Annotated in this window: 44 protein-coding genes (1 of these 44 only partly in view); 24 read left to right on the forward strand and 20 right to left on the reverse strand. The window is 41.6% G+C overall.

What is annotated here, in order from left to right:
* The 3 genes from BLR84_RS15195 to BLR84_RS15205 form a co-directional block, all read left to right on the forward strand.
* Window positions 1-3499: the 3' portion of a DUF6443 domain-containing protein gene (locus tag BLR84_RS15195; protein ID WP_176852078.1), read on the forward strand. It extends 410 nt beyond the left edge of the window; the window shows 3499 of its 3909 coding nt (coding positions 411-3909); its start codon lies beyond the left edge, outside the window; its stop codon occupies window positions 3497-3499.
* Window positions 3496-3915, forward strand: a complete 420-nt coding sequence (locus BLR84_RS15200) for a hypothetical protein (RefSeq protein WP_090469668.1) — start codon at window positions 3496-3498, stop codon at window positions 3913-3915. The genes BLR84_RS15195 and BLR84_RS15200 overlap by 4 nt, the downstream gene beginning before the upstream one ends.
* Before the next feature lie 128 nt (window positions 3916-4043).
* Window positions 4044-4448 carry a hypothetical protein gene (locus BLR84_RS15205; RefSeq protein WP_143013919.1) on the forward strand — a complete coding sequence of 135 codons (405 nt, stop codon included), beginning with the start codon at window positions 4044-4046 and terminating at the stop codon, window positions 4446-4448.
* 963 nt (window positions 4449-5411) lie between these two features.
* Here BLR84_RS15205 and BLR84_RS15210 read toward each other — a convergent pair.
* From BLR84_RS15210 to BLR84_RS15225, 4 genes are read right to left on the reverse strand one after another with little or no spacing between them, the layout of a single operon-like run.
* Window positions 5412-6371 (reverse strand): adenylate/guanylate cyclase domain-containing protein, encoded by a 960-nt coding sequence (locus BLR84_RS15210; protein WP_090469674.1) that lies wholly within the window; start codon window positions 6369-6371, stop codon window positions 5412-5414.
* 6 nt (window positions 6372-6377) lie between these two features.
* Window positions 6378-7151: a nucleotidyl cyclase domain-containing protein gene (locus BLR84_RS15215; RefSeq protein WP_090469677.1), complete on the reverse strand. Its 774-nt coding sequence runs from the start codon at window positions 7149-7151 to the stop codon at window positions 6378-6380.
* 4 nt (window positions 7152-7155) lie between these two features.
* Window positions 7156-7677 (reverse strand): Pycsar system effector family protein, encoded by a 522-nt coding sequence (locus BLR84_RS15220; protein WP_090469680.1) that lies wholly within the window; start codon window positions 7675-7677, stop codon window positions 7156-7158.
* Window positions 7674-8441, reverse strand: coding sequence for an adenylate/guanylate cyclase domain-containing protein (locus BLR84_RS15225; protein ID WP_090469683.1), 768 nt, complete (start codon window positions 8439-8441; stop codon window positions 7674-7676). Before BLR84_RS15225 ends, BLR84_RS15220 begins: the two co-directional genes overlap by 4 nt.
* A gap of 786 nt (window positions 8442-9227) precedes the next feature.
* Here BLR84_RS15225 and BLR84_RS15235 point away from each other — a divergent pair.
* The 5 genes from BLR84_RS15235 to BLR84_RS15255 all read left to right on the forward strand — a co-directional run bounded on the left by BLR84_RS15235 (window position 9228) and on the right by BLR84_RS15255 (window position 13942).
* Window positions 9228-10448, forward strand: coding sequence for an alpha/beta hydrolase (locus BLR84_RS15235; RefSeq protein WP_090469687.1), 1221 nt, complete (start codon window positions 9228-9230; stop codon window positions 10446-10448).
* Window positions 10449-10705: 257 nt separating this feature from the next.
* Complete coding sequence (locus tag BLR84_RS15240) at window positions 10706-11047, forward strand: zinc ribbon domain-containing protein YjdM (protein WP_090469690.1); 342 nt, start codon at window positions 10706-10708, stop codon at window positions 11045-11047.
* Window positions 11048-11174: 127 nt separating this feature from the next.
* Entirely contained in the window at window positions 11175-12323 is a 1149-nt protein-coding gene (locus BLR84_RS15245; RefSeq protein ID WP_090469693.1) for an acyltransferase family protein, read from the forward strand.
* 75 nt (window positions 12324-12398) lie between these two features.
* Window positions 12399-12860 carry a hypothetical protein gene (locus BLR84_RS15250; protein WP_090469696.1) on the forward strand — a complete coding sequence of 154 codons (462 nt, stop codon included), beginning with the start codon at window positions 12399-12401 and terminating at the stop codon, window positions 12858-12860.
* 497 nt (window positions 12861-13357) lie between these two features.
* A complete protein-coding gene (locus tag BLR84_RS15255) occupies window positions 13358-13942 on the forward strand; it encodes a hypothetical protein (protein ID WP_090469699.1) in 585 nt (194 codons plus the stop codon).
* Between the two features lie 45 nt (window positions 13943-13987).
* Here BLR84_RS15255 and BLR84_RS15260 read toward each other — a convergent pair whose 3' ends face one another.
* Window positions 13988-14437 (reverse strand): cold-shock protein, encoded by a 450-nt coding sequence (locus BLR84_RS15260; protein ID WP_090469702.1) that lies wholly within the window; start codon window positions 14435-14437, stop codon window positions 13988-13990.
* Window positions 14438-14442: 5 nt separating this feature from the next.
* Complete coding sequence (locus BLR84_RS15265; protein WP_090469705.1) at window positions 14443-14634, reverse strand: cold-shock protein; 192 nt, start codon at window positions 14632-14634, stop codon at window positions 14443-14445.
* A 281-nt stretch (window positions 14635-14915) separates the two neighbouring features.
* Between BLR84_RS15265 and BLR84_RS15270 the strand changes: the two genes are divergently transcribed.
* From BLR84_RS15270 to BLR84_RS15290, 5 genes are all read left to right on the forward strand, one after another.
* Complete coding sequence (locus tag BLR84_RS15270) at window positions 14916-15365, forward strand: hypothetical protein (RefSeq protein WP_090469708.1); 450 nt, start codon at window positions 14916-14918, stop codon at window positions 15363-15365.
* A 143-nt stretch (window positions 15366-15508) separates the two neighbouring features.
* Window positions 15509-16996: an SNIPE associated domain-containing protein gene (locus BLR84_RS15275; RefSeq protein ID WP_090469711.1), complete on the forward strand. Its 1488-nt coding sequence runs from the start codon at window positions 15509-15511 to the stop codon at window positions 16994-16996.
* 10 nt (window positions 16997-17006) lie between these two features.
* The gene (locus BLR84_RS15280; RefSeq protein ID WP_090469712.1) at window positions 17007-18011 is read left to right on the forward strand and encodes a hypothetical protein; all 1005 of its coding nucleotides are present in this window, start codon (window positions 17007-17009) and stop codon (window positions 18009-18011) included.
* 172 nt (window positions 18012-18183) lie between these two features.
* Window positions 18184-18729: an REP-associated tyrosine transposase gene (locus BLR84_RS15285; protein WP_090469715.1), complete on the forward strand. Its 546-nt coding sequence runs from the start codon at window positions 18184-18186 to the stop codon at window positions 18727-18729.
* A 90-nt stretch (window positions 18730-18819) separates the two neighbouring features.
* Window positions 18820-19272 carry a hypothetical protein gene (locus BLR84_RS15290; RefSeq protein ID WP_090469718.1) on the forward strand — a complete coding sequence of 151 codons (453 nt, stop codon included), beginning with the start codon at window positions 18820-18822 and terminating at the stop codon, window positions 19270-19272.
* A 172-nt stretch (window positions 19273-19444) separates the two neighbouring features.
* Here the strand turns inward: BLR84_RS15290 and BLR84_RS15295 are convergent, their stop codons facing one another.
* A complete protein-coding gene (locus tag BLR84_RS15295) occupies window positions 19445-20110 on the reverse strand; it encodes a hypothetical protein (RefSeq protein WP_090469721.1) in 666 nt (221 codons plus the stop codon).
* A gap of 403 nt (window positions 20111-20513) precedes the next feature.
* On the opposite strand from BLR84_RS15295, the gene BLR84_RS15300 reads away from it, so the two are divergent.
* Window positions 20514-21410 (forward strand): glycerophosphodiester phosphodiesterase family protein, encoded by an 897-nt coding sequence (locus BLR84_RS15300; RefSeq protein ID WP_090469724.1) that lies wholly within the window; start codon window positions 20514-20516, stop codon window positions 21408-21410.
* 82 nt (window positions 21411-21492) lie between these two features.
* Here the strand turns inward: BLR84_RS15300 and BLR84_RS15305 are convergent, their stop codons facing one another.
* From BLR84_RS15305 to BLR84_RS15340, 7 genes are all read right to left on the reverse strand, one after another.
* A complete protein-coding gene (locus tag BLR84_RS15305; RefSeq protein ID WP_090469726.1) occupies window positions 21493-23361 on the reverse strand; it encodes a RagB/SusD family nutrient uptake outer membrane protein in 1869 nt (622 codons plus the stop codon).
* A gap of 18 nt (window positions 23362-23379) precedes the next feature.
* Entirely contained in the window at window positions 23380-26541 is a 3162-nt protein-coding gene (locus BLR84_RS15310; RefSeq protein ID WP_090469729.1) for a SusC/RagA family TonB-linked outer membrane protein, read from the reverse strand.
* A gap of 958 nt (window positions 26542-27499) precedes the next feature.
* On the reverse strand, window positions 27500-28027 hold the full coding sequence (locus BLR84_RS15320) for a DUF2062 domain-containing protein (RefSeq protein WP_090469735.1): 528 nt from the start codon (window positions 28025-28027) through the stop codon (window positions 27500-27502).
* A gap of 478 nt (window positions 28028-28505) precedes the next feature.
* Complete coding sequence (gene recO / locus BLR84_RS15325) at window positions 28506-29231, reverse strand: DNA repair protein RecO (protein WP_090469738.1); 726 nt, start codon at window positions 29229-29231, stop codon at window positions 28506-28508.
* A gap of 1 nt (window position 29232) precedes the next feature.
* Entirely contained in the window at window positions 29233-29589 is a 357-nt protein-coding gene (locus BLR84_RS15330) for a diacylglycerol kinase (RefSeq protein WP_090470362.1), read from the reverse strand.
* Between the two features lie 411 nt (window positions 29590-30000).
* A complete protein-coding gene (locus BLR84_RS15335) occupies window positions 30001-30687 on the reverse strand; it encodes a LytR/AlgR family response regulator transcription factor (RefSeq protein WP_090469741.1) in 687 nt (228 codons plus the stop codon).
* Window positions 30688-30901: 214 nt separating this feature from the next.
* Window positions 30902-32344: a sensor histidine kinase gene (locus BLR84_RS15340; protein WP_090469744.1), complete on the reverse strand. Its 1443-nt coding sequence runs from the start codon at window positions 32342-32344 to the stop codon at window positions 30902-30904.
* A gap of 455 nt (window positions 32345-32799) precedes the next feature.
* Between BLR84_RS15340 and BLR84_RS15345 the strand changes: the two genes are divergently transcribed.
* Window positions 32800-33684: an AbiTii domain-containing protein gene (locus BLR84_RS15345; RefSeq protein WP_090469747.1), complete on the forward strand. Its 885-nt coding sequence runs from the start codon at window positions 32800-32802 to the stop codon at window positions 33682-33684.
* 137 nt (window positions 33685-33821) lie between these two features.
* Here the strand turns inward: BLR84_RS15345 and BLR84_RS15350 are convergent, their stop codons facing one another.
* The gene (locus BLR84_RS15350; protein ID WP_090469750.1) at window positions 33822-37355 is read right to left on the reverse strand and encodes a chemotaxis protein CheB; all 3534 of its coding nucleotides are present in this window, start codon (window positions 37353-37355) and stop codon (window positions 33822-33824) included.
* A gap of 280 nt (window positions 37356-37635) precedes the next feature.
* Here BLR84_RS15350 and BLR84_RS15355 point away from each other — a divergent pair, with 280 nt between their 5' ends.
* Both BLR84_RS15355 and BLR84_RS15360 read left to right on the forward strand, forming a co-directional pair.
* A complete protein-coding gene (locus BLR84_RS15355) occupies window positions 37636-39972 on the forward strand; it encodes an efflux RND transporter permease subunit (protein ID WP_090469753.1) in 2337 nt (778 codons plus the stop codon).
* Between the two features lie 98 nt (window positions 39973-40070).
* Window positions 40071-40847: an SDR family oxidoreductase gene (locus BLR84_RS15360; RefSeq protein ID WP_090469755.1), complete on the forward strand. Its 777-nt coding sequence runs from the start codon at window positions 40071-40073 to the stop codon at window positions 40845-40847.
* Here BLR84_RS15360 and BLR84_RS15365 read toward each other — a convergent pair.
* Window positions 40844-41044 (reverse strand): hypothetical protein, encoded by a 201-nt coding sequence (locus tag BLR84_RS15365; protein ID WP_090469758.1) that lies wholly within the window; start codon window positions 41042-41044, stop codon window positions 40844-40846. The two genes, BLR84_RS15360 and BLR84_RS15365, sit on opposite strands and share 4 nt — an antisense overlap.
* A 61-nt stretch (window positions 41045-41105) precedes the next feature.
* The gene (locus BLR84_RS15370) at window positions 41106-41309 is read right to left on the reverse strand and encodes a hypothetical protein (RefSeq protein ID WP_090469761.1); all 204 of its coding nucleotides are present in this window, start codon (window positions 41307-41309) and stop codon (window positions 41106-41108) included.
* 73 nt (window positions 41310-41382) lie between these two features.
* On the opposite strand from BLR84_RS15370, the gene ileS reads away from it, so the two are divergent.
* Genes ileS through BLR84_RS15385 form a run of 3 tightly spaced genes read left to right on the forward strand, consistent with a single transcriptional unit; the run spans window position 41383 to window position 45765 of the window.
* The gene (gene ileS / locus BLR84_RS15375) at window positions 41383-44775 is read left to right on the forward strand and encodes an isoleucine--tRNA ligase (protein ID WP_090469763.1); all 3393 of its coding nucleotides are present in this window, start codon (window positions 41383-41385) and stop codon (window positions 44773-44775) included.
* Window positions 44776-45159, forward strand: coding sequence for a TraR/DksA family transcriptional regulator (locus BLR84_RS15380; protein ID WP_090469766.1), 384 nt, complete (start codon window positions 44776-44778; stop codon window positions 45157-45159).
* Window positions 45160-45765: a lipoprotein signal peptidase gene (locus BLR84_RS15385; protein ID WP_090469769.1), complete on the forward strand. Its 606-nt coding sequence runs from the start codon at window positions 45160-45162 to the stop codon at window positions 45763-45765. It abuts the gene before it with no gap.
* 345 nt (window positions 45766-46110) lie between these two features.
* Here the strand turns inward: BLR84_RS15385 and BLR84_RS15390 are convergent, their stop codons facing one another.
* On the reverse strand, window positions 46111-47502 hold the full coding sequence (locus tag BLR84_RS15390; protein WP_090469773.1) for a Gfo/Idh/MocA family protein: 1392 nt from the start codon (window positions 47500-47502) through the stop codon (window positions 46111-46113).
* Between the two features lie 184 nt (window positions 47503-47686).
* Here BLR84_RS15390 and BLR84_RS15395 point away from each other — a divergent pair, with 184 nt between their 5' ends.
* Window positions 47687-49591: a beta-N-acetylhexosaminidase gene (locus BLR84_RS15395; protein WP_090469776.1), complete on the forward strand. Its 1905-nt coding sequence runs from the start codon at window positions 47687-47689 to the stop codon at window positions 49589-49591.
* A 202-nt stretch (window positions 49592-49793) separates the two neighbouring features.
* On the opposite strand, the gene BLR84_RS15400 is transcribed toward BLR84_RS15395, so the two are convergent.
* Both BLR84_RS15400 and BLR84_RS15405 read right to left on the reverse strand, forming a co-directional pair.
* Window positions 49794-51440, reverse strand: a complete 1647-nt coding sequence (locus tag BLR84_RS15400; protein WP_090469779.1) for a S8 family serine peptidase — start codon at window positions 51438-51440, stop codon at window positions 49794-49796.
* A gap of 24 nt (window positions 51441-51464) precedes the next feature.
* On the reverse strand, window positions 51465-53006 hold the full coding sequence (locus BLR84_RS15405; RefSeq protein WP_090469782.1) for an L-piperidine-6-carboxylate dehydrogenase: 1542 nt from the start codon (window positions 53004-53006) through the stop codon (window positions 51465-51467).
* 239 nt (window positions 53007-53245) lie between these two features.
* On the opposite strand from BLR84_RS15405, the gene BLR84_RS15410 reads away from it, so the two are divergent.
* From BLR84_RS15410 to BLR84_RS15425, 3 genes are all read left to right on the forward strand, one after another.
* Window positions 53246-54649, forward strand: a complete 1404-nt coding sequence (locus BLR84_RS15410) for a tetratricopeptide repeat protein (protein ID WP_090469785.1) — start codon at window positions 53246-53248, stop codon at window positions 54647-54649.
* Window positions 54650-54966: 317 nt separating this feature from the next.
* Window positions 54967-55728 (forward strand): phosphosulfolactate synthase, encoded by a 762-nt coding sequence (locus BLR84_RS15420; protein WP_090469790.1) that lies wholly within the window; start codon window positions 54967-54969, stop codon window positions 55726-55728.
* 467 nt (window positions 55729-56195) lie between these two features.
* Window positions 56196-57587, forward strand: coding sequence for a discoidin domain-containing protein (locus tag BLR84_RS15425; RefSeq protein ID WP_090469793.1), 1392 nt, complete (start codon window positions 56196-56198; stop codon window positions 57585-57587).
* Window positions 57588-57671: the final 84 nt, after the last annotated feature.

The following is a 57671-nucleotide window of genomic DNA, read 5'->3' on the forward strand; positions in this document are numbered from 1 at the left end:
TATCGTCCAGTTTATGGTCTACGACCAATATGGCCACCAGCCCAAACAATACTTACCTTATGCATCCACAACCACCAACGGTTCACTACAGACAAATCCGGCAGCCGCCCAGCAATCCTTTTATCAAACCAGTGGACAACAAATTGCTACAGACAATGCGCCCTATGCTGGAGTGGTTTATGACAATTCACCATTACAAAGGGTACTGGAAAACGGTGCTCCCGGTAGCGACTGGCAACTTGGTAGTCATACCGTTAAAAGTCAGTTTAGACTGAATACCGCCGCCGATAACATTATGATATGGACGGCTACAGGACCATCCAATTCGTACTATGCAGAAACCCAATTATCTGTAAATGATATAACAGACGAAAATGGAAATCATGTTTTAAGTTTTACTAATAGACTTGGCCAGTTAGTTTCAAAAAAGGTACAGGCCGGTACCACTACCTGGCTGGAAACCATTTATATTTATGATGATGCTGGAAATCTTTTATACCAGGTATCGCCGGAAGGAGTAAAAAGAATTTATGGTGCATCTCCTCCAGCCTTTAATGCCACATTTATTAGTGCCTGGGCAACTGCTTATACTTATGATATAAAGGGGCGTTTAGTTACCAAACAAGCACCTGGGGCAGCGGCTGTTTACATGGTTTACGACAGCAATAACCGGCTGGTATTGATGCAGGATGGTCGCGTACGCGGGGCCTATGCCACTGATAGCTGGTATTATACTAAATATGATGAGGCAAACCGTGTAATCATGACGGGTTTATACAGGTACAGTGCCCCGCCCGGAGCTACCGGCAGCACAAAGCAGCAAATATTACAAAACTACCTCGACGGGCTAACCTATGATAATGCTACGACCTTTGCCTTTGAGAAAAGACAGTCCGGAACTACCTATGGATACAGTAACCAGTGTTTTCCGACCAATGTAGTAGATGCCGATGTTCTTAAAATTAATTACTATGATGATTATGATTTTAATAATACCGGTACTCCGGTAAACCAGTATGTAAACCCGAGTCAAACAAGTTTTGCGACCACCGCCGCAGCAGATAATAGCGGTCTGTTAACGGGCACCCTGAGTCGGGTAATTAGCCCTGCCGGAAATGCCGGAGGCTGGATAAAACAGGCTCTGTTTTACGATCAATTTGGTAACGTGATACAAACCCAAGCCAATAACCTGGTTAATCAAAACGCATTGGATGTAACCAGTAATGCCGTTGATATTTATGGTGGGCATATCACTCAAACTAAACAGGTAAAATCGCTAAGCAATACAACGGTAATCAACAAGATATCTTACGACCTGATGGACAGACTCACTCAGGTTGCGCTAAATGTTAATGGCGCTGCAACGGATCAGGTAATAGGAAAATATGAGTATAACGAAATAGGACAATTAAAGGATAAAAAACTGGGGCTAGTTAGCGGCAGTACTTACCTACAAACAGTTGATTACCGATATAATATAAGGGGATGGTTAAGCAGTATCAACAACAGTACCTTAACTGCTGACGGAGGGTCAACGAATAACGATACAAACGATTTATTTGGTATGACTATTTTGTATAACGAGGCCGATGGTACAGGCTTAACTAATTCGCCAAAGTATAATGGTAAAATATCGGAAATAAAATGGAAAGCGAATGATCAGTTTTCAGCTTCAACAAACCCGGTGAGGCAGCGTGCCTATACTTATACTTATGACGCTGCCGACAGATTAACCAATGCGCAATACGCGGCAAACAGCGGATCTGCCTGGAATGTTGAAGTAAATGGTTATAACGAATCTGTTGGCTCCTATGACAATAATGGCAATATTCAATCGCTAACACGAAATATCTTTGCGTCAGGTGCAACGGCATTTGTAGCGATGGATAACCTTACCTATAACTATCAGAACAGCAATAGTAGCAATCAAATAGCCAGCGTCTCGGATGCGTCAGCCAATACACTGGGATTTAATGATGGTGCCAGTACAGCTAATGAATATAGCTATGATACAAACGGCAACTTGACAGCTGATGCCAATAAAAAGGAAATCATTAGTTATAATGACATAAATAAGGTGAGTAAAGTCGCCATTACCGGTGGAGGTTCAATTGAATATACATATGATGCATCGGGTATCAGGATACGTAAGGTGGTGTACAACGCCGCTCATTCCCCTATTAATACATATGATTACCTGGATGGCTTTATGTATTCCACCACTGGAACAGGAAGTGCGTTATTAACCTGTTTTAATACAGCAGAAGGCCGGGCATTGTCCAACACAACAGCCACCGTTTTTACCTATGAATATTTTATTAAAGATAATTTAGGCAATACGCGCGTAAGTTTCCATGATAATGGCACTGGAGTTGCGGCGATAACCCAGGAAAATGAATATTACCCCTTTGGCATGACCATGCAGGGGATAGTTGTACGTACGGCGCAAGGCACAACGGCTAATAAACAGTTATACAACGGTGGATCTGAATTACAGGATGATTTGGGATTTGAAAACAGCTACAGCACTTTTTACCGGGAGTACGATCCACAATTAGGACGGTTTAACGCTATTGACCCTATGGTTGATAAATATGCGGGATGGACACCCTATAATTTTGCATTTAATGATCCTGTAGGCTTGAATGACCCGACGGGCGACGATATTGAGAATCATTACGGCCCGCCTCCTGCTGAATATTATGGCTATAATGATCTGGTGTCCCTACAAGCTAAGGCATATTTTAAGGCTTTATCACAGTATGACCCCAGAAATACCTCCGAGGCAGAAACCATGTGGCTGAATTTCTTAAGCGCACCAAATGCCTTTCTGAACCCGACAGCCCAGGCGCAAATAGAAAGCATAAGTGCGCAAAAACAGGCGGAGACACAGAATAATGCTCCGTCCCATTACACATTTTCTTATCTTTTGAACGAAACTACCGGGGGAATTACTAATTTTCATCTTGAATTTATAGATGCAGATATTGGAAACACCAAAGTTGTCACTAATCTGGATGAGGGGCCCCACGCACAGGAACTGGCGAAATATGGATATATTATACAAGGATTTTCCGTGATAGTAGCCGGTGGTATTGCTAATAAAGCGGGGGCAATTGAATATGGGGTAATTACAACAAATAAAGGCTGGACAATGGCTTATAAGACTGTGTACAAATCATACACGATTTTTCAGGGGTCAGGCTCAATAAACTATTTCAATGTTTCAGGAAAAAATGGATACCACCCTACCTTTTCGGATTGGGCCGGGCCTGTTACTGAAACAGGAGGTAATATTGGTTTTCTTTCCGGATCATATGGGACTTCAACTACTTATACAAGCTGGTCTATAGGGGCCGGCCCTGGGGTCCCTAACGTTATGGGATCAGTTAATCCCGGTTTTACTACTTTATTAGGTTCGCCAATGTATGACGGGCCTATTCAAAAAAATACTGGACCAATATCAAATTGGTGGATTAATGGAGGATATAATCAATGATGAAAATTAAATATCATATTTCACAAAAAACGGAAATTAATCGGGAAATTGTCTTCAAAAGAATAGGTTTCGAATTGGATAAACGTGGATATATAATATTTGATGTATCCGAAAATTGTACAGAATTTAAAAATAAATTTTGGTTGCTTACTACACGGGGTGAGTATTTTGGAAAAGTGGACGGAGGGAAGTTTCTAATTAGTCCTGAAAAGGACACCAAGGTAAACTTCTACTTTTATGCATCTTCGTGGCGTGAAATCTCCTTAATTTTCTTTTTGATCATTTCTAGTTTTATTCAAGATTATCATATATTATTCTTTATTCCATTCGTTCTAATAATGTTCTTTTTAAGAATCATAAATGTAAAAAGCACTGCTAACGAAATAATGAGAAATATTTTAAAAGAGACCAACTAAGTTCGTTTGCTTTTTGTGCGTATATATACGGATTCGCTATGCTTGTAGTTTAGTGTAAGTCAAAGAAGAGAAGTTCGTGCTTTGCATAAATGTTTGGTGTTACTCATTGTTTAAATAAAATTCAAATTATGAAAAAAAGAATCAAGATCAGTGCCCTAGGAATTCTACTATTTATTATTTCCTGTGATAGCAACAATAAGATTGCTACTATAAAAAACAATACTTCAGGCATTATAGCTTGCGCGTTACTTAAAAATGAAATTATGACGGATAGTACGTTGTATAATGACACATCATATATGGGATACTTGATTCCACCCCAACATTATGATACTTATATGGTGTTGGACAGTAATCTACTTAAGGCTCCGGATTCAGCGATAAGGTATATCTATATACTTAAATTAGATTCTCTAAACAAGTTTCGAAAATTAAAACTTACCAATGGAATTCTAAAGCACTCCTTGCTGAAAAAAATTGTAGTTCAATTAAATAAGGTTAGGGAACCTGTTGATACAATTTATGCACGGTAATGTCTCTCTTGGTAACATTGAGCCAGCTTATAATCAGGAGAGCTACTTCGATTATTTAGCTCCAAGTTATAGTCGATTACATATTGGACTAGGGAGCCTGATCGGATCCCCACTTTTAGACTCATACTCCCCCAAATGAAAGTGAGAGCGTCTCCCCTTTTCGGAAATTAACTAAATTATGAAACTAACCTATTAGCTTTCTAAACAAGCTGATATAGAGTGCATTAAGGTAAAATAAAACATATTAACAAAACTGAAAGAGTATGGTTACGATCTTATAGATTTACAGAGGAATACAATTTATTTTGCAAACCAAGGTTGGGGATTAAATTATAACCAAGTCGGGATGGCAGATAAAGAAACAGTAGATATTATTGATTCAGAAAATGTCAGAACGATGGTACCATCCTATCACATAAATCTTATTTATAATTTTATTTTTTTTATTTTCCTTATTTGTTTAGGCTTTTTTTGGGGGACTAGCATATTAGTGCTTGCCTTAATATTGTTATTATTGAGTTGATTAGTGTATCTATTACTAAATCAAAACATAGAGATTTCATAAACCAAGTAATTGAAAACAACTAATAAACTAGCACCCATGTTTAGAATTTGATTTCTTATAAATATTGAAGTGTGATCGTCAGTTATGATAAAGTACCCTCGTCGGTGATTTGATTTTTAAAGTCAAAATTGCTATATTTACATCAATAAGTTCTTTAAAACAACTAAAAACTACTCAAGTTTTACGGTGACCTTTAAGATGGCTCCTTGATTTTTGAAGTTATAAATAATTGATATTTAAATGAATGCAAGAATGGTTCGAGTCCCGTCCAAATTCCGCTAAAAGCATTGTCAAAATTGCCTAAAAGTCTGTAAATCGTCGATTTACAGACTTTTTTGTTTAGCCGAAAAAGCTATTGCCACCTTACAGCAAATCATCGACATGTATTAATTCAGGATTTATAAAGTCCATGTTGCGTTTGAGCCATAAACTTTACCGGTAACATTTTTTATGGGATGATTTTGCTCTAACCAAAGGCTGGGTTTATAAAGTTGGGCATTCACTGCTTCAGATCGTAGCCCTCTTAAAACCTTTTCAGTTATCAAAATTGCGGGAAAAGTATTGCTTCTGCTTAGTTTTTCAAAGGATTTTAGTTTACCCCAGAGAAAGTAAATGTTGCCATTATTGTGCATTCTTATACAGTCTGCAAACCCGGCCTCGGATAGCTCCATTTTTGTGGGAGTGTTAGCATAAAAGGACTGACCTGGCAAATTATACTTGCCGAGTAATTGGGTTAGGTTCAAAGAATAATAATGTACCAAATAATAGGTCTCATCAACTTTCTTATTGCCCATATCTGTGAGCCTTGACGCAATGTTAGCCGGGTAACCTGTCCAGACAAGACCTTTATTCTCCGGCGATTCATTCCCGTTACGTTGAATGCCGACTTTAATGATTTTTAGCTCACCATAATCAATGCCTATACCTACTTTAAAATCGACGTTAGGAAATCTCTTACTAATTACTTGGCGCGAAATATGATTGATCGTGATTGCACAGGAAACGGCCTTTGAGCAACAGTTATCAGATGGGAATACCAACATGACCCGATCTCCAATGATATTGCGTGTATGGCCACCATGATGACGCCCTGCCTTTACCACGGCCTTTGTAAATGCTGTGTAAATTTGGCCCATCGTTTTAGAAGAATGGGTTTGTGTAAGAGAAACGGAATTACGAATATCTACATATAAGACACAGGTGTTCAAAATTTTCCCATTCTTAGCCTTCCCGCGCTCAAAACTGAGACCGTTATCGTTAGTAGAGGGAACGATGTTAGTATTTGCATAGTCGAAACTGGTGGAAGCTACGTCCGCTACATCCTGTTCGATCTCGCTAATTATATCCTTCAGAGCCATTATTGATTATTTGTAGTTGTATTCTATTCTGAAAAATTTTTTATAGTCGACTCCTTTTACACCAGTAACCGGTTTGCTATAATGGGACCAGGCAGCTAAGCTCTTAGGCGCATCAGCTGGTGCCGGCTCCTGCATGATAGAAAGGTAATAGTCTCTGATGTCCGTGTCATCGTAATAATTGACGCATTCGTCCTCTGCTATACTCTCCAGACGGAATAACTCTGTTATCGGTTTCCCAATCATTGTAAATTCATTATACAGGCCGGTTTTATTTTGGTAATAATTAATGGTACCAGCATGAAATGCTACTTTACTGGAAAAGTCTGTGCCTTTGGTCTTGCGTACTATTCTCTTTGCGCAATGGCTGGCTTGTTTTATGTGATGACGATGACTCGCTGTTGTAAACGGAGGGCCAAAAACCGCAATAATCCCATCACCAATAATTTTATCGATCTCGCCACCAAATTCATAAACTATAGGTATAATTTCATTGTAATATTTATCGAAATATTCAGCAATTTCCTCCCCATCGAGGTCTTGAAACCGGGTAGAGAAGCCGCAGACATCAATAAAAAGCAAGGCAACGTTCGCGGGTAGCCCCATCTCGAAATAGCCGGCGTACCAGGGCCCTAAATTTGCTATATCGAGATCAAACCCCTTTTTTATGCGATCTGGGTCGAAGGCTTCGTTCAAGTTATTATCAACATTCCATTTTTCTGTTATAGGGCTTGTCTTAGAATAGCTATTGTTCCATGCCTTAATTGCGTCGAGATTTGCCATCGTATTATTTATGGAGTGTTTGTATTAAATAAACAATCAGGATAAGTAATAACCAGGCAAGGCCGCCGATAAAGAAGCGTAGCGCCCACGTCACTTTTACATATTTATTCCAGGCAACTTTAGAAATAACATAAATCTGCTCTGTAATTTGGTCGGCGTACTTCTCTTCGTCATCGAGAATAGTTTTAGCGAAGTCCATGTATTCCCTTTTGTTCTTAAATTTTTTTGAGATGTGCCCGAAATAGATAATTGAATTTGGATTCTTGTTTTGCAATATTGGATTTATACAAAGGAATGCAAATCCGATTGACGTTAAGGCGAATCCTACATAAACAAATACCATAAATAATAACCAGCCCGAGGCACTAACGGACGTGAATACTGCCGTGGAATTTGTATAGATTAAAGTAAACAATACACCGTAAACGGTCAAAACCAAAGTAGCTTTAGTTTCCGAGAAGCGTAGCCATTCGATATTTGTTTGTAGAATTTCCCAATAACGTTGATTGTGCTGTGTGGTGCTCATGTGGTACAGGTTAGGTGTTTGATATAGTGCCAGTCTACACCTGGTAATGATACCTCGATGTCGCCTGATTTTGTGAAATATTCGCATTGTGTCCTAGAGTAGCCACTGAGACAATAGGCGTTCGACTGGGTATAGCTTTTGTTGTCGTATTGAGAAACCCGGTAAAAACTAATTGATTTATCCTTGGCAACAGACTCCAAACGGTATAGCTCTGTGAGTGGTCTACCAATGATCGTATACTCAGGATAATTGATGCTTTTATTTTTGTAATACATAATGTTCCCCTCATGTATAGCTACTTTCACCTGCTTATTAGTGCCTTTGGTGAGCATCACTACATTTTTCGCACATTGGTCTGCTTTTTCGAACAAAGTATCAATGTTATCCTGCAAGAAAGGTTCGCCGAAGATCGCAATGATTCCATCGCCCATTATTTTTTCGATCTCGCCACCCAACGCATAGATTGCGGGTATGATCAGATCATAATAGGCATTGAGATATTTAGCTAATTCGCTGTTCGTAAATTCTTTACATTTAGTCGAAAAGCCGGTTATATCTATGAAAAGCATGACCAGCCTGGCTGATTGTTGATTTTCAAAATAATTAACCATCCTACTATTTAAGCCTGAGTAGCTAAACGTTCTTTGGATGCTATCTAATGGTCGATTATGGTTTTCAGTGAGTAGTTTTAGTTGTGATTTTGAAACATTGTTTTTGGTTCCGTACTTCTCTCTGAGAGCTAACAGATATTCAATATTGGGCATAAATGTGATAAGAATTTATAACCTAAGATAATAATTTTTAATTATAAAGGAGGTAAGGATTTGCCTTGATAACTCATTTAATGTGGAAGTTCTGCAAGGCTTAACCAACAGCTTTCTACGATTTGTTCAGGGTTGAGAATGGGCGAATCGCGAACATTGGGATGTGAAGCAATCCAGACTGAGGCAAACAGGAAAAATAATAATGGTAAGTTTCAATGGAAAGGCTATGATATGCCACCCTGCAACCTGAAAGCGGATGGCTTTAAAAAGCTTTGCAAAGGCCCAGAATATTTGTTACTCTTTATAGCTTTTGTGTTTTTGAATAACAAGCGTTCTCTCAAAATCTTTAAAACAGAGATGTTTATCAAGGCTACCATTCAACATATCTGATTGTAAAAAACTATAAGTGAGATGTTTTTCTGAAAATACAAGGAGCCATCCATTTTCTAAAAAGCTATATAAAACTTTACCAAAATTCTTATATTTGTAATGTCATTCAGGTAGAGTACCAAAGTGAGTACCAGTTAAATTGAACATTAGACAACTGATTGTAAATCAGCTCATAATATTACAAGGTTCGAACCCAGTAACTCCCACGAAAGCCTCGCAGAAATGTGAGGCTTTTCTGTTTTAAAACCTTTTCATAATATGCATGGCACAAGTAGCTTTTAATCAATGTTATGAATTATGCAAAAACTTGTTGCTGAAAGTAAATTCTTCAAGGATTTTAAATTAAGTGACCAAGAAAAACCTTATTATTGGAGTTAGTTCACCATTCCAGATCATATGAAATCCGGTTTCCTAAAAAAGAATTTCACATTCGTGTTTTTTATTCTACCGCTTTTTTTTTCATTTAAAGCAAATGCTCAAAAGGCAGAACCAATTAAGTCTGATCAGGGAGAAGTTGTAACGATACATTCCGACATTCTTAACGAAGATCGAAGGATACTGATCTACACACCGAAAGATTCTGCCAATCCCGAGAAAAAATATCCGGTGATATATGTTCTGGATGCCGACAATCATTTCACCCAAATGGTAGAATATTCTAAATACCTCAGCCGACAAGATGTGTATGTTATTCCGCCACTGATCGTTGTAGGAATAACAAATACGGACCGTAACCGTGACCTTACTCCATCTCACAGCAATGCTGATTATTCTGGAAAACCGGATACCACTGCTAATTCCCCGTATAAGAACAGCGGAGGAAACGAGCATTTTTTTCAATTCATTCAGAAAGAACTCATGCCCTATGTCATTTCAAATTACAAAACTCAACCTTACCGCATTTTTGCAGGACACTCATTCGGAGCGCTGACAACCATCAATTGCCTGATTAATTATCCGGATATGTTCGACGCATACATTGCCGTGAGCCCATCCTTCTGGTGGGATCAGAAATACCTTCTGAAGCTCGCGGAGAAAAAATTGAAAGCAGGATCAACTTTGTCTAAAACGCTTTTTTTTAGCGATGGTAATGAAGATTCTTCTTCACCTGGATCACCGTTTCATACCGATGTCTTAAAGTTTGATTCCTTGCTCAAAAAGCGAAACATCAAAGGATTAGATTTCGAATATATACCCTATCCGATTGAGAGTCATATGACTGTTCCTATTAAATCATACTATGATGGACTTCGATTTATCTATCACCATTGGGATCTTCCTCCGGTAAGTGATAAAGAGGTCAATACGGAGATCATTATGAAACACTATAAAGGATTATCGCAAAGGTTTGGGTATCCGATTTTGCCTGACGAAGCATATTTCAACAACTGGGCACAATGGTTAGTGAAAAATCCGGCAACCCTAAATAATGGTATTAAGCTACTGGAAATGAATACAATTAATTACCCGTCTTCTTCAAGAGCCTTTGCCGCTTTGGGCGCAGCTTATGCTATGAAAGGAGAAAAGCAAAAAGCTATCACTTCATACAAAAAAGCCAACGAGTTGAATCCCACGTCAAATGAAATTAAATCGCGTTTGTTGGAGTTGCAGAAATAGTATAGGTAAGCTTTCTACCAATTATGAAAGGTAGTATTAGAAACCTGCCACATTTATGATTTGAACCCAAAAGCTTTTCGGGCTAAATTTACTATTAAACGCGAATCAAGCGGGAAATGGTTCGATATATTTACAGTTGGGACCACCAAAAGCCTCACAGAAATGTGAGGCTTTTTTTATGCCTGGTCGCGATAAGCACCCTTATATGCGATATTGCATAAAGCGGGTAATAATTTTACCTTTGTCAAAACTTAGATATGATAGAGCTAACTCCTTGCCCATTGTGCAAATCCACCTTCACGTATGAAATGAACGGTCTGCTGGTGTGTCCCGAATGTGGTCACGAGTGGGGACCCGAAGAAGATAACACTACCGGGAACGATCAATTTATTGTAAAAGATTCCAACGGCAATATTTTACAAAATGGCGATGCGGTAGTAATTATAAAAAACCTCCCGGTAAAAGGTTCGTCACAAAGCATAAAGGCCGGAACTAAAGTTAAAAACATTCGCCTGGTTGATAGCGACCATAACATTGACTGCAAAATCGATGGATTTGGTGCAATGGCCCTTAAATCTGAATTTGTAAAGAAAGCATAAGCACAGATTGCTTTGCCTTTCGGGAATCCGAAAGAATCAGAGAGAATCGTTCGCCTAAATCTCCCATCAAACAAAAATTAACCTTCCAAATACAAGCTGTTCAATTTTTACTTATTTTACCCGGGCAATGACCCAAAGCCCAGTTTATCTCAAATCAAAAAGCCATTATGAAATCCTCGACGGATTACGTGGCGTAGCTTCCATCCTGGTAGTTATATTTCATGTATTTGAAACATACTCCGGCGATCGTTTTCACCAGATCATTAATCACGGCTATTTGGCGGTCGATTTCTTTTTCTTATTGTCGGGCTTTGTGGTGGCTTATGCCTATGATGACCGCTGGGACAAAATGACCCAGTGGGATTTTTACAAACGCCGCCTTATCCGTTTACAGCCCCTGGTAATTGTAGGTACCATCATTGGCGCATTGCTTTTTTACTTTCAGGCCGGGTCGGCAATGCCACTTGTTGCCGCAACGCCTGTTTGGAAGCTGCTGCTGGTTACGGTGCTAGGCTTTACTATGATCCCGCTGCTTCCCTCCATGGATATCCGTGGCTGGCAGGAAACGCACCCATTGAACGGCGCCGCATGGTCGCTTTTGTACGAATATATTGCCAATATTCTTTATGCGGTGTTCATTCGCCGTTTCTCTAAAACGGTACTCACCATATTTGTGATATTATCGGCCGGTTGGCTCGTTAGTTTTTTAGTATGGGGACCGCAAGGCGATGTTATTGGCGGCTGGAGCATTGATAAAACGCAGGTTAGTATTGGCTTTATACGTTTGCTTTATCCGTTTTTCGCGGGAGTATTGTTGATGCGTATGGGCAAACTGATCCATATTAAAGGAGCGTTTGCCGTTTGTAGTTTATTGATTATTCTCTTTTTATCCGTCCCCAGGATTGGGGGCCCCACACATTTGTGGATGAACGGGATATATGAATCATTTGTGATCATTATTATTTTCCCGCTGATTGTAGCTATTGGCGCGGGCGGGAAGCTGATCAGCAAAAGTTCCATCAAGGTTTGTAAGTTTCTCGGGGCTATATCCTACCCGCTTTATATCACCCATTATCCGCTAATGTATTGGCATATTGCATGGGTAAGCAATAATAAAGTACCCATGGCACAGGGCCTTTTGGTAGGTTTGGGATTGGTCATTATCGCTATAGTTATAGCATGGCTGAGCCTAAGGTTTTACGATGAGCCCATTCGTGAATGGCTTAGAAAGCGTTTCCTGGTGAAAAAGGTAGTTCAGGGATTAAAGTTGGACTAAACTGAACACGCCCAACACGCGTGTACCAGTGACTGGTATAATCGGATTAAAAAATGATGTTGAAGGCCTACCAAAATGGCAACGAATAAAAATGAACAATTTGTATTGACTGAATTATGGTCTAAAAAATTGAGGGATGATTTAAGATCGTTTTATAAAACCATTTATTTCGGCCCCCCTATATTTGTATTAGTCAATATTATATTCTGCTTTGCGTTTCAGAGAGGTACTAATATTGATTTTTGGACCTTATTTATACCGATAACTATACTTTCCACCATTTATTGCATATTAATTCCTCAAAAAGCAATCAAGCGTTATAGTAGTATTATACAAGTTTTTGAATTTAAAAACGAAAGTGAAATGAGGGTAACGCTTATTGATGGTAGAACATTGATTCTTCCAAAGCCTGAATTCAAAGACGATTTTTTTAAGATTGACAATACCGAGAAAGCCAGCAAATCAGTTATCAATAATTCTGACAAGAGTAATTATACCATAATACCCGAGTTTTTTACTCATCCGCCGATTTTATAGGAGCTACTAATCGCGGCAACTTATAGATATGTATCCCTCCCGCATACGCTTGTAAAAGTATGCGAAAATTGATAATAATATTAAATATTTTGAAATATAATATCTGTTTAGCTAAATTTAAACTAATAATTAACAAATTGTAAAACGAGCTAAAGAGATGAAAAAATTATTTGAAAAAGCTTCAGCCTTTCAGGAAGGAAAAGCGCTTACAAGAGAGCAAATGAAAAATATTACTGGTGGCATATCTGTTCCTCCTTTATGTTTTAGATGCTGTCCGGATGATCCGTGTTCTCCAATACGTCATGTATGCCCACTAATACCTTGTGGAGAGATATAGATAAAAAGACAACAGTATCCCTGTAACTCGCACTTTAAGCCGGATAGAAATATCGGGCTTTTTTTATACCTTTCTGTTCCTTTAGCATAGTAATCCGAAGTCCGAGACATTCGGATAGCGCTGAACTCTTCGGACAGCAGGGGAAAAGCAATAGAGTAATATGTCAAAAAAAATATTTAGTCTAATTTTAGTCGCATTTCTCTGTGGTGTAGTTTACTTTGGGTGGATTTACGGATGGTTGTCATTTGAATGGAATACGGATACACCTAAGGCTTTTATAAATCATACAGTTCCCAGTCAACAAGTTTATCAGGAAGATAAAAGAAGCTTGGCACAGGCATTTATGGTTCAATTAAAAAGTCGAAAGGATTTCTTCAATGATTCTTCTTTCTCTGACTCCACTACCACTATAATTATTGATACCATAGTATACAGCTCTGATTTTAGAAAGATGGGTATACTGGTCATCGCAAAAAATCCAACCTATAAACAAATTATACCCCAAAAAGATACGAAATGGTTTTATAATTCGACGTGCTATTTGGGAATGAGAAGAGATACCTGTATTGATTTAAAAATGTGTGGTCCGACTTTCACAAATACCAATAATTTAAAAGATGCTTCTTATTATATCAGAGAAGGTTGTTTTAGAAGATTTGTGGTTAAAAATAATGGAGTTTACCCATTTAACCTTAATGATAAACGCTTTTGGGAGTCAAAAACCTGGCAACACTATTTTGATTAAATACCCCACTACCCCAAGCGGGTAGGCTTGTGGTAATGAGGGTATTTATTTTATTTTTACGTTGATTGCGGATAGTCCCTTTTGCCCTTGCTCGGTTTCAAAGGTAACCAGGTTATTTTCTTTTATTGGTCCTGTGAGGGCGTTGATATGCACAAAAATACTTTCCTCAGTTTGCAGGTCGCGGATAAAGCCATAGCCTTTTGCTTCATTAAAAAAACTAACTACGCCGTTCCGTACAGTGTCATGTGGCAGGTCTTGCCGTTTAGCAATGCCGATTTGAATATCTTCCGAATTGACCTTTAGTTTCCGTGAAGGGTCGGGCGGTGTAGACGTGATATTTCCATGCTCATCAATATAAGCCATCATATCTTCCAGGCTCTTACCCGTACCGGCATTTGCCTTCCTCTCCTCAGCCCTTTCTTTTTTGTCTTTAGCCTTCTTAAGGCGGGCCTTCTCTTTTTCCTTTTTACCGAATGTTTCTGTCGATCTTCCCAATATGCTTAAACTAATTTAACATTAACTGCACCGGGGCCTTTTTTGCCTTCTTCCACATCGAAAGTAACCTCGTCACCTTCGCGGATCTCGCCGCTTAAACCGCTAACGTGTACAAACAAGTCTTTGCCACCATTGCTGGGCGTAATAAAGCCGAAGCCTTTTGATTCATTAAAAAATTTTACTGTTCCTGATGCCATAATATTGTTTTGAATAAAGTTGCAAGGTACAATTTATTTTAGGCATTGCACATATTGGTGTTAACCTTTGCTGGCGCATGCGTGTCGCCAACGAAAGCGGGATAGAGATATCAGGCTTTTTTTATACCTTTCTGCTACTTGAGCATAGCAATCCGAAATCAGAGACATTCTGACATCATTGAATTCTTTGGGCAGCGGGGATTGTTCCACGAGGGGACTAAAGCCTAACCAGCAGTAGTAGACAGCAATTAAAGTAATAGAGCAGAGTCAGAAGTAATTGAATGGAAGATATAAAAAAATTTATAGAACATTTGGAATGTCCTATCGTAGATGGGATTATCTTTCCTGATAAACGAATACAACTTCTTGAAGTGGAAGTGTTGTGGCAAAGACCCTATGAATATTCGATCAAGCCTTCGTTTTTTACTTCTATAGATGACCTTGAAGCAGAAGGGAAATTATGGACGGGGCATTGTGGAGTTTTAGATAAATGTGTTGATATATTAAATGGCATAAAAGTTATATGTGGAGAGTCGAGTCTTGGTGGCGATGGATTTATAGCCGTTTTGGACATGCAAACAGAGCGTGTAATTTGGATCGCTTTTTTTACTTGTTCTAATCCATTTGATAAGGTTACGGTAGAGGAGGGTCAAATCGTTGCTGTAAGTACATTAAATTGTGTTTGGAAGTTGAATATTGCCAATCCAGTCGAGATCGTGGTGACGTGCTAATCCCTCTGCTGGCGTACGTGTGCGGCAGCGAGAGGGGGCGACATTCGGACAGTGCTGAACTCTTCGGACAGTTGGGGGTGTTTACTTTAACGATTTGAATGTTATGATTTCATTTATTAACTTTCATTTCTAAACCAACACAGATGACACTCATTTATGCACTCTCTGCAATAATTGTAATATTGACGATACTCCTAATCGTTAATCACAGAAATAAAAATGGTCTAATAGCTAATTTGGAAGGGCTGCTTGCTGATCTCAATAGCCGACTATTAGAGAAAGAAGAACACATCAAGGAAACCGAAACTTTTACAGAACAAGCTCAAAATACCATTAACAATCAGAATGAATTGATTGCGGGCTTCAAAAGCAAGTATGAACCTGTATTGAATATAGAAGAACTAGTTGAGGCCAGGATGAAAGAGTTAAGTAATACGGAGGGTTCGTTGAGTGAACTGAATAATAAATATGTGGAAGGGCTGGAAATATATAAAACTTTGAAACACCAGCTTTCAATCTATAACGATGAGATTGAGGTCATGGACTTTGGCTTATACAAGCCGCAGTTTGACTACGTAACGTCAGAAGAATTTAGACAGAAGATCGAACAGAACTATTTGAAACAAAAAGCAATGATCAGTAATGATACCGCTGCGATATGCCCTACTGAATGGACTGTAAATGGTAATAAAGCGGATGGGCGCAAAATGACCAAGCTAAATAAAAAGAATATGTTGTACGCATTCAACGGAGAATGTGATGCGTTAATTGCCAAAGTAAAATGGAACAATGCGACTAAATCTATAGAGCGATTAGAAAAAGCCTATGCAGCAATTAATAAGCTTGGTACTATCAATAACATTACTCTTTCATATGAGTTTTATGAACTTAAGAAACAGGAGCTTGCGCTGGTTCATGAGTACGAGAACAAGAAGCAAGATGAAAAAGAAGAACAAAGGCGCATAAGGGAACAAATGCGAGAGGAAGAAAAAGTCCAGCGAGATATAGAACGTGCTCAACGGGAAGCGGAGGAAGACGAGAGAAGATATCAAAAGGCACTGCAAAGAGTGAAAGAAGACTTACGTTACGCAAGTAAAGACGAACTGGATGAGCTGAATAATAAACTTTCTGAATTACAACAAAAATTAAAGGAGGCCGAGGAACGAAAACAGAGGGCATTATCCATGGCACAACTTACGAAAGCGGGACATATTTATATTATAAGCAACATTGGTTCATTCGGGGAAGATATTTATAAAATAGGTATGACTAGACGACTGGAACCATTGGATAGAGTAAGAGAACTTAGTGACGCTTCGGTTCCGTTCAGGTATGATGTTCATGCGGTAATTTACTCAGAAGATGCGCCAAAATTAGAGAGAGATCTTCACAAAGAATTTGATGACAGAAGAATTAACAGAGTAAATGGAAGGAAAGAGTTTTTCAAAGTAAGCCTAACTGAAATCGAAAGCTTCGTTAAAGAACATGCTAATGCTGAAATTGAATTTACGCAATTAGCAGAAGCGCAGGAATACAGAGAGACGATACTAATGCTTGAAGCTATTATGAAAGCAAGCCAGGAGGTATCAGTGGTTGAAAAAGAAGAAAAGTTTCCTTTAAGCTTACTATAATCAGAAGTTAATGACCACATTAAAAGGCGTAATACGGTCTTATAGCGCAGCTGTAAGAAGAGCTGAAAGAACGCAGCAAAAGCATAACCGAGAGACTGCGAAAAGATATAAATTACAGCAAAAGGCACAAGATATACAGAATGCAGTAAGGGCAGAAGCTGATTATAAATCATATATTAATGTTTTAAAGTCTGTACACAAAGACCATAGCGACCCCATTAATTGGAATGATATATTAAATGAGGAGAAACCAATAAAGCCAGAGAAAGAGACAGGGAATGAGGAAAAAGCACAGCGTCAAATCGATCATTACAAACCGTCATTCTTTGATAAACTATTTGGTTTAACATCCAAAAAGATTGAGAAGTTGAATCGGGCATTGCATCAGGCTAAGGATCATGACGAATCGGATTTTAATAGAAAACTTCGTTCATTTAAAGACGAGCTTGCTGATTATGATAAACTGCAAGCAATGGCTCGTGGAGTTTTAAATAAGGATGAAAATGCCTACAAAGAGACATTAGAATACTTTGCACCATTTGATGACTTGACCGAAGCGTCGAAACAATTAAAATTCAAACTTAACCCGAATTACATCGATGTAGAGATGGAGTTAATGTCGTACAGTATTATACCGGGGTTTGAGTTAAGCTTGACATCTACGGGAAAACTGTCAAGAAAGAACATGTCTACTTCGAAATACAATGAATTACTTCAGGAGCACATATGTAGTTCAGTCATTAGGATTGCAAAGGAAATAACTATTTACTTTCCTGTTAACTATGTTTCGATAACTGTGGTTGTTGACGAATTAGATGGAGCAACAGGACATAGGATTAATAATGTAAAGCTCTCTACATTAATACCATCCAATAGGATGAGCGATATTGTATTAAAAGCTATTAATCCAGTTGATTGTGTAAAAAGCTTCGTCCATAACATGAAATTTGTTAAAACAACAGGATTCAGCAACGTGGCCAAGATTGATATTGAAAACAATTTGCTTTCGATATAGGTTTTCATAAGCCACGCTATCCTTACCCTCAATTGTTGCTTAAGTGAGGAAAGGATAACCCCCACCGTCCGTAGAGTTCCCGCTGTCCGAATGTCTCCCCCGCTACCGCAAGCGTCCCGCTTGTGGTAAACAAGCATGGTATAAATTGCAGAAAAGCGGGTATTTTTAACAGATGAGTCGTAATTATAAATTTAAAAACGCCGAAGGGTTATATTTTGTAAGTTTCGCTACCGTGTTTTGGGGTGATGTGTTTGTCCGGTTGGAATATTTCAATTGCATAGTCAAAAACCTGAATTTTTGTACTACAAATAAGGGAATGGAAATTTATGCATGGTGTATTATGCCGAGCCACGTACATTTGGTTTTTAAATCAACAATTCAAAAACCTGAGGACTTGCTGCGCGACTTTAAATCTTTTACCGCCAAACAACTGATCAATTTAATAAAAGACAATAATCAGGAAAGCAGACATGAATGGTTACTCAATTCATTTAAAAAAGCCGGGCAGGCTAATAGTAATAATACTGAGCATCAATTTTGGCAGCAACATAATCAGCCAGTTGATCTATGGAGTGCAGAAGTGATACAACAAAAGATAGATTATATCCATAATAACCCAGTTATATCAGGAATAGTTGAGCATGACTATGAATATTTACACAGCAGTGCACGGGATTATGCGGGTTTAAATGGATTGGTGAATGTAATAATTACATAGTCAAAGCCTTGCTCATTTGCCACAAGCGGGACGCTTGCGGTAGCGGGGGGGACGGTAGGTTTTGAAAAGCGCTAACATTAAATAAATTATATGGCACTTTGGCAATATACATTTCATGTTCTCCCAAGGGAAAGTTTACAGTTTCACTCCCCCAACTTTGTTTTTTCTAAAAATAATGAAGAGTTTGATGATTCCCCCTTTTGGAAAGCACAACAAGTTAAAGATGTCTTCTTTGAAGACATCTCTTTAATATTACCAAAAGAAACATCTTGGAGCAAAGCGATTAATCTTTATGGTAATCAGGAATCGAATTGCATAGAGGTTTTATTGGAAAATAATTTGGTTTTGTCTGTCTCCTTTAGAATAGATTTTACAAGTGATTATGAGGGTATTTTGAATGCTTTGATTGAATTTTTCATTGTAAAAGGGCTTCTTATGATAGATGAAGAGCTAAAAATAATCCCTCTCAATATTTTAGCGATAAAAATTATTATAGAGAACAGCCCACAATATAAAAAATATAAACAATTCCTTTCACTATGAAATAATGGTGCGGCGCTCTCCAACTGTCCGAATGTCCCCCCGCTACCGCAAGCGTCCCGCTTGTGGTAAATGTGCAAGACTTTCAGTTACTCACATGAAGACCACAAGCGGGACGCTTGCGGTAGCATGCGCAGGTCTGCGGCGTGTGAGTAACAAGAGGATAGTGGGATGGCTATCCAATCATTTTGCCTTCGGGCAAAGCCTTTGCGACGATATGTTCTATCTGGTTGAGCTGTTCGGCGCTCAGGCGTTTTAGATTTTCCTGGCTCAGTATGGTATTGTTAATCTGGATATGGTTGTTTTGGCTTTTAACAACCGTATTGCTTTGCTGTTTACCGGTAGCGCCAACGGTTTCCAGGTAAAGCCTGGCAGCCCTGATATCGCCCTTAGTTGCAGACTGGAATACTTTGGCCATAAGCATGGGGGCCATTATTTTAAACTGCTCTATTTGCTCGGCATGCCCGGGATGGGTTTGATATTCTTTTAAATGTTTGCTGATGGTTTGCCGGCTCAAACCGGTTTCCTGGGCCAGGTGGTTTTTAGTGGGCATACTGCCATGCTGTTCGGTCAGCCTTGCAATGGCATCGGTGATGGCCTGGTGGTTATATTCCCAGATCTGCTGTTTATTGCTTTCCGGCATAATCGGTTCTATCTTACTCAAAAAATCATCCCTTTCCTTATCCCTTAAGTTTTGCAGCATTTGCGTACAAACCGCTCCTAAATATTGCCGTTCGCCCATATCGAAGTTATCCAGATCATTTACTGTGATTTTTTCCAAAGCCATCAGGGCGGTAATTTTTTTCTCACTGTTTGTTAAAGCTAATTCCTGTGTTTTCATTTTGCATTGCTCTCCTTATTTTTTATAAATATAAGCAATTCAATTTATAATTGCTAAAAATATTAGTAATTTAATTGTGCTAAGAAGCTCATGAAAGTGGGTTTACACTATTTGGGGTGTTTTGTCTTTAAATTGTATTTAATTATTTGATTGTCAGTTAATTGTAAATATGTAAACCATAAAAAGTGTAAACCATGTAAACCCACTTTTTTGGCAAATAAGCGGCTTGTTCAGTGATTACCTGTTGTTGAAACATCAGAAAACCTTAATACATCCTTAACTTGCAGGCAATGTGCTGGCTGTTATTTTAGCGGCGGAAAAAATCTACCGGGCTTTACACTATAATTTAACAAAAGCCATCCGTACCTGTTTTTCTTCTTAAAAAGGAACTAAATTTACAAAAATGAAAAAAATAGGACTAACGCTAAGCACCATTATTTGTGGATTAAGCACCGTTTTTGCCCAGCAAAAGTTAGATGTAGAAGGTCACCGCGGTGGCATGGGTCTGATGCCTGAAAACACTATAGCTTCTATGCTCAATGGTGTAAAAACAGGTGTACGAACCCTGGAGCTCGATCTGAATATAACCAGCGATGGTAAGGTTGTGGTATCGCACGATCAATGGATGTCATCGGCCATTATGCTTAAGCCGGATGGCTCTGAAATAACCCCAGCCGAAGAAAAAAGCATGGCTCTGTACAAAATGACATATGATAGCATTCGTCGTTTTGATGCGGGTACTAAACCCAATGTCCGTTTCCCTAAACAGGCCAGGTTAAAAACCTACAAGCCGCTATTATCAGACCTGATAGACAGCGTGGAGGCTTATGTAAAAAAGAATAAGCTTAAACCTGTTTATTACAATATCGAAACCAAAAGCACCCCGGCCGGCGATGGTATTTATAATCCCGCACCCGATGTTTTTGTTAAGATTATGATGGATGTGATCAATAGTAAGCATATCAACAAGCGGGTGATCATTCAGTCGTTTGATGTAAGAACGCTGCAGGTTTTGCATAAAACAGATCCTAAGATGAAACTTTCGTACCTGGTTGGGAAAATAGATGTGGACGAGGATCTTAAGAAATTGGGTTTTACACCAAATATCTATAGTCCATATTTCACTTTTGTAAATGCCGATATCGTAAAAAAAGCACACGAAAACAAGATGCTGATATTACCCTGGACAGTAGATGAAGAAAAAGACATGAAAGCCCTGGCCGATTTGGGTGTTGATGGTATCATCAGCAACTATCCGGATAAATTGGTGCAACTATTTGGCAGCTATCAGTCAAAATAATTGAGATAGTTTACACGGATAGTATTTTAATAAAAAAGGGGATAAAGCATTGCTTTATCCCCTTTTTTATTAAAGGCAAATGTTACGGGATCTTGTCCAATGCCGGAACATTGCTTGCCGAACCAGCATACCCTTTGTTTTGATTGATATGCCCGTTAATATTTAACTGGATATCGCTGTTGGGAATAGGCCATAACACATGATATGGTGATATGGTAAAACTATTGCCGGAGTTGGTTACTACACCTTTGTTATAAAAATCAGTCTTCTCCATGATACGGTCATAAAAGAAATTTGATTCGGAGAAGTTATTTACATTATAGCTTTTGCCGGTGTAGGATGGTTTGCCGGTTAACGCAAAAATATAAGCTATACGGGTAAGCTCGGTTTTACGGGGTTCTTCCCAATAAAGCTCCCTGGCGCGTTCATCAAGAACAGTGCCTATGTTAATTTGGCTTGCATCGGTTAAAGGCGCCGCTTGCGCTCTTGCCCTTACAACGTTCAGATCGGCCATCGCGCTGTTGAGATCGCCTTTCCATACATAGGCTTCGGCTCTTAACAAATAGGTTTCGGCCAAACGAAATACGTACCAATCCGTATCTGTACCACGTGGCGGGCTCCAGAATTTATCAGTGGCGATATTGGTAGAGCTGATAAATACTTTGTAATGCGGCCAGCCAAACCAGCAGCGTATCGTATCTCTTGGCCCATTTAAAAAGCGGGTAGCAACGTTGGCAGCTGTCCATTGTTCCAGGTGTTTGCCGTACCAATCAGGGTCGGATGTTTTTAAGGCTGGGTTATTATAAACCAGGTCGGTCATATTCATCCAGTTTCCGGGAGCATGCCTTAAATCGGTATTATCGGTCCAGATGTATTTGGTGCTATATGGAGTTCCACGATAGCGTCCTATTCCCCTGCCATAATAAAGAGTCAGCGGAATGTCGGCGGTCACCGCATCAACTATCCCGGCTTTGTTTTTACCTGGGGTTAGTATGACATTCGCCTGCGAGTAAAAAGGCGTACAGTTACGCATTAATTGCGATCCGTTTGCCGTGTTCCCCTCCAGGTTATCCCGGTCAATTACCAGGTATAAGCCCTCTGTATTCGAAGCAAGAGCTTTATTGTCGGGACGGTGCAAATCCCAGATCACATTTTTAGTAACATCGGCGCCGGTACTTCCAAAGCGGGCAGTCATTAAATGATAAGGGCCACCATTGATCACGGAATTAGCTGCAGCAAGGGCGTCATCAAATTTACCAAGCGAGAGGTCTACCTTGGTCAACAAATGGCTAACGGCGCCTTTGGTAACGTCACCTTTGTTACCGCCGTCGGTTACCCATTTTTGAGCAAACTCTAAATCGGTTTTCATTTGGGCCAATATCACTTCGCGTTTTACCGAAGCATAAGCAACATTCGGAACGCTTTCTTCCTTCACAGGGCATGGTACATCACCAAACTCATGAACAAGGCGGTAATAGCAATAAGCCCTATGAAAATAGGCTCTGCCTAAGATGTCGTTTCTTTGAGCATCAGAAGTATATTTAACATTGTCTATACGCGAAATGATGGTGTTGGCATAGCGTACACCCTGATACCATTGTTTCCAATACCAGCCAATTTTGTTGTAATCGTCGCTGTTTAAGTTGGCAGTTGGGGTAATACGTACATTCAGATCCTGGGCTGGCGTAGTTTTATCGGTAGTGCCTTCAACTGCTACGTCGGAGAATATCGATTCCGTGAGCATCGGTGCAGAATCGCCAAAAAACTCCGCTCTTAAATTTTTATTCAGGTAATTAAGCGCTGCCTGCATGGCTGATACCGAAGTTAGCGTAAGGTCGGGCGTAAAGTCAGAAAGATCCTTAGGTTTAAGAAAATCCTTTTTACAGCTTCCTGAAATTAGCACGGTTGCTAAAGTAATGGTCGCTATTATTTTTTTATTTATCGTTTTCATGTTGATCAGTTCAAATTTTTAAAATACTACGTTTACACCTACTGATATATATCTTGGGGTTGGACCATCATTTTGCGGATCCCAAAAATCCCAATGAGGGGCATATACCGCGGCATTGCTTACGTTAGCATACAATTTTGCACTCTGTATTTTTAAAGGAGTAAGCCAGGATTTTGGAAAGTTATACCCTAATGAAACGGTATTCAGCCTGATGAAAGAAGCCTTACGCCATACGTTGACAGTTGTACCGCTGGATCCTGAATTTAAGCGGGCATAATCGTTTATCGGGTTATTGGGTGTCCAGTAAGGTTGTACATATGATGAAGTCCTGGAAATACTCACCCCGCCCTGGTTATTGATAGCCTGGTTGTACTGCCTAAGTTGCCCCCAGTTGGAGAGTAGTAAAAAACCAAAATCAAAGTTTTTATAAATATTGAAATCGTTACGTAAAGACCAGGTAAACCTTGGCGATTCATAACCAATGAATTGCTTATCATCATCGGTATATTTATATTGGTTGGGGCCGCTGTTAACCAGTTTTTGCAGTTTAAAATCGCCCGGAACGGCGCCGTATTTAGCAGCCTCATCTTTTTCATTAACTTGCCAAACACCTAATACTTTATAGTCCCAAACAACATCGATATCCTTACCGATAAACCATCCATTGGCTTTATCGCTGTTTTCAACACGGCTCACTGTTCCATCAGCATTGGTTACATCAGCCGCGCCGTATAAATGCACTATTTTATTCCGATTTAGGAAGAAATTAAATGAGCTGCTCCAGTTAAAGTTATTGCTAACGATGTTTTTACTGGTTAGGTTAAACTCAAAACCCTTATTGTTTACCTGCCCTATGTTGGAGATAACATTAGCAAAACCTGAAACCTGAGGCAGGGTTCTTTGTACAAGCAAATTGGTGGTTTTTTTGCTGTAAATATCAATAGAGCCGTTTAAGCGACTGTTGAATAATGCGAAATCAATACCGGCATTTAAAGATGTGGTGCGTTCCCATCTCAGATCGGCATTGGCCATTCTGCTGATGTAAAGCGCCGAATTTGCTGTTGCAGTGCCTCCCGGAGTAACTGTTGGGTATTTATCTGAGGTGATTACCGCAAGCGCCCTGTTGGGGTCAACTGTGCCATTGCCATCCCTGATATCGCGGTTGCCATTAACACCATAGGATAAACGAAGCTTACCATAGCTTAACCATTTGTTTGATTTCATGAAATTCTCATCGGTAAATATCCAGCCACCTGCTACTGATGGGAAATTGTCACTGGGATGCTTTTGTCCAAATAACGAATATCCATCCCGACGAACAGATACGGTAAGCAAATACCGCTGCATTAAGGTATAGTTGATACGCCCCAGATAAGCATTAGCTGTGGAGTAACGGTCATCGCTGCTTACTGTAGGTTTATTACCCGCGCCAAGGTTATGAAAACTGAGGTCATCATTAGGACTAAAACCCTCATTGTATTCATAACTATACCATGATTGATATTTTTCTGTATTAGCCAGGAAGGTAACGTCAATGTTATGGATATTGTTAAACGTATGGTTCCATTTCAATAAGTTATCTATCTGGTAATTGTACCGGTTTTCATTGGAGCGCTGTGCCTGGCCGCCGGGTACAGTTACGTTGGGATTATGCGATGAGTTATGATAAAAAGTGCGGTATGAGTCATAACTGGGCGTAAAGTTTGTTTGAAAAGTAATACCCAACGGTAATGTTAAGCGGCCATAAATATTGGCAAACAAAGTATTTTGAACGTTCATGCTTTCATCATACTGTGTATTTAAAAATGGATTCCGGGCATTTAGACCGGCATCATCGGTAGGTATCCTTCTTAAAGTGCCATCAGCGTTATAAAAATCGCCATAAGGAGAATTGTTGGTTATTTGATTCCAATCGGCTTCTATAGTGTGAGGCCTGTCGATACTGCCGTCACTATTCCTGCCCGGAAGATTACTCTCATCCCTTACAGCATATTGAGCATTAATACCAACGGTTAAAAAACTGGTGGCTTTACCTTCCAGGTTTAATCTGGCGCGGATGTTACTATAATCCCCGCCGGCAATCAGGTTTTGGTTTTTAGTGTAGTTTAAAGACATGTAATAATTAACATCCTCGCGCTTACCAGCCATGCTGATGGTATGATCCTGTCTGAAACCATTGCGGAAAACCTTATCAAACCAGTCAACAGTTTTGCCGGCGGCATAATTGGCCCTTTCATTAGCTACCAGACCCAATCTGCTTAGCCATTGATCAACCGGATCACCTGTGGCCTTTGTTAAGGCCATCCATTGATCAACAGTTATGCCTGATGGCAGTTTTCTGGGGTCGGTATACTCATAATCAGGGTTATTTACATTGATGCTCCGCATAACATCTGCGCGCCAATCTAAAAATCCTTGCGGGCCATATACTTTTTGCTCTTTCTCCAATTGGGCAATACCAAAGTTTGAATTAAGCGTAATGATAGGCGGGCCTGTTTTTCCTTTCTTGGTAGTAATAGCAACCACACCGGCTGCCGACCGTGAACCGTAAACTGCAAGGGCGCTGGCATCTTTTAGTACGTCTACCGACTCTACGTCATTAGGGTTAATATCAGCCAGTTGACCATTATAGATAACACCATCCAGCACAATTAATGGTGACGTGTTTCCGGTTAGGGTTGATTTTCCGCGAAGTAACAGGTCTCCACCACCCTTGGGCGAAGTATTCATGCTAACCGTAAGTCCGGGAATGTTGCCTTTAAGCACGTCGCCGATACTTGTTGGATTTTCGTTTTCCAGCTGGGTAGCTTTTATGCTTGATACGGCTCCTGTTACATCCTTTTTTTGACGGGTTCCGTAACCAACTACTACTACCTCGTTCAACTGTTTATTATCTTCAGTCAAAGTAATGTTGATTTGATTTCGGCCATTTACAGGTTGCTCCTGGCTGGTATACCCAACTATGCTAAACACCAGTGTGGCGTTTGATGGGGCACTGAGGGTGTAATGGCCTTTTACATCGGTAGCAACACCTTTTCCCGTTTCTTTTACTTTAACGGTTACACCGGGTATCGGGCCCTTGTCGTCTTTAACTATACCTGTTACGGATCGATCCTGAGCCAGCGCAAGCGTGCTGCTGGCCAGAAAAAATAAAATGAGGAGAGTAATTCGTTTTCTCATAATTTTAATAGTATTAATTGGTTTATAGTGGTTTGTTTTTGGTTTAAATAGAATAGGCGCACCTTGCCATACAAACAGGCATACAGATCCATCATTAATGAACCTGTGTAGCCTTCATGACCGTAAAATTTAATGGATGCAATACAGGAAACTTAAACCGTAGCATGTTAGGTTAAGCCTGTTTTAATATGACAGTATGCAGCAGATACTATCATGCACAAATGCACGTTGTTACATGACAAAATGTGAGTATTTTTTCTTCATATTTGTATTGCTTATTAAAATTTCGGTTGAATTAGGCAAAAAAGTCCCTGCAACATTCAATATTGTTGTTTGGCTAAAAGGGATACGTATTGATTTCGGTAGTGCTGAACCCACTGCCGATTTCTTTTTTTTGGAAGGCCTGATTTATTTTTTCATTGATCTAAGGTTATGGGTTAATGGATGCCGCTTTTATTCCACCTGTAAGGTAATGCCCAAACAGTATTCACGTTTTCGCAGGACAATGAAATTTGCAGGTTTATAAAGCAGTTTTATGGTTAATAATTAAGCCGTTTTTATAATTAATTAAAGCGCTTCTTATTATTTGTAATTGGCAAAATACTAAACTGTATTTACCAAAAATATCCCGGGAGATCAGGTTTTCATAAGTTTTAGCTGTTTTTATTTACGATAACGTTTTCGTTAAAAAACATTGGTTGTGTGTTATTAATAAGTGTGAAATGCACAGATAAATAAATAGTTAGCTTGTTTTTCTTCAATAAACAGATCTTTTCAACCTCTATTGTTAAAAGGTTTTATCATTACAACTAGCTAGTGGGTATATTTTAATAATGAGATATGCAAATATTTAGTCGTTAACGCTTTTAATATAATACTCTTAAAAGTCGCCAATGACTAAATTGGGTACTGTACACAGATTAAAGAATTTAATAGCACGTGTACCTCTGGTTACCTGTTAAGTAGCCATAATGGTTTTTTTGCTTACAAGTTTAAGCAATGCAAAGGTTATTAAGCCTGCAGTTACGCCAGCAACTATGGCAAGTGATATGCTGCCATATAGATATTGTTCCAGATGGAGGCTGATCGATTTTAAGGAGATATTTCCATTAAAGGGGATTTCGATATTTTTTTCACCCATCCAATAGCCACCGGCTTTATAACTTAAAAATATTACCGCCGGTATTAAGGGGGCAAAACTGATGTGTGCAGCTAAAATAACAAGCGCCTTATTCAACTTTAATAACATAGCTAATGAAAACGCTACGATCAGCTGAAAGCCCCATATAGGTACTATTCCCATAAATACACCAAAACCAATGGATAGGGCTTTAAGCTGCGCTGATTGATCTGGATTAAACAAATGGGTTTTTATAAACTGCCTGCCCCTTTCTTTGCTGAAAAAAGTTTTGAAAAAATAGCCTGGATTAGTACATGCTGCTTTTAGCTTTTGAATCCCTGCTTTTATTTTTTCTGAACTATTCATGGTATTTGATCCATATACGACAACCGACCCGGGCAAAGTTTTGAAATGGTTAGTATAAAACTTATTACAAATTTACCCTTAGCAACATTAACAGACTTTTAAGTTTTTAATAAGTAACTACTTCATATTGCAACGGCGGCAAAGGTAAATATCTTTACAATACCTTAGTTACCACGTTTTAATTTGTTTGCGCCAAAGCGGTAAATATTGACCATGCACTTAAAATTGATGTCTTATTGATAGAGCCAATAGCTATTATGCACATTATAAGCTCAATGCATATTAAATTTTTATTAAAAAATTAGTCTACTAATTCTATAGTGCATATATTTGTAACAATTGTTATTATCGATCTAACCAATTAGTTCTTTATGGTAAATAATGAGGTCAGTCAACAAAAAAGAGGCAGCCTTCGGCTTTCTCTTTTTTTATTTCAGGGCCTTTGTCCTTTACTATTATAAAATATGATCAGAAATTTTCAGGACAGTACTTCCTCCAACACATCGGCAGAGCGTATATTGCCGAATCCCTCTATATGCAACGCGTAATACTCCAATAGCTTCTGGATCAGGTACCGGCGTTCGTCATTACTCCATTTTAACTGTTGTATATTTTCAAAACTGCATTGCAAAAGCAGGTGAAAATTTTGCGTGTGCGGCGGCGACAAGTACAGTAAGCTATCGGGTTTATAGTTGCTGAATGTACCGTTCTTCATGTCAAAATAATCGGCCTGGCCAGCTTGGTATCTATCTGGGTAAAAACCAAGGTAACGGGTAAGCTGAACTAAAAACAGCAAATGAAAGTTAGCCACACTTCCGGTTTGATGGTCGAGCCACTCTATAGCGCTGAATACAAAATCAAACAAATTTTCATCAGCCGATTGCTGCTTTACGGCTTTATACAGCACTTCGTTCAGAAACATAGCGATGCAGCTTTTGATCACATCATAAGGGATGCTTTGCAACACCGGCGAATTTTTAAGTTCGGAGATGCGCTGTACGCTGCCTGTATTTTTATGATAAACAACCAGGTCAAGCAGGTGCAGGGGTTGCAGCATATTGCGCCCTATTTTGGCCCTGGGCTTTTTTGCACCGTTAATGATGTATGATTGCAGGCCAAATTTTTCGGTGAAGAGCTGTACAATAACACTGCTTTCGCCATAGTCGGTTGCTTTAAATACAATACCACGGGTTTTATGAAGCATGTTATACCAGTAAAATAAGTTTAGGTATAAAAATGATACCGCCGGTAACCAGCGCAAACACCGCGGCCACCACCACCGCGCCGGCGCTCACATCCTTAACATGACCGGCTTTGATGTTGTATGTAGGCGAAACCAGGTCGGTGAGGGTTTCAATGGCGGTGTTGATGAGTTCGGTTACCAGCACCAGGGTGATACTGAGCGCCATCCATTGCCATTCGGCAGCGGAAAGGTGCAGGGCGATACCCAGGCCAATGGTAATAACACTTGCTACCAGGTGTATCCGGAAGTTGGGCTGGGTACTGGTGGCATATTGCAAACCTTTAAAGGCAAAACCAAAACTGCGTATCAGTCTTCTCATATACAAAAATACATTGTTATTGGCATTTATGGATTTTGGTAAGCCCAAAACTTTTTAAAGCTTAAATTTTAACACTTTTTTGCCCAAAAAGAGGGTGAAATTGGGTCAAAAACTGCCGAAAACTCATCCAAAACCATCCATTTTAACACTTTTTAACAAATTTTTGATGAGTTTCAAAAGGTTTAAAAAGTATTAATTTATTGATATTCAATTATATGAGTAAAAAATAGCTGTTTTTTGGACCTTTTATCCCCTTAACACAACGGCCCGGTTTTCCTTTTTACAGAAAACCGGGCCGTTGTATACATACAAATATACTGATAATTATTGATTGATTGAATTAGTGAATTAGTGATTTTTGGCTGCTATAATTGCAGGTTTCTGGATAACAGGGGCAGGAGCGTGTGGGGTTCAGCCAAGTTCCTGAAGGCACTGGGCATAAGTGGCGCCGATGGGGATGCTATGGCTGCCGATGTTTACTTGTAAGCGGTCGAACCTGCTTACCTTATTGCAGGCGATAATAAAGGCCCGGTGGGTACGGATAAACTTTTTGGCGGGTAACAATAACAACATATCGCTTATGGCTACCCGGGTGCTTAATGAGCGGTTGCCCTCCAGGTGGATACGGGTGTAGTTACCGGCAGCTTCAATAAATAATATATCGTTCAGTTCAACTTTAATTTGCTCATAGCCGTCTTTGATAAATATGGAGCTTATTTCTTCGCCGGCATCAGGTTTATTGCGTAAGGTGAACAGTTCATGTGCTTTGTTGCAGGCTTTCAAAAAACGCGGCAGTGAAAACGGTTTTAACAGGTAATCCACAGCATCAAGCTCAAAGCTTTTTACGGCGTGTTCCGAATAAGCTGTGGTAAAAATTACCATGGGCGGATTGTTGATGCTGTTCAAAAAATCAAGACCGCTGATGTCGGGCATTTTAATGTCCAGGAACATCAGGTCGGTTTTGTTTTGCCTCAGATAAGCCAGGGCCTCAAACGCGTTGGTAAATACAGCCTTTAACTCTACAAAGGGCACTTTGGCCGCGTGTGCCTGCACAATATTAAGCGCTATGGGTTCATCATCAATGGCAATGGCTATCATTCCTTAAATGTAATTAATTAGTGTGAGTTATGCTAAGCTCTTATCCGCGCAATCGACTCACCCCGACATCGCTGCGCTCGTCACCCCTCTCTCCGCTTCGCGCATAGAGGGGTTTTTATTTTTTTCTTTACCCTCTTTGCGGCGAAGCCGGAGAGAGGGCGGTCCAGCGAAGCGTAGACCGGGTGAGTCAACTATGCGATATCCCGAACTCACATTAATTATCCAATTGCAAGGTAAGATGAACAAAAAATTCCGCGGCGTTTTGACGGATAACCAGCTCGTGTTTGCCGGGGTATAGCAGCGTTAACCGCTGTTTTACATTTTCGAGCCCGATGCCGCTTTGCCCTTTTTCGGGATCGTTATCCGGTTTAATGTGGATACTGTTATGCACATCAAAATAAAGGGTGTTGCCGCTGGTATTCAGGGTAACTTTAATATGTGATGGACTGATGAGGCTAATACCGTGTTTAAAAGCGTTCTCAACAAATGGGATAAGCAGCATGGGGGTTATTATCAGATCGGAGGTAATGTCTTCTATCTGTGTTTCGATAACGATATCGGATGATGCCGATGTACGCAATTTTTGCAGCAGGATATAATTCTTCAGATAGTCGGTATCCCGCGATAAAGCGATTTTATCCTGTATGTTCTCCTGCAGCATAAAACGCATCATATCACCCAGCTTTTGAATCCCCTCGCCGGTGCGCTCGGCGTTTTCCTGTAGCGCGGTTCCGTATAGGGTATTGAGGGCGTTAAATAAAAAGTGTGGGTTTATTTGTGATTTTAAAAAATTAAGACTGGCATCTGATTTACCCAGTTCTGTTTTCAGTGTTTTGATCTCTTCGTCCTTTTTGGCATGACGGCTTTTGTAAATACTCCATGAAAAAGGGGCTACGAGTATGAGCTGGGCAAAAAAATTACCAATCACAATAATGGCTATCTGGTTTTCGTCGGTATTGGCCTGGATGGAGAATGCATGTGATGTTGGCCCTAACAACCGGCTGCCGCCTTTAAAACAAAAACCCAGTATCAACAGAATCACGCATGACAGCAGCGTTAAGCCCATCATGCGCCCATAGTAACGTACATAGCTCTTTTTGGGTAAAAATGTAACCGGGAGCAAGTGGTGTACCGAGTACAAATAAACAATGATCATGGCCGGAACGGTAAACGCGATAAAAAATTTAACCCCTTCGGGTAGCCCTAAATAAAGCGCGGCCACAATGAGCAGTATCCAGGAAGCGGTAAGTAATGTTGATTCATAATAGAGGGCGTTTGCAGTGTTCCGGGTGTCGCGGTTAAAAAACACCAATAACAGCTTGATGGCCAGCAGCGTGGCGAAATATAGGTTGATGATGCCCAGCGTAGTGCAGACATACATGAAAATTAAAATAAATAAAGTGCCACCCGCTGAAGTATGCGTTTGATTTTCAAACGCGGGTACCATATAAAAGCAAATAAAGCCATAGCAAATAAACACAACTATATGGTTAAACAACACGGGCGCCATGATGCCCACAAAATAGGTATGATTGATATCGTTAAGACGTATCTCGTCAATAACCGATAAAATGAGTGACAGCACCAGGCAGCCGGTAACTATCCAGAATTCAATGAGGGCGAAGCCTTTTAATTTTATATTCAGTTGCTTGTACATGATAAGTTAGATTTTTGAACGGTTGGTTTACAGCTACAATAGTACAAAAGCCAGCCGACGTTAAAATTGAAATGTGACAAACCCATCAAAAAATGTGACGAATAATAAAATTAGCGGTTTTAATGTATCGGGAAGTTATTTAGGGGTGGTGCGGTGATAACACCGACCACAGGCTAAAAAAAATGTGACGAATAATAAAAGCAGCGGTTTTAACGGGTTGGGATGTCGCGGTAGCGGGGGATTTAGTGGTGCGGTGATAACACCAACCACAGGCTAAATGAACAAATCTAGTACAAGTTAACCATGCACTAAATTATTGGGCGGGTTCAAAGTCTGTTCCTAAATAAAATTATCAATGCGATGATAAAGATATTCTATCTTTATCATGTGCTGTAAAATTAACAACTCAGCCAGTTAACCCCAGATATAACCTAATAACCAATCACCACGATTCAATGATAAAGGAAATAATTAACGAACTGGCATATGATAAGATAACGCTGACCCAGGCATTAACCAGGGCTAAGTTAGTTGCTTTCACAATCGATAATCAAACATTTCAGTCGTGGCTTAAATGGGAGTTGGAAGGTTACAACGACAATAAGGAGCTTCTACCCGAATACAGGAAAGTGCCATGCGTTCCGATGGCAAAAATTGGAGATCGTTATGGCCGGAAAAACACAGTGATGATTCGTTTAAACCAGACTCTCGAGATTATGGAAATGTTATCAGTGGCAAATGTATATATAAGCGTCCCTTCGCTGGAAACCAATTTTGCGACAATTCAATCGGATATATGTACCCAAGAGTTCGCCCCTGCACTCACCGAGCTCTTGCGTGGGCCATTCGAAGCTTCGAACCCGCAAATAAAGCTGCTTTCCGCAGGTCAGGAATTCAATAAATTATATCTAAAAAATATAATAGACATGACGAAGCAGAAGCTAATTGATACCTTACTTGAACTAAATAAAGAATTTCCAAACCTAACTGACGATTTCAAAATGGATAAAGAGAAAAACACCAAAATCGAAAATATTATCACAACCAACATTTACGGAAGCAATAATCCCCTAAACATTACTGCGGGAGAACATGTTCAACAAAGTGGTTTTACCTTTAACACTGCTGTTGACTTTACGCAGCTTGAAAAATTAGGAGTTCAAGGTAAAGAGGTTGAAGAACTTCAAACGATTATTGCAGAGAACAAAGACAATCCATCGGGAAAATTAGCCAGCGTCATGAAATGGTTGGGAGGAGTGTCGGCCTCTATTGCTGCACGTGGCTTATATGAAAAAATCCCCGCCATTACGGAATTTGTCCATACTCATATATTAAAATAGCATTAGCCTGTGGTTGGTGTTACCTCCATACCGCAGGCTATATGGTCCAATAAAGTACTATATTAGGCAAGTTTAATAGTGGTGTGATGATAACATCAATCATAGGATAAATGAAATACAAAGTCAATACCAACCAATTAAACTAATGGCAAACTAAAGTAAAATGTTGATCCTTTATCCATCTCACTTTCCACCCATACTTTACCCTTATGCCTTTGGATGATCTCGGCCGAGAGGTAAAGGCCCAGCCCAAAGCCCGAAATGTTTTGTGTTTGTTCGCTTTCAATGCGGTAATAACGGTCGAACAGCCTTGCCTGGTCCCGTAGCGCTATGCCCAAACCTTCGTCTGTTATGCTTACTTCAACCAGGCTCTTAATTTCCCGGCAGGAAACCGTAATATTTTTTCCTTTTGACGAATACTTGATCGCGTTGCTTAAAAAGTTGGTGATCACCTGGCCTATCTTGTCCCTGTCGGCACGAACCACAATATCACAATCGGAGGTTACAACGATGTAGTGGCTTTTGGTGATCAGCATCATATCTTCCACAATTTCCTTGAGCAGGGTATTCACCTCAAAAGACTGTTCATTCAGGTAAATTTTCCCGGCCTCAAAGCTCGATGCACTCAAAAAACCATTGATCAGGGCCGACATTTTTTTCACCTGTATGTTGGCCTTCTCCAGGGCCCCAACGGCAAAAGTATCCCCGGCTTTACTGGCTTTGGCGGCCAGCATCTGTACGTAGGCCTGTAGCGTGGTTAGCGGTGTTTTAAGTTCATGGCTCGCCATGGCAATAAAATCGGTCTTCCGGATATCGTCCTGCTTATGTACGGTAACATCCAGCATCAATCCCGTAAAGTATGCCGGCTTGCCATCCAGGTCGTGCGTAAGGTTTCCATTAGCCCTTATCCAGCGCAGTTTACCATCGTGAAATCCCTTCAGTGGAAACTCTACATCACATATTTCTCCACGGTCAATAGCTGCTTCAACGGTGTTTCTTAGTAAGGACTGGTATTCACTATCGATCTGGGCTATGGCCGATTCAAAAGTCATTGGCTCATCAAGATGAAAGCCAAACAGTTCTTTAAGGCGTGGTGATGGAATAAATTCACGGGTTGTCGCGTCTATCGACCAGATCCCCATTTCGGCAGAGTCGATAGCCATACCCAACATTTTACTGCTGATGTTGAATTCCCGCTGGATCCTTTTTAACTCGGTGATATCATAAAAAGTAATGATAGCGCCATTGTTGCTATGATCTGCCAGCTGCACATAAGGCATGGTCATGATCTGGTACCATTTACCGTTATTGGTTTCAATTTCTTTGGTAATAACACAGCCTTCTGCCAATACCTTTTTGATATCGTCCAGAATGGTTTCGAATTTGATATTGGTAGAAATATTGCTGAGCGGCCTGCCGACGTCTGATTCCAGAAGGTTGATCTGTTTTACCGTTCCCGGCGAAAATTTCATCAGGCGCAGTTCATTATCAATAAATAATTGCCCGTTAATATTACTCCTGAAATAATTATTCAGATCGTCATTAATTTCCAGCAGTTCTTTGTTTTTGAGTTGGTAATCTGAATTAATGGTATGCAGTTCCTCATTTACGGATTGCATTTCTTCGTTGGTGCTTTGCATTTCCTCATTGGCCGAGATCAGCTCCTCATTAAAAGATTGCATGTTCTCGTTGGAGGTATTCAGTTTTTCATTGGAAAGGTTAAGTTTGTCCTGTAAGTCCTTCCGTTCTTCTTCCAGGTTAATGATATATTGATCCAGGTAGATCTTTTCATCATATACCGCGTTTTTTTGTATTGGCAGGGCAGATTTATCTTCACTGAAAGTTACCCACAACAATTTTTCCCTGCCTTTTAATATTAACGGACTGATGGACAGGCTCACATTAACCACCTGCTGGCCCTGCTTAATTTTTATCCCGTTAAGCACCACATTTTCATTTGTTTTTAAAACCTCTTTACTCAGGGTATTAAAAGCTACGGCAAGCGGCTTGGGTAAAAGCTCTGCCAGGTCGGAACTGAAATGTTTATGGAGCAGGTATTTTGTGGTATCTCCGTATGACCGTACCACTTGATTGTGTTCGTCGATACAAACAGTCAGGTAGTCCAGTTTATGGGCCAGGCTCTCATGGATCTCTTCGGAGAGGTTATTATGATTTGTGTTTTTAATCTGGCCTGGTGAAAAGCGGGATGGAGTATGTTTGGCATCGGGCACATCGGGCATGGAGAATTCCTCAAAACTTATGGCCCGTTTGGTTTCCAGGTTTTTATAGATCTTCCATTTTTTATGGACTACTTCCAGGTTTTTGATGATGGACACCGGGTTTTCGCTCGATCCTAAAAATAAATAACCATCTTTTTTGAGGCCAAAAAGCATCATAGCAAATATTTTCTTTTGCAAAACAAGAGTCATATAAATGAGCAGGTTGCGACAGCTGATCAGGTGCATATTGCAGTAAGGCGGGTTTTTAACAAGGTCGTGCTTGGCAAAGATCACCATCTTGCGGATAACCGGTTTTACCCGGTAAAATTCGCCTTCTTTAAAAAAGTACTTTTCGAGCCGCTCCGCGGACATGTTTTGGGCAATGTTTTTACTATAAACCCCTTTGCCTGCGTGAATCAGCGCATCGCTGTCAATATCTGTCGCGAACAGCCTTACTACCGTATCCGATAACGGGCCTGTTAATTGCTCTGCTATCAATATGGCCAATGAGTAAACTTCCTCGCCAGTAGCGCAACCGGCAATCCACATTTTCAGCTCTTCTTCCGGGGCTAGCTTTTCCAGTATATCGGGTAATATCTTGCTTTCAATAAAATCAAAAGCTGCCTGATCCCTGAAAAAGGAAGTAACACTGATGAGGAACTCCTTGGCCAGGGCATCTACCTCCATAGGCGTTTCTTTTAAATAGCTCAGGTATTTTCCCAGCGTATTAAAATTATGGCTTGAAGCCCTTCTTTTTGTTCTTCGTAATATGGTTGGTTGTTTATAGTCCGAAAAATCAAGCGGTGATCTTTCTTTGATCAGGTTGATAATTGCCGAAAGGTCTTTTTCATCCTCCTGCTGATAGGCTATTAAATCCCCTCCATATTTTACATAATCTTCAATGGTACCGGGCATTAAAGCGGGTTCCAGTACAAAATCAACCAATCCTGTAGCGATAGCATGAGAAGGCATACTGCTAAACTCCGAAGTTTCGGGGTCGCGGGCCATCACCATTCCGCCTGCTTTTTTAATAGCCTTTATACCTTCTGTACCATCAGAGCCTAAGCCGGAGAATATGATACCAATAGCTCTTTTGCCATAATTTGCGGCAAGGGACTCAAAAAAGGTGTTGATGGTTAAGTGCGGGCCTTGAATTTTCTCCTTTTCGGTTAAATACAGGTTCCCCCCGCGTATGGTCATATACTTATTGCTGGGGATGAGGTATACCTGGTTGCATAGCACTTTCATTCCATCTTCGGCCTCTTCAACAATAAGCTTACTGTGCCTCACCAGCAGATCAAGCATCCTGCTTTTAAAATCGGCTGATAAGTGTTGAATAATTACATAGGATACACCATCTAAAGGGGTATGATCAAAAAAAGAATTGATCTCTTCCATACCGCCCGCGGAGGCGCCAATGGCAACGATGTGATGGGGATCGGTTTTGAACATGGCATGAACTTAAAGAGCAGTATTAGAATTTATTAAATTCTTAGAGATGAGTAAATTAAGAAATCAAATTTACAACTATAAATCCGGAATAAAAGGGGCCTGTCCTTGTTATTTATGTTCATTTAACATTGGCGTGTTAAATACCTGATATGAATTAAAATTATCTGCTCCCGCGTGCTATAAATGAGGCGGTAGGTTAAGATTTTGTCACAATGTCAATATCTTAAGCCGGTGGGTAAATCAAATTTCGTAGTTTAGCGGCGCCCTTAATGTGACTCAAATGTTCTGGAAACATACCGCTTCTTTTATCCTTAAAAACAGACTCATCGTACTTATCTGCGTTTTGGCACTGAGTGCTTTTATGGGTTTTGAGGCGTCGAAAGTAAAAATAACCTTTAACGGGGGCAAAGTGCTGCCCGTTACCGATTCGGCCTATATCCGCTATAACCAGTTTAAACAAACCTTTGGCCAGGATGCCTCATCGATGGTTCTGGGGATCAAATCAGACAAAATATTTGATAAAGATGTGTTTAACGACTGGTACCTGATTGGCACGCAGCTTAAACAGATCAAAGGTGTAAAGGCCGTGGTTTCGGCTGCTAATGTGTACAATTTGCAAAAGGATACCCTGCAGCACCGTTTTATAGTAAAGCCATTGGTTACCGGCGTGCTACCTTCGACGCAGGCGGTTGACAGTGTAAAGCAGCAACTTTTAAACCTGCCGTTTTACAAAGGGTTGGTACTGAGCAACGATGGCAAGTCGACCTTAATGGCTATTACTTTTGACGATAAAATAATCAATACGTCTTTCCGTGTGCCCATCATTAACAAAATGCTTCAACTGGGGCAAGCTTTTGAGCAAAAGCATGGCATCAAGGTACATTACTCGGGCCTGCCACTGATCCGCACCGTTGTGGGCGACCTGGTGGCGCATGAGTTTTCCATGTTCCTGGGGCTATCTATATTGATCACGGCTATCATTCTGCTCATCTTTTTCAGGTCGTTTTTCCCGGTGATATTCCCGGTACTTATTGTGGTGCTGGGTGTGCTCTGGAGCCTGGGCATCCTGTTTATGATGCACTATGAAATGACCATTTTAACCGGCATCATCCCGCCGCTGGTGGTGGTTATCGGCATCCCGAACACCATTTTTATCCTCAATAAATATTACCACGAGTTTGAAATATCGGGCAATAAAATGGAGGCATTGGCCATCGCGCTTGAAAAGGCCGGCATCACCACTTTTATAGCCAACATTACTACCGCTATTGGTTTTGGTGTATTATGCTTTACCAATAGCGAACTGTTAACCCAGTTTGGTTTGGTGGCTTCGCTGGGCATCCTATCCACATTTGCTTTGAGCCTGATACTGGTACCTATCGTATTTAGTTACCTGCCTGCTCCCAAAGCAAAAAAAGCCGGTATTAAGGACAGTAAATGGATGAAAGCCTTGTTGATTAAACTGGATACCCTGGTACATCAAAAACGGAAAGCTATCTATATCACCACGCTGGTGCTGGTAGCTATTTCGGCCGTGGGTATTTATCGTATCAATATTAATGGCTATGTGGTTGATGACCTGCCGCAGCACAACAATACGCTTGAAGATCTGAAATTTTTTGAATCGAACTTTAACGGGGTGCTGCCTTTGGAGGTAAGTATCGATACCAAACGCAAAAACGGCGTGGTGAACCAAACCGTGATCCGCAAGGTTGAAAAACTGGAAAAGCTGATCTCCTCGTATCCGCAGTTCAGCCGTTCTATTTCCCTCATCCAGGTATTAAAATTCTCGACCCAGGCCTTTTATGGCGGCAATCCGGAATACTATCGTTTGCCCGATGGTCTGGAGCAGAATTTTATCCTCAACTATGCCGCTAACTCGGGTAAAAGCTCATCCGGCGCTTTGAACACTTACCTGGATAAGGATCACCGCACAACCCGGGTAACTTTTGAAATGATCGACGCCGGATCCAAAAAAATGAATGTGGTACTGGCCGAGCTGCAACCCCGTATCGACTCGATATTTAATCCCAAAAAGTTTCATGTGGAGCTTACCGGCTCCAGCATTATTTTTATAAAAGGAACCAATTACCTGCTCAAAAATCTTTACGAAAGCCTGGCCTGGGCCATTTTGCTGATAGCCGGGGTGATGTGGATCTTGTTCAGGGGGGTAAAAATGATTGCCATTTCGCTGGTGCCCAACCTGGTGCCACTCATCATAACGGCGGGTATCATGGGTTTTTTTGGTATCCCGCTCAAGCCCTCAACCATACTGATATTTAGTATCGCGATGGGGATCTCGTCCGATCAGACTATTTATTTTATAACCCGTTACCGCCATGAACTTCGCTATACGCGTAAAAGCATATCACGGATAGTATCAGACACGATCCGCGAAACCGGGGTGAGCATGATATTTATCGCGACGGTACTGTTTTTTGGTTTCGGCATATTCGCGGTATCCAAATTTGGCGGAACCGTGGCATTGGGTATCTTATTATCCATAACACTGCTGGTAGCCATGATCAGTAACCTCACGCTGCTCCCTGCTTTTTTACTGAGCCTGGATGGCGGCGTCGACCGTAAGAAAATAAAAGGACCGGATATTGAGGAATAACACCTCACCCCGGCCCTCTCCAAAGGAGAGGGAGTGTAATAAACTTTAAATCACGCAAATCAGAACCCTCTCCTTCGGGGAGGGCAGGGAGGGGTATTATGGATCTTAAACTCAACAACAAAGTAGCTGTAGTATTAGCAGCCAGCAAAGGATTAGGTAAAGCGGTAGCAACAGCTTTATCTGCCGAAGGCGCCCGGGTGATCATTGGCTCGCGCGATGAGGCGGAATTAAATAAAACCGCTGCTGAAATAAAACAGATCACCGGCAACGAGGTAATCGCTATACCTGTTGATGTGTCTAAGGCCGAGGAGATAGAAGCTTTCGTTAACAAAGCCGCAAACGCTTTCGGTCGGATAGATATATTGCTGAACAATGCTGGCGGCCCCCCTTTTGATAAATTCGAAAACTTTGACGACGAGCAATGGCAAAAAGCTTTTGATCTTAATTTATTAAGCGTTGCGCGCCTGAGCAGGTTGGTATTGCCGCATATGCAAAAAACAGGCAGCGGGCGCATTATCAACATTGTTAGTGTTTCGGTAAAGGCCGTGTTGGGCGGTTCTGTACTATCGACCACTATGCGGATGGGTGTAGTGGGCATGGCCAAACTAATGGCCGATGAATTTGGTCCGTACAATATCACCATAAATAATGTGGCCCCGGGATTAATCCTGACCGACAGGATAAAACACACCTTGCCAAAAGACGTAGACCCTGAGCAGGCTATAAAAGACCGGGCGAAAAGTATACCGCTTGGCCGCATAGGCAAACCCGAAGAACTGGCCGCGCTGGTTGCCTTCCTGGCATCGGAGCAGGCCGCTTACATCACCGGTACAACCATCCAGGTTGATGGCGGTGCCAGCAGGAGCATTTATTAATTCAGCGCCTGCTCGTTTTTAGCGGGCTTGTTTTTTGTAAAAAGCGATATCAGACCGCTTAAGAACGTAACAGCGGTAAGGCCCATCACAAAGCTGGCCCATTTGTCGATAGTGGAGTGATCTGCGCTTTGCAGGCTGATGATTAAAGCGGCAATAAATAATATTCCCGAAATTATGATATATGCTTTAGATCTCATTTGTTGCTTTTTATAAGTATATATAAAGATATAATTTTATTGTTGTCTTAAAAATAGTTGATCAGGCTCCTTTTTTTGTTTCACGTAAATAATCAATAATCAGGGTAACAATACTAATGATACCGGCTATGGTTAAGCCCAGCGCGGCACCCTGAACCAGGTCTTTCCACTTGGAATGGTATAAGGCCGGGATGGCCATGGCGGCCGAAAACAGGATCACAGCAACCAACAACATCAACACCGTACGCCTTACTTTATTTTTCATTCGTCCAAATTAAAAAAATCATTTATAATTTCCGTATTTTTGCAACCTCTAAAAATTGAGGTGAACTATATAGATGTATAAGGAATATAAGCAGTTAAACCTATCGCAAACAGGCAAAGAGATACTGGAGTTTTGGAAGCAGAACAACATATTTGGCAAAAGTATCAGCAGTCGTCCGGCAAGTAACCCCTACACGTTTTACGAAGGGCCGCCGAGCGCTAACGGTATGCCCGGTATTCACCATGTGATGGCGCGTTCTATAAAAGATATTTTTTGCCGTTACAAAACGTTAAAAGGTTTCCAGGTAAAGCGTAAAGGCGGCTGGGATACCCATGGCCTGCCCATTGAGCTTGCTGTTGAAAAAGCTTTAGGGATAACCAAGGATGATATTGGTAAAAAAATAAGCGTTAAAGATTATAACGATGCCTGCCGTAAGGAGGTAATGCGCTATACCGACGTTTGGAACGACCTGACCGAAAAAATGGGTTATTGGGTTGATCTTGACGATCCGTATGTTACCTACGAAAACGAATACATTGAAAGCCTTTGGTGGATCCTGAAGGAGTTTTATAAAAATGATCTTTTATACAAAGGTTATACGGTACAACCGTATTCGCCAAAGTCGGGTACCGGCTTAAGCTCGCATGAGCTCAACCAGCCGGGCACTTATAAAATGGTAAAGGACACTTCGATAGTGGCCCAGTTCCATTTAAAGAACGACCAGCAACATCCATTGATCCCTGTTTTGTTTGAGGATGTAAACGAGGACACCGCGATACTAGCCTGGACTACCACGCCATGGACACTGCCATCAAACTGCGCGCTGGCCATTGGCGAAAATATCGACTATGTAAAGCTGCGCACGTTTAACCCTTATACTTATGAGCCGGTGAGTGTAGTGTTGGCCAAAGCATTGGTTGGTAAATACTTTAAAGCCGAAGGCGAAAACGCGTCATTCCAGGATTATAAGGGTGGTGATAAAGTTATTCCCTGGGAAGTAAGGGCTGAGTTTAAAGGCGTTGAGCTGATTGGTTTGCGTTATCACCAGCTGATGCCTTATGTGAGCAATGAAAACCTGGAGAAAAACGCTTTCCGCGTGATCCCGGCCGATTTTGTGACTACCGAAGATGGTACAGGTATCGTACATACCGCTTCTGTTTTTGGTGCGGACGATTTCAGGGCCTGTAAAGAACAGAACGTACCATCGGTAATGGTATTGGATGAAACAGGCAAAGAAGTTCCCCTGGTAAATAAACAGGGTCGTTTTGTTGATGAAGTGACCGATTTTGCCGGCCGCTATGTAAAAGAAGAATACTATAGCGATGCAGAACGTGCCGAGCCTGGTTTTAAGGCTACGGATGTACTGATCTCTATCAAACTGAAAGAAGACAATAAAGCGTTTGACGTTAAAAAATATGAGCACAGCTATCCGCACTCATGGCGCTCAGACGAACCGATATTATATTACCCGCTCGATAGCTGGTTTATCCGTACCACCGCGGTAAAGGATAAAATGGTGGAACTGAACAAAACCATCAACTGGAAACCAGAATCAACTGGTACTGGTCGTTTTGGTAACTGGCTGGAAAACCTGGTGGATTGGAACTTGTCGCGTTCACGCTACTGGGGTACGCCGCTGCCTATCTGGCGCGAAGAAAATGGTTCGGAAGAAAAATGTATTGGCTCCATTGCCGAGCTGAATGCCGAGATCGAAAAGGCGATAGCTGCAGGCTTTATGCCCGCAGGTTTTAAGCTGGAAGATATGCACCGCCCTTATGTGGACGATGTGATCCTGACTTCGGCTGCAGGTAACAAAATGTTCCGCGAGCCTGATCTGATCGACGTTTGGTTTGACTCAGGCGCTATGCCATATGCGCAGTGGCACTTCCCTTTTGAAAACAAGGAAGAGTTTGCAGCTGCCTACCCGGCCGATTTTATTGCCGAAGGTGTTGACCAAACCCGTGGCTGGTTTTTTACCCTGCACGCTATAGCCGTAATGCTGAGCGAATGCAGTGATGAAGTAAAGGCGGTAAATGCAAAAGTGGGCAATAAAGGTATCGCGTTCAAGAATGTGGTTTCAAACGGCTTGGTGCTGGATAAAAACGGCAACAAGATGTCAAAACGTTTGGGCAATGCTGTTGATCCGTTCCTGACCATTGAACAATATGGTGCCGACGCGGCCCGCTGGTATATGATCAGCAATGCCGCGCCATGGGACAATCTTAAATTCAACGAAGAAGGTATTGACGAAGTACGCCGTAAGTTTTTTGGTACACTGTATAACTCTTACTCATTCTTTGTGCTGTATGCCAATATCGATCAGTTTAAATACAGTGAGCCCGAGATAGCATTGGCACAACGCCCTGAAATTGATCGTTGGGTGATATCCTTACTCAATACCCTGAGCCGCGAGGTTGATGGTTTTTATGCCGATTATGAGCCAACCAAAGCCGCCCGTGCCATACAGGAATTTGTCGACGCGCATTTTAGCAACTGGTATATCCGCTTAAGCCGTCGCCGTTTCTGGAAATCAGATAACTCCGACGATAAACTGTCGGCTTACCAAACATTGTACACCTGCTTAATTACCATTAGTAAATTAATGGCTCCGATAGCGCCGTTCTTTGCCGATAGTTTATATAAAGATCTGAACAAAGTTACCGGTAAAGAGAAATTTGAATCGGTACACCTGGCCTACTTCCCAACCTACCATGATGAGCTGGTTGATGCCGACCTGGAAGAACGTATGCAGCTGGCACAAGATGTATCATCATTGGTGTTATCATTACGTAAAAAGATCGAGATCCCTGTGCGCAGGCCCCTCAGCAAAATATTATTACCTATATTGGACAAGGGCTTTAAGCAGCATGTAGAGCAGGTAAAAGAATTGATATTGTCTGAAACAAACATCAAGGATATTGAGTACATTACCGACACCGCGGGCTTCATTAAAAAGAAAATAAAGCCAAACTTTAAGGCCCTTGGTCAAAAAGTAGGCAAGGATATGAAGGCTGTTGCAGAGGCTATTAATAACTTTACACAGGATGACATAACCGCGCTGGAAAGTGTGGGAAGTGTACAGGTTCTTGATAGTAAGTATGTTATACAGCAGTCGGATGTAGAGATCATCGCCGAGGACGTTCCCGGATGGCAAGTTGCAAATTTAGGAAAACTAACTGTGGCTTTAGATGTTACCATAACCAATGAACTGAAAGAGGAGGGGATAGCGAGAGAGTTGATAAACCGTATCCAAAACCTGCGTAAAACAAAGGGTTTTGAAGTTACTGATAAGATAAATGTTCGCATCAGCGATCATCCTTATATCAGCGAAGCGGTAAAAAATAATTTATCCTATATTTGCGCGGAAATTTTAGCTGAGAGCATAGTGCTTGACGCTCAATTATATGAAGGTGACAAAGTAGAGATTGACGGAAATGAAATTTTTATTGTTATTAGTAAAGTATAAATGAAAGTAGAAAACGAAAAAACCAGATATTCAGAATCAGACCTGCAAGAGTTTAAAGCTCTTATTCTTGATAAACTGCGTTCTGCTAAAGAAGAATTAAACGCCCTGGCAACTTCTTTAAGTTCGCCAAATGCTAACGGAACTGACGATACTGCCGGTACTTATAAAACATTAGAAGATGGCTCGGCCACACTGGAAAAAGAACAAATTAACCAGTTAGCTGCCCGTCAGAAAAAATTTATTGACCAGTTGGAAGCCGCCCTGGTGCGCATTGAAAACAAAACTTATGGTATTTGCCGCGAAACCGGTAAATTGATACCAAAGGAGCGTTTGCGCGCCGTGCCGCATACCACCTTAACTATGGAAGCTAAATTAAAGCAATAAATGAAGGCTGCTTACACCAAACCTTTTCTAACTGCTATATTTATTATTCTTTTTGACCAGATCATTAAAACCTGGGTAAGGGCACATATGTTCATGGGTGAAGAGATTCGCTTTTTGGGTAGTCATGGTATGTTGCACTATACCGAAAACAATGGTATGGCATTTGGTATGGAATGGGGAGGTGATGCAGGTAAACTGGCTTTAACGCTATTCCGCATTTTTGCGGTATGCGGTATTGTTTATACGCTTATTTATTTAATAAAGCATAAATATCACCGCGGGCTCATTATGAATGTGGCGCTTATTTTGGCCGGAGCCGTTGGTAACATCATCGACTCAACCTTTTATGGTATCATGTACAATTATGCCCCACTATTTCATGGACGCGTGGTTGATATGTTTTACTTCCCACTATTCAGGGGGACTTTCCCGGCGTGGGTACCTGTTTGGGGTAATGAGGCGTTTGAGTTTTTCAGACCGGTATTTAACCTGGCAGACGCTTCTATTTGTGTAGGTGTTATTATGATACTGATATTTCAGAAACATTATTTCAAACACGAGGTTCCTGAAGTAAACAGCCCCAACAGCGAAATGGTGGAAGAATAAAGATTTAAATTTTACTAAGAATAAGAAAAGCCGCTTAACGCGGCTTTTTTGTTTGGAAGTTCTTCAAAAAAGAGAAGGGTGTCATGCTGAGCTCCGTCGAAGCATGGTGGGCAGGCCTCTGCGCTCGACCCTTCGACAAGCTCAGGGTGACAGGCCTTTTTCGCTCCCGCGAGATTAGCGCAGCGTATCTCGTGGGGGGCATGGTTAAAGCTTTCAGCTTAATTATATAAACTCTAAATGTCATTTCGAACGAGGTACGAGGAGAAATCTTTTGCGATATACATAGCTCGCGCAGAAGATCTCTCCTCGTACCTCGTTCGAGATGACAACAAGGGTCTCCATTACCTACACCAACTTCATCCCCACCGGATCCCACTTAATGATCCTGTTCTCAAAATAACTATCGTTACAAGCCAGGCATGGGGCCGCTGCTCGGAAGCCAAAAGCTGCATCCTCTACCACAGGTTTCCCGGCGCGCATCGAATCAAAAAAATTGGCAAAATGTTCGTTGGAATCATTATAGCCTTCAGGTTCGTGGTAAACCACATCGTCCATTTTGGGCGCCTGCTGGTCGGCAGCGGAATATTTTTTATTGTACTCCTCTACAATGGCTTTTTGCATGGCCTCAGGATAGGTTCCGAATGCATCCCAGCCGCCATAACCCGGCGCTACCGGCATTTTGCTTTTATGGATGGTAAAGCCGCCACCATCACTCATGTCAATAACCCCTTCAGAGCCGATGATTCTGGTGGAGGCACGGTCACCTTCACCACTTACAAAGTTTACCCGGAGCGTAGCCTGAAAAGCCGGATGCTCCGGCGATTCGGGGTAGGAGATCACCGCGCTCATCACATCAGGCACATTGCGGCCATCCTTCCAGTAAGTTAAACCTCCTATCGAAAATATTTTATCAGGTCCTTTGGAGCCGGTTATAAAATGAATACCCGATAACAAGTGCACGAACAAGTCGCCGGCAACACCGGTGCCATATTCGCGGTAATTGCGCCATCTGAAGAAACGATTACTGTCATAGGCATGCTTTACCTTGCTGTTAGCCTGATACTGCTCCCAGCCCACCGTTTGGGGCGATGCATCTAGCGGAATGGTATATTGCCATGCCCCCAGCGCGCTTTGCCGGCTAAAGGAAGCCTCTACCGCGTTGATCTTGCCAATGGCGCCCGACTGGTAAAGTTCCTGCGCTTTTTTAAACGCAATGCCACTCACCCGCTGACTGCCCACCTGGAAAACTGCTTTGGTTTCCTGTTGGGCTTTGATCTCATTCAATCCCTCGCTGATGTGGTGCACCATGGGCTTCTCGCTGTAAACAGCTTTGCCTTTGTGCATAGCTTCAATAGATATGGGGCTGTGCCAGTTATCGCTGGTAGCCACAATAACGGCATCAATATCCTTGCGGTTTAAAATATCATGGTAATTATCGGTAGTAAAAATATTGGGCCCGTAAACCTCCTTAGCCCGTTGCAGGCGGCCCTTGTACAGGTCGCAGGCGGCAACCAATTCCACACCCGGAACGATAAGGGCCGCGTGGGTGTCATTAAAACCCATAATGCCCATGCCTATGGTGGCTATCCTGATCTTATCATTAGGGCTTACACGTTTTTCGGCCTGTAAAATTCTTTTTTCATGCTCTTCTTTGGCGGCCAGGCTGGTAAGCGATGCCGAGGTTAGGAGAACCGAGGTGCCAAATTGTTTTAAAAACTTTCTTCTGTCAGTTGCCATAGGTATCTGGTTTTAGGTCAGGTAAATGAATAATTGGTTTGTACGATCAGTTAAGTACTACAGGCGCAGCTACGGATGTATTGATATGCAATTTAAAACAACAAATTTTACCTTGCAACTTTTTAATTTTATTTAAAAAGTTTAATTTGCATACCGTTTCCCAATTAAAACATATCCCTTCTGTATGAAAAAATTATCCTTATTGCTTTGCTGTTGCCTTGTGCACGCGCTATCGTTTGGCCAGGTTGCCCAAAGCGGCTTATCCATTATCCCCGAACCGGTAAAAACAACACGCCTGGCGGGCCAGTTCCTGCTGCCCAAAAGCGTTATTGTGGAAGCCGGCAGTCAGCCCGAACTGGCTTCGATAACTAGTTATCTGAAAAAGAAACTGACCACCGCGGCGGGTTCATCTGTGACCATCAAAAGCGTTGCCCCAACGGCTTCTATCAAGCTTATCCTCAATAAAACTACCGATGCGGCTATTGGTACCGAAGGATATACCCTATCGGTAAAGGCAAAAAAGATTGTGATCAGGGCTAATGAAGCGGCGGGTTTGTTTTATGGTGTGCAAACGCTGATGCAATTATTGCCTGCTGATATTGAAAGCGCGCAGCTGGTGAAAAATGTGAAATGGACCGTGCCTTGTGTGGAAATTACTGATTACCCACGCTTTGCCTGGAGGGGATTAATGTTTGATGTGGCGCGTCACTTTTTTACCAAAGCAGAGGTAAAACAATACATAGATGCCATGGTGAAGTACAAACTGAACCTGTTGCACCTGCACTTAACCGATGATGAAGGCTGGCGTGTAGAGATCAAGAGTTTGCCAAAACTCACCACTGTTGGTGCTTATAACGTTAAAAAAGTAGGCCAGTTTGGTACGTTTAGCCCACCAGCGGCTAATGAGCCACGCACCTATGGTGGGTTTTATACCCAGGATGATATCCGCGAGTTGGTGCAATATGCCAAGGAACGTTTTGTAAATATATTACCGGAGATAGATGTACCGGGGCATAGTCTTGCCGCTGTTGTTGCTTATCCGGAGCTTTCCTGCACACCCGGTGCCGATAAATATGTAGTTAACTCGGGCGAACCATTTATGAACTGGGATGGTCCGCATAACACAGCCATTGTGGATAATACCCTTTGCCCGGCCAATGAAAATGTATACACTTTCCTGGATAAGGTAGTAACCGAAGTGGCGCAGCTGTTCCCGTTTGGTTATATACACATGGGCGGTGATGAATGCGCCAAGAATTTCTGGGAGCAAAGCGATGCCATTAAAGCCCTGATGGCTAAAGAAGGACTGAAAACACAACAGGAGGTACAAAGCTATTTTGAGAAACGCTTAGAGAAGATAGTAGAATCAAAAGGTAAAAAGTTCATGGGCTGGGACGAGATCATTGAAGGGGGACTTGGTCCGAATGCCGCGGTAATGAGCTGGAGAGGTATTAAGGGCGGTATTGAAGCCGCTAAACAGGGGCATGAGGTGGTGATGAGTCCAACCACTTTTGCTTACCTGGATTACATGCAAAGCGACCGCGTGAACGAAACAAAGATATACGCCACGCTGCGCCTGAGCAAATCATACGAGTTTGAGCCGGTGCCAGATAGTGTCGACGCGAAACTGATCAAAGGCGGGCAGGCTAATTTATGGACCGAGCAGGTGTATAACATCCGCCAGGCCGAATATATGACCTGGCCAAGGGGAATGGCCATTGCCGAGTCGGTATGGTCGCCAAAGCAAAAGAAAAGCTGGCCTTATTTCTTCGGCAAAGTAGAAAAACAGTTCGATCGTTTTAACGCTGCCGAAACCAAGTACGCGCCAAGCGCTTATGATCCTTCATTCAATGGCATACGCAATGCTGATGGCACGTTAAAAATAACCCTCATCAATGAGGTAGATGGCCTGGATACCTATTACAGTTTTGATAATTCGTTCCCGGATAATTTCTATCCAAAATATACCCAACCCATTGATGCACCCAAGGATGCTACAACGCTGCGGGTGATCACTTATAGAGGTAAAAAACCGATTGGTAGGATGGTGACTATGCCGCTGTCGGAATTGAATAGCAGGGTTAAATAGATTATTACTCCGTACAACAAGAAAGCCTTGCCGGTTTACCGGCAAGGCTTTCTTGTTGTATATTTCCTCCCATGTCATTGCGAGCGAAGCGTGGCAATCTCCTCAGGTGTTAATCGATGAGAATAGCTACGAGATTGCTTCGTCGTTCCTCCTCGCAATGACATATGCTGTAGAAGGGCGGCAATAACGCGTGGTACGTTTATCAATTAACTCGCTCGCCTTTTGTTTTGGATGCTATCTGCAGTGCTTTGTAGGCATTTACAATACCACCGGTTTTGCTCAGGGAGGCAAAATCAACTTTAATGGTTTTGCTGCCTGGCCTGAACACCATAGTACCGGTTAATGGTGTTGCCGATTGCAGGATGATCTGCTTCAGCTGCCTGGCGCTCAATGTTGGATAATACTCCAGTAGTAAAGCCGCTACTCCTGCAGTAATGGGCGACGAAAAGCTGGTGCCATCCTCGGTCATAAATTCGGCATCGGTATCCACTGTAGTTACTTTAACACCGGGAGCAAACACGTCAACATTCTTTTTACCATAGTTGGAGAAATCACCGGCCAGGTGTTCGCCTAATTTAGGGCCGGATGCACCAACGTTGATCACGTTATCTGCATCAGCAGTGCCATCCAAAAAGGTATCATTCGGATAATCGGGAGTAACGTCCACATCCTGGTTATCGTTACCTGCCGCCTGTACCAGTAACACATCTTTTGATGCCGCGTATTTAAAGGCTTCATCAAGCCACTCTTTATGCGGCGATATTTTTTTGCCAAAGCTCATGTTAACAATCCTTGCGCCGTTATCAACCGCGTAGTGTATAGCATTGGCAATGTCCTTATCGTATTCATCCCCATTAGGTACTGCTTTAATAGCCATGATCTGCACGTTATCGGCAACACCGTTAATGCCATAATTATTGTTGCGAATGGCCCCTATCAAACCGGCTACACCTGTACCGTGTGATGCATCTGTAAATTTAAGCAGGTTGTTGCCATAAGGTTTATGATCCATGCTATCTACATTATCACCAACGATGCGTTTACGTGCTTCCAGATCAGGCGACAGATCATTATTTAGTTTGGCCAGGTACTCGCTCAGGTCTTTGATGATGGCGGCATTGGTTTTATTAGTGCCCTCCTGCGAGAATATGGATTCCCAAACATATTTGCTTTGTGTAAGGGTATCATTGGCCAGCTTAAGCTTTACCAGGTCGGCTTGTTTAAAAGTACCGTTGGCGGGCAGGCTCAGCCCTCTTTTAATATAACCGCTGGTTACCATCAACGCGTTCATGATGGGTTGCAGTTGTTCGGTTTCGGTGCGCGATTTATTAACGGTGCTATCGTAAATGGTTTTTACACGTTTCCAGTAAGCGTATTGTTTTTTATCGACAGCGTTAGTATCAGTGATATTTTCAAATTTACCTTTCAGCTTATTGTATTCACGTACCTCCTCGGTTGTTTCATTAAAATCAGCTTTGCCATCCGGGCCGCCCAAGAAGTTCCAGCCATGTATATCATCCACATAACCATTGTGGTCATCATCGATACCGTTGCCCGGAATTTCTTTGGTATTCGTCCAAAGGATGCTTTTCAGGTCTTTTTGTAAAGTATCAATACCGCTATCGATTGTAGCAATCACCACGGGTTTGCTTTTTTTGCCCTGTAAAAAAAGATAAGCTGGTTTCAGGCTGATACCATAAAAACCATTTTCTTTCAGGTCCATCAATTGCCAGCCTTTTGGAGGCTCGGGCTCTGATGGTGGAATTACTTGTGCAAAAGTTGTTTGACTTAATGTTAATGCAGTTAATAAGGTGGTGCCTGTGATTAATAAATTGCGGTAATTGAACATGTACAAAAATTAGAAAATAAAAAATTATAGGTCGAATTTGATCCCTTGTGCTAAAGGCAACGTTTTTGAGTAATTAATAGTATTTGTTTGGCGCCTCATGTAAACTTTCCAGGCATCAGAACCAGATTCGCGACCACCGCCGGTTTCTTTTTCGCCACCAAACGCGCCGCCTATCTCTGCACCCGATGTGCCGATGTTTACATTAGCTATGCCACAATCAGAACCAGCATAGGATAAAAATTGTTCTGCCTCACGCAAATTATTAGTCATAATAGCCGATGATAAACCCTGCGGAACACCATTCTGCAAATCAATAGCTTCTTCAAGCGTGCTATATTTGATCAAATAAAGTATCGGCGCAAAAGTTTCGTGCTGCACTATTTTAAAATGGTTCTCCACTTCGGCAATGCAAGGTTTTACGTAACAGCCTGATAAATAGTTATCCCCTTCAAGCTTACCGCCCTCAACTAAGAATTTGCCACCTTCGGCTTTGCATTTTTCAATAGAGTCCAGGTATAGCTTCACAGCGTCGTGATCAATCAGCGGGCCCATGTGGTTATGTTCATCCAAAGGGTTGCCAATGCGGATCTGTTTGTACGCATTCACCAGTTTTTGTTTAAAGGCATCGTAAACACTTTCGTGGATGATGAGCCTGCGTGTACTGGTACAACGCTGACCGGCGGTACCAACCGCGCCAAATACCGCGCCGATGAGTGACATATCCAGATCGGCATTTTCACTGATGATAATAGCGTTGTTGCCACCTAATTCCAGCAGGCTCGTTCCCAAACGTGCGCCTACGGCTGCGCTAACCGCCTTGCCCATTCGGGTTGATCCGGTAGCCGATATCAATGGTACACGGGTATCGGCAGCCATCAGCTCGCCAATGTTACGATCGCCGATGATGAGGTTGGATACCCCCTCTTCAATATTATTCTTTTTAAATACCTCTTGGGCAATGTGCTGACAGGCAATGGCAGTCAATGGTGTTTTTTCTGATGGTTTCCAGATGCAAACGTCGCCGCAAACCCAGGCCAGCAGGGAATTCCAGCTCCAAACGGCTACCGGGAAATTAAATGCCGAAATAATACCTACAATGCCCAGCGGATGATATTGCTCATACATACGGTGGTTGGCTCTTTCGGAGTGCATGGTTAATCCGTAAAGCTGACGGCTCAAACCAACAGCAAAGTCGGCTATGTCAATCATCTCCTGAACCTCACCCAGGCCCTCCTGCAGGCTTTTACCCATTTCGTACGATACCAGGCTGCCCAGGTCGTGTTTGTGGGCACGTAAAGCTTCACCAATCTGGCGCACGATCTCGCCGCGTTTTGGTGCAGGGGTGTTGCGCCAGGTTTTAAAAGCCTTGGCGGCTTGCTCAACTACCTGGTTATAATCGTTTTCTGAAGCAAATTTTACGGAAGCTATTTTTTTGCCGTCAACCGGCGATATAATATCTTTTACGGTAGCGCCGGCGCTGCTGCCCCAGTGCTTTCCTGTACTAAAAGCATCATTAATATCGTTTATATGTAAACGTTTTAGAATGTCTGAAATATCGAGGTTCATAATTGTTACTTTTGTCAAAGGTAAAAATCTTAAGGCAATTTTTAGTTTACGCACTTTTGGCTCGTGAATTGATTGTCATTAATTATCAATACTTTGCAAGCAGATCATGTTAAAAATGTGTGAATGTTGAAAACTAAATTGTTTATTGGAGGCTTACTTGTTGTATTTTGAACTCAATAAGTCTTTACAAGACAATAACAATTGTTAACCTAAAGCGGATGTTCTGCAAACAAAATTGAATGGAAGAAGAATTTGAATTTGGTTTTACCGAAGATCCAAAGTTTTCGGTAGAACGGTACGAGGAGATGATCCGTAATCACGACCAGTACTTTTTTGATGCCCAGGCGTTTGAGAACATTATCGACTACTACATCGAGAAAAATGATCCGGCCAAGGCTCTGCAAGTAGCAGAATACGCGCGTAACCAACACCCTTTTGCAGCGGTTTTTTTAATTAAACAGGCACAATTACTGGTAGTTACCAACAAAGTAACCGAAGCTTTCGCGGCTTTAGACAAAGCTGCCATGCTGGAGGCTTCTGATGCGGATATTTATATTATCCGCGGCAATTTATACGAAAGTATGGAGCGCTATGGCGAAGCCCTGGAAAATTATGAAAAAGCATTGGGCCTGGCTGAAGAGACCGACGAGATCCTGCTGCATATTGCCTACGTGTACCAAAACATGGGCGACTATGACACGGCCATAACCTATCTTAAGCTTTGCCTTAAGCAGAATATGGAAAACCAGGATGCCCTGTACGAACTGGCTTTTTGCTATGACGTAATGGACAACCAGCAGGAAAGCGTGCAGTTTTATCAACAGTATATTGATAACGAGCCTTACAGTTATGCCGCATGGTATAACCTGGGCAACGCCTACACCAAGCTGAGCCTGTTTGAAAAAGCCATTGACGCTTATGACTACGCCATCCTGATCAAGGACAGCTTTGCGTCGGCCTACTTTAACAAGGGTAATGCCCTGGTTAACCTGGAAAAATATGCTGAAGCGATTGAAGTATACCGCCATACCTTTGAGTACGAGCAGCCTAATGCCGATACTTACTGTGCCATTGGCGAGTGCTATGAAAAGCTGGAGCAGATGGACGATGCCCGCGCCTTTTATAAAAAATCAGTTAAAATGGATCCTAAGCTGGCCGATGCCTGGTTTGGCATAGGTGTTACGCTTGATTTTGAAGAACGTTATTTTGAGGCCCTGCATTTTTATAAAAAAGCGCTCGACCTGGATATTGCCAATGCCGATTACTGGTTTGCCATTGCCGATGCCGAGTATAAACTGGGTCATATGACCGAAGCTGAGCAGGCTTATGAAAAGGTGGTGGAACTAAACCCGCTGGATATTGATGCCTGGTTAGACTACTCATCTATATTGTATGAGCAGGACAGGCTAACCGGCGCTATCGAGATCATATCGGAAGCTATCAAAAATAACCCCGAAGCGGCTGAGCTTTATTACCGAATGGTGGCTTATTTATTTGCCAAAGGCGAATACAATGAGGCCCTAAACCACCTGGAAATGGCCCTGACCAGCGATCCGGACAAACATTATATACTATTTGATTACCTGCCGCAATTACAAAAGAACAAGGTGATTGTGGATATTATTAATAAGTATACGAAGTAGCAGATGTACAGATTTTAGATGTGCAGATGTGCAAATGATAAAAAAATGGCGGTTGATTTCAGTATCAATCGCCATTTTATTTTTATTCAAGGAGCGTCGGGTGTCATGCTGAGCTCCGTCGAAGCATGGTGGGTAGGCCTCTACGCGCGAGTCTTCGACGGAGCTCAGACTGACAGCCCTTTTAATTGCGATATAAATTTTACAAAAACTTCATCATTTGCACATCTGAAATTAGCACAATTGCATAGTTGAGTCAGTTTTTTTTCGGATATTTGCACCATTAGAACTTTTAGTTATAGGCTATAACCATCTATTGTATGAATTATATGATCAATGATCTTCCCGAACGTACAGCTAAACCTCGTGATAAAGGCATTACCATGGTGATGGACAAAGGATTGAGTTTAAGGCAAGTGGAGGATTTTCTGGAAGTAGGTGGAGCTTATACGGATATTGTTAAACTGGGTTGGGCAACCTCATACGTTACCCCTAACTTAACCGAAAAAGTAAAGCTGTACCAGGAAGCAGGCATTCCAGTATATTTTGGAGGTACTTTGTTTGAGGCTTTTATTGTACGTAACCAGTTTGATGATTACTGTCGTCTATTGGATAAATACAAGCTGGAGCATTGTGAAGTGTCTGACGGATCCATCACTATTGAGCATGAGATCAAATGCGAATATATCAGTCGCCTGGCTAAACAGGTTACCGTGATATCGGAAGTAGGTTCCAAAGATGTGCAAAAGATATTTGCACCATATAAATGGATCAAACTGATGAACGCCGAAATTGAGGCAGGTTCATGGAAGGTAATAGCCGAAGCCCGTGAAAGCGGTAACGTAGGTATTTACCGCGATTCTGGCGAGGTAAGGCAGGGTCTGGTGGATGAGATCCTGACCCAGATACCCGAAGGCACCATTATTTGGGAAGCCCCGCAAAAGGCACAGCAGGTATGGTTTATTAAACTGATAGGCGCCAACGTGAGCTTGGGTAATATTGCCCCAACAGATATTATTCCGCTGGAAACATTAAGATTAGGTATCCGCAGCGATACTTTCGATCATTTTTTGAATTTATAACTGGTCTTACTATATGAATTAAGAAGTCTCCGGATTAATTTCTGGAGGCTTTTTTTGTTTTAAGGAGTGAAAGAAGAAGAAGCTTTCGTAATCATCTCTTTCTTAGCGCGTCATTGCGAGGAGGAACGACGTGGCAATCCCCTACTTACAGAGAGGCCCTGCTAATCTGGGGTTACCACGCTTCGCTCGCAATGATGTGGGGGCTTCTTATCATAGTACATTTTAAGAAGCCATAGCTATACACAATACCTACATATTAATCAATAATATAATTATTAAGATATTAGAAATAAAGTTTCGACAAATAATACAAAATGATATAATAATTATATATATTAGTAAATCGTTTTATCAATATATATAATTATAGAACAGCGATTTGGTGATCAGGGGTGCTTTTTATGATTTGGTCATATGGCGTGTATTTAATATGAAACTTATTAATCAACCTTATAAAACACAACACTATGAAAATCAAAACCACGTTCTTGAGCGTTCTGCTGCTCGGAGCCGTCATGTCATGCACCAAACAAAACCAGATTACTGACCAGTCAAATGACGATCCGAAGAAAAACACTGTCCTTGCCGATGCCCCGCTTACCTGGCAGGAGCATTGGTTTGAACACAACCAGCTACTTAACCGCGTATTTAACGATACCAGGGTGGCGGTTTACTACGATAACGATGTTGACCGTAGCATCACCTGGCCTAGTACCTATCTGGCCCAGGTTTGGAACTACACCAAAAAAACTTATGGTTCATTCGGAACAGAATCACAGCTGTATGTGATATTGCATACCGCTAAGTATAGCGGCGGGCATCCCAGTACTTATTTGGATGGCAGTCATGACTACAGAAACGTAATTGATTGCGGATCATCAAGCACTACCGCCTGGACAGCTGGTACTGGTAACGACCTGGACCTTACCACGCATGAAGTTGGGCACATTGTAGAGGGTGCCTCAAAAAATGTACATGGTTCGCCGGCATTTAATATCTGGCATGACAGCAAATGGATGGAGATGTATATTTATGATGTATACCTTGGCCTGGGACGTACCGCCGATGCCCAGCGCTGGTATAACCTGGTTTTAGGTGGCTCAGATCCTTACCCCCGCGCCAATACACATTGGTTTAAAGACTGGTGGTACCCGCTTTATACCCAATATGGAAAAACCGCGGTGCTCAACAAATATTTCACTTTGCTGGCGGCTAATTTCCCAAAACATACGGTTTCAAACGGTGTAACCAACATCAGCGAATACACCAGGGATTTGAGTTTTGGTGAGTTTGTACATTTCTGGAGCGGCGCTGCCGGAGCTGATCTGAAACAGCTGGCCCTTACTGCTTTTGGAAACCTGGACGAACAAGGTAACGACTGGACCGTTCAATTAGAACAGGCTAAGGCAACGTTCCCAAATGTTACTTACCCCGGAAGTACCCCAACAACCGTTACCCTTACCGTTAGTAAAGAAAACAGCGGTGGCGCAGGCGCAAATGAAGGCTCATTAAAAATGATTGATAATAACCTGGCTTCCAAATTTTTTGTGGCGGGTTATGATACCGGCTTCTGGGCGCAGTTAACTTATCCATCAGTAGTAATATTAAAAGGATACGCGCTCACCTCGGGCAATGATGCCCCTGACCGCGATCCTAAAAGCTGGAAATTAATGGGCTCTAATAATGGTTCCACATTTACGCAATTGGATGTTCGCACCAATGAAAGTTTTCCTTCGCGCAATCAAACCAAAAGCTATTCGTTTACTAACACCACCGCATACAAGTATTATCGCTTGTATGTAACCGCCAATAATGGCAGTGTGGATTTTCAGTTGAGCGAATGGTCTGTTAATCAGTAAAACCCCTGTTTTAAATAACTCCTCAGTAAATTGTAAATAAGCCGCGAGACCTCGCGGCTTATTCGTTTTTGTGCACTTTCCATA

It is taken from the genome of Mucilaginibacter sp. OK268 (genome assembly GCF_900103125.1).
In the GTDB taxonomy this organism is placed as follows: domain Bacteria; phylum Bacteroidota; class Bacteroidia; order Sphingobacteriales; family Sphingobacteriaceae; genus Mucilaginibacter.

Excerpts from the sequence above, each read along its gene's own strand:
- BLR84_RS15295 (WP_090469721.1), bottom strand. The coding sequence starts at position 20,110 with ATGAAAACACAGGAATTAGCTTTAACAAACAGTGAGAAAAAAATTACC.
- BLR84_RS15410 (WP_090469785.1), top strand. The coding sequence starts at position 53,246 with ATGGAAGAAGAATTTGAATTTGGTTTTACCGAAGATCCAAAGTTTTCG.
- BLR84_RS15330 (WP_090470362.1), bottom strand. The coding sequence starts at position 29,589 with ATGAGAAGACTGATACGCAGTTTTGGTTTTGCCTTTAAAGGTTTGCAA.
- BLR84_RS15360 (WP_090469755.1), top strand. The coding sequence starts at position 40,071 with ATGGATCTTAAACTCAACAACAAAGTAGCTGTAGTATTAGCAGCCAGC.
- BLR84_RS15355 (WP_090469753.1), top strand. The coding sequence starts at position 37,636 with ATGTTCTGGAAACATACCGCTTCTTTTATCCTTAAAAACAGACTCATC.
- BLR84_RS15400 (WP_090469779.1), bottom strand. The coding sequence starts at position 51,440 with ATGTTCAATTACCGCAATTTATTAATCACAGGCACCACCTTATTAACT.
- ileS (WP_090469763.1), top strand. The coding sequence starts at position 41,383 with ATGTATAAGGAATATAAGCAGTTAAACCTATCGCAAACAGGCAAAGAG.
- BLR84_RS15275 (WP_090469711.1), top strand. The coding sequence starts at position 15,509 with ATGACACTCATTTATGCACTCTCTGCAATAATTGTAATATTGACGATA.
- BLR84_RS15335 (WP_090469741.1), bottom strand. The coding sequence starts at position 30,687 with ATGATAGCCATTGCCATTGATGATGAACCCATAGCGCTTAATATTGTG.
- BLR84_RS15420 (WP_090469790.1), top strand. The coding sequence starts at position 54,967 with ATGAATTATATGATCAATGATCTTCCCGAACGTACAGCTAAACCTCGT.
- BLR84_RS15225 (WP_090469683.1), bottom strand. The coding sequence starts at position 8,441 with ATGCCCAATATTGAATATCTGTTAGCTCTCAGAGAGAAGTACGGAACC.
- BLR84_RS15210 (WP_090469674.1), bottom strand. The coding sequence starts at position 6,371 with ATGGCTCTGAAGGATATAATTAGCGAGATCGAACAGGATGTAGCGGAC.
- BLR84_RS15220 (WP_090469680.1), bottom strand. The coding sequence starts at position 7,677 with ATGAGCACCACACAGCACAATCAACGTTATTGGGAAATTCTACAAACA.
- BLR84_RS15310 (WP_090469729.1), bottom strand. The coding sequence starts at position 26,541 with ATGAGAAAACGAATTACTCTCCTCATTTTATTTTTTCTGGCCAGCAGC.
- BLR84_RS15405 (WP_090469782.1), bottom strand. The coding sequence starts at position 53,006 with ATGAACCTCGATATTTCAGACATTCTAAAACGTTTACATATAAACGAT.
- BLR84_RS15350 (WP_090469750.1), bottom strand. The coding sequence starts at position 37,355 with ATGTTCAAAACCGATCCCCATCACATCGTTGCCATTGGCGCCTCCGCG.
- BLR84_RS15235 (WP_090469687.1), top strand. The coding sequence starts at position 9,228 with ATGAAATCCGGTTTCCTAAAAAAGAATTTCACATTCGTGTTTTTTATT.
- BLR84_RS15215 (WP_090469677.1), bottom strand. The coding sequence starts at position 7,151 with ATGGCAAATCTCGACGCAATTAAGGCATGGAACAATAGCTATTCTAAG.
- BLR84_RS15345 (WP_090469747.1), top strand. The coding sequence starts at position 32,800 with ATGATAAAGGAAATAATTAACGAACTGGCATATGATAAGATAACGCTG.
- BLR84_RS15280 (WP_090469712.1), top strand. The coding sequence starts at position 17,007 with ATGACCACATTAAAAGGCGTAATACGGTCTTATAGCGCAGCTGTAAGA.
- BLR84_RS15250 (WP_090469696.1), top strand. The coding sequence starts at position 12,399 with ATGGCAACGAATAAAAATGAACAATTTGTATTGACTGAATTATGGTCT.
- BLR84_RS15270 (WP_090469708.1), top strand. The coding sequence starts at position 14,916 with ATGGAAGATATAAAAAAATTTATAGAACATTTGGAATGTCCTATCGTA.
- BLR84_RS15245 (WP_090469693.1), top strand. The coding sequence starts at position 11,175 with ATGACCCAAAGCCCAGTTTATCTCAAATCAAAAAGCCATTATGAAATC.
- BLR84_RS15300 (WP_090469724.1), top strand. The coding sequence starts at position 20,514 with ATGAAAAAAATAGGACTAACGCTAAGCACCATTATTTGTGGATTAAGC.
- BLR84_RS15290 (WP_090469718.1), top strand. The coding sequence starts at position 18,820 with ATGGCACTTTGGCAATATACATTTCATGTTCTCCCAAGGGAAAGTTTA.
- BLR84_RS15305 (WP_090469726.1), bottom strand. The coding sequence starts at position 23,361 with ATGAAAACGATAAATAAAAAAATAATAGCGACCATTACTTTAGCAACC.
- BLR84_RS15425 (WP_090469793.1), top strand. The coding sequence starts at position 56,196 with ATGAAAATCAAAACCACGTTCTTGAGCGTTCTGCTGCTCGGAGCCGTC.
- BLR84_RS15370 (WP_090469761.1), bottom strand. The coding sequence starts at position 41,309 with ATGAAAAATAAAGTAAGGCGTACGGTGTTGATGTTGTTGGTTGCTGTG.
- BLR84_RS15205 (WP_143013919.1), top strand. The coding sequence starts at position 4,044 with ATGAAAAAAAGAATCAAGATCAGTGCCCTAGGAATTCTACTATTTATT.
- BLR84_RS15255 (WP_090469699.1), top strand. The coding sequence starts at position 13,358 with ATGTCAAAAAAAATATTTAGTCTAATTTTAGTCGCATTTCTCTGTGGT.
- BLR84_RS15390 (WP_090469773.1), bottom strand. The coding sequence starts at position 47,502 with ATGGCAACTGACAGAAGAAAGTTTTTAAAACAATTTGGCACCTCGGTT.
- BLR84_RS15285 (WP_090469715.1), top strand. The coding sequence starts at position 18,184 with ATGAGTCGTAATTATAAATTTAAAAACGCCGAAGGGTTATATTTTGTA.
- BLR84_RS15340 (WP_090469744.1), bottom strand. The coding sequence starts at position 32,344 with ATGTACAAGCAACTGAATATAAAATTAAAAGGCTTCGCCCTCATTGAA.
- BLR84_RS15380 (WP_090469766.1), top strand. The coding sequence starts at position 44,776 with ATGAAAGTAGAAAACGAAAAAACCAGATATTCAGAATCAGACCTGCAA.
- BLR84_RS15200 (WP_090469668.1), top strand. The coding sequence starts at position 3,496 with ATGATGAAAATTAAATATCATATTTCACAAAAAACGGAAATTAATCGG.
- recO (WP_090469738.1), bottom strand. The coding sequence starts at position 29,231 with ATGCTTCATAAAACCCGTGGTATTGTATTTAAAGCAACCGACTATGGC.
- BLR84_RS15385 (WP_090469769.1), top strand. The coding sequence starts at position 45,160 with ATGAAGGCTGCTTACACCAAACCTTTTCTAACTGCTATATTTATTATT.
- BLR84_RS15265 (WP_090469705.1), bottom strand. The coding sequence starts at position 14,634 with ATGGCATCAGGAACAGTAAAATTTTTTAATGAATCAAAAGGCTTCGGC.
- BLR84_RS15240 (WP_090469690.1), top strand. The coding sequence starts at position 10,706 with ATGATAGAGCTAACTCCTTGCCCATTGTGCAAATCCACCTTCACGTAT.
- BLR84_RS15365 (WP_090469758.1), bottom strand. The coding sequence starts at position 41,044 with ATGAGATCTAAAGCATATATCATAATTTCGGGAATATTATTTATTGCC.
- BLR84_RS15320 (WP_090469735.1), bottom strand. The coding sequence starts at position 28,027 with ATGAATAGTTCAGAAAAAATAAAAGCAGGGATTCAAAAGCTAAAAGCA.
- BLR84_RS15395 (WP_090469776.1), top strand. The coding sequence starts at position 47,687 with ATGAAAAAATTATCCTTATTGCTTTGCTGTTGCCTTGTGCACGCGCTA.